We start from the raw sequence: 57,671 nt of genomic DNA, 5'->3' as shown, positions 1-57,671 counted from the left end.
GTTTTGGTATTCATGGCCACCAATAGCTTTGTCCAAGCCCAAGTGGTCCATATAGGATTTGAGGTCAGCCCCTTCTTGGACCAGTGTCTGGTAGAGATGCACGGTTGGGTTATTGAGGGACTGGGCTAGAGCTTGTCGGGCTGTGACAATCTGGTTGGAGATGGTCTGGCCATAGTTACTTGGTTCATAGTAAGTCCCGTCCTCTTCTTGGGTTCGGATATAGTTATCAGCAAGACGCGTTGCGGGACTAATCAATCCTTCTTGGAGGGCAGGCCCATAAGTAAGTAGAGGCTTGATGGTCGAACCTGGTGACCGGCGCGTGGAGAAAGCATGGTCCGTTTGCTGTTTGCTGTAGTCAACCCCTGCTGTAAAGGCTAAGATAGCCCCTGTATGATTATCAATGAGGACCGCTCCATTCTGGACGATATCACCTTGGCGGGGGCTTCCCAAACGGCTTGCATTTTGCTGGAGTTTAGCCTCCAAGGCCTGGTGAAGGTCCAATTGAACCGTACTTTGAATCTCAAGACCGCGATTTTTAAAAGCTTGCTCAGCTTCATCATAATAATTGGCCAAACGTTCAGGTTGTTCTTTGACGGCTTCCCAGTTTTCTCCTCGGGCTTCAGCTAGACTCTGAGTGAGGATGAGTAAGCTCTCGCGCTTAAGGGCTTGGAAGAGGAAGCTGTGGGGGTCCTGACTTTCAGGGGCTTTTTCTTCGCTTGGGATAAAGTCTTGGCGGATATCATAAGTTTTAGCGGCTTGGAATTCTTCTTCTGAAATGACTTCTTCAATCCGCATCCGCTCCAGGACTTCCGCCATCCGGTCAATTCCTAGTTTCATTTGCTCTTCTGGCTTAAATTTGCCATTTTGCTGGTAGGGGGTGTAGCTGTAGGGATTCTGTGCCAGCCCGACGAGAAAGGCAGCTTGGGGGATGTTCACGTCAGCTGCTTTTTTCCCAAAAAGTCCCTGGCTGCTTGCTTCAATACCTGCAACATTCTCTCCTCTGGCATTCCGACCGAAGGAAGAGAAGTTGAGATAGGCTTCAAGGATTTGTTCTTTAGTGAAAAACTTTTCCAAACGGATGGCGAGCAGTAGTTCCTTTGCCTTACGGGCCAAACTGACCTCATTAGTCAACAGCGTTTGCTTGATTAACTGCTGGCTGAGGGTTGATCCGCCTGAGGGATTGCCGATACCAAAAAGATAAGAAGCCGCCGCTCGGAAGATGGCGCTAGGTACGAAACCAGGGTGGTCGAAGAAATGTTCATCTTCGGTTGCCACTAGGCCATTAACAATGAGGGGGTTAACCTGGTTGAGGGGAATATTCTCGCGTCGAATATCTGGCTGGACTTGGAAAAGGATCTGACCGTCCTGGCTAAGTAATTGTGAGGGTTCTTCTGTATTCACCATGGCCTGGGCCATTTCTTGACGGCTTGGGATAGGGTCATCTTCCGTCAGACCAAGCAGGTAACCTAGTCCCAAGCCTAGGATAAGGACAGCGAGGGCGCAAAATAAGGCCAGGCAGGCTTTAAGAGCTTGACCAGCTAGAGCGAGTAGACGGCTCAGATGGCTAAGAAAAGAGAGATTTTTATTTTGAAAAGAATTTGGCATAAGTCACCTCCGTGGACTGGTTTTCTTTATTATAACAAAAGACGCCAAGTAAGGGGGCTTTAGCTAGGCTATAACTTAAGATTTCTAGTATAATAAGGCTAAAGGAGGACGGCCCATGGAAAACTGTTTACTCATTATTAATCCTGTCGCTGGTAACGGCTTGGGACGTGCAGTCGCTCCCGAATTAGACTGGACCTTGGCCAAAAGTTTTGCGCATACTCATTTAGTTTTTACCCGAGGAGTAGGTGATATAGCACGCATTATTGGCCATTACCACGACCAGGTGGACGCTGTTTTTGTGGCAGGGGGTGACGGCACCCTTAATGAGGCGGTCAATGCACTGGCCCCTTATCACTTTGATCGACCCTTGGGCTATATGCCTCTAGGAACGGTGAATGATATTGGTCGGGTTTTGAAAATTTCCCAACAACCCAAGGAGGCGCTCAGGCAGCTTTCCCGCCTACGAACTTGTTCTGTCGATCTGGGGCGGATTAATAACCAATACTTTATGAATGTTGTTGCTGTGGGACAGATTCCTGAAGCCGTTAAAGAAACAAAGGCAGAAGCTAAGAAGCGCCTAGGCAAGCTGGCCTATGTGGCAGACGGCGTTCAAGCCTTCTTCCAATCCAATGCCCAGACGTATGACATCATCGCGGATGGCGACCACCATATCGTTGAGACTGAACTCATCTTGATCTGCTTGACGAACTCAGTAGGGGGGATCGAACATATGGTTGAGCGCGCTCGGATTGATGATGGTTGGGCCCACCTACTCTTTCTCAAGAACCGTCATAGTCTTGAATTTGTCCCTGAACTCCTTCAGAGTGCTCTTCAAGGGGATATTTCCGCTTCTAAGTTTGTCCAGTACAGACGGGCTAAGGATATCCAATTAAAGGCCTTAGATCAGCCGATGACTTCCAATGTCGACGGCGATTCCGGGCCCAAGCTACCTGTTCATGTTGAAGTCCTAGCAGGCCAGCTTAAGCTGCTCGTGCCTGACTTAAGAACTTAAGTTGCGTAAAACCCTAAAATTTGCTATTATTGATACGTTAATTTGAAAATTATTTTAGGAAAGAAGGGGCTTTTGTGTCAGGACATAATAAATGGAGTAAAATTAAAAACACAAAGGGCGCGGAAGACGCCAAACGTGCCAAGGTTTTCCAAAAATTATCACGGGAAATCTATATGGCAGTTAAACAAGGTGGACCGGAGCCGAACTCCAACCCCGCCTTGCGGATGGTGATGGATAAAGCTAAGTCCGCCAACATGCCAAAATCTAATATTGAGCGTGCTATTGATAAAGGTAGTAATCAAAATAGTGGTGAAGATTACGATGAAGTAACTTATGAAGGCTATGGTCCTAATGGGATTGCCGTTTATGTCGAAACTTTAACAGACAATACTAACCGTACCCTGAGCAATGTGCGGACCATCTTTAACAAGAATGGGGGCAGTTTGGGAGAATCAGGCTCTGTTGCTTTCATGTTTGACCGTAAGGGTTATATTGCCATTGAACGCGAAGGCTTAGATGTTGATGAAGATACCATGCTGATGGAAGCCTTAGAAGCAGGCGCTGAGGACCTCCAAGTTTCGGACGAAGTTTTCGAAATTTATAGTCAAGCAGAAGACTTTGGTGATGTGCGTGATGCCTTGAAAGAAGACGGTTATGAACTTGCCAGTGCCGAATTAACCATGGTCCCTAAGACACTGATTGATTTACCAGCTGACAAGGCAGAAACTTTTGAAAATCTGATCGACAAGCTTGAAGATGATGATGACGTGCAAAACGTTTATTACACGACAGAATTACCTGAAGACTAAGTCAAAAATATGAGAAAAAAAGCTGGGCCTCGGTCCAGTTTTTTCTTTAGGACAAACTTGAGCAGGTCTTGTAAATTTGCTACTCTAGAACTAATCTTTAATGAATGAAGGGAGAGTCACCTGGCTATGCGTGTCATTGATGTGCTTAAAGAAAATAAGTGGCGGGCGCTGACGGGTTTTATTTTTAAGAGCCTTGAAGCCATCTTAGAATTATTGGTGCCGTTTTTAATGGCTCATATTATTAATTACGGGATTCATCCAGGAAATTTGGACTATATTAAGAGCCGGGGGATTTTCTTGTTTATTTTGCCTCTGTGTGGCTATCTCTTGGCCTTAGTCTGCCAATGGTTCGCTTCCTTAGTCTCCCAATCCACGGGAAGCAAGTTGCGGTCTCTTTTGTTTGACCAGCTTAACCGCTTGGACCTGCAGCAGAGTCAAAGTTTAGGGTCAAGTTCGATTGCCAATCGCATGATTAATGACACCCACAATATCCAGGTCTGTATTGCTATGGCCATCCGTCTGGCTTCGCGTTGTCCGGTCCTATTGGTCGGTGCCATGGTCATGTCTTTTATTGTTAGCCCCCAGCTTGCTCCTATCTTTATTCTGGGCGGTCTAGTTTTGGGAACAATTCTTTCTCTTATTACCTTGGCTTCTAACCGCATCTTAGCCGGTATCCAAAAAGCTTTAGACTATTTGGGTCAACTTTTTGCTGAAAATTTATCAGGGATGCGAGACATCCGGTCTTTCGCCAGTCAAAAGCGTGAAGTCCAGCGCTTCGAAGAGGCTAACCGAGACTGGAGGAAGCAGCAGGTTGCCTTGGCCCGGGTTCAATCGCTGGCCAATCCTGCTAGCCTCTTTGTGGTTAATTTATTGATCGCTCTTATTCTGTATTTTGGCGGGGGACTAGTGAACCGAGGGGCCTTCCAACAAGGCGAAGTGATTGCTCTTGTCAATTATATGAATACCATCCTTCTAGCCCTTAATGTCTTGGTCCAGGTGCTTGTAATGATTAGTCGGGGGGTAGCTGGAATCCAACGCGTGGATGAATTGCTAGCTCTTGAGCCAAGTATTGTAGATCCTGTGCCCAATCACCGCTGCCCCGTACACCTAGAAGAACCAGCACTTGCTGTTAAGATCGACCAGCTAAGCTTTGCTTACGGACAAAAAGCTGTACTTAAAAATATTAATCTAAACTTAGCGCCTGGTGGCTTCTATGCGATAGTAGGTCCTACGGCGGCAGGGAAAAGCACTTTGATTCATTTGCTTGAGCGTTTTTATAAGCCGTCAAGCGGTCAGATTTTTTTGAATGGACAGGATACCCAAGAGATGGCCCTTACTGAGCTTAGACAAATGATCAGCCTAGTCCCCCAGCATGCCAGCCTCTTGACCGGGACGATTCGTTCTAACTTGCTTTTGGGCAGGGCAGATGCGACAGATGAAGAGCTCTGGCGGGCCCTGGAAGACGCCCAGGCCGCTCACTTTGTCAGCCAGCTTGATGGGGGCTTGGATGCTCCGGTTAGCCAGGGCGGGAAAAATTTCTCAGGGGGCCAACGCCAGCGCTTGACAATCGCTCGCGCCCTGGTCAAGGAGGCCGGACTTCTTATCTTAGATGACGCACTGAGCGCTCTTGATTTTGCCACCGAGGCTCGGATTCGTTCGACCCTTGCCCAAAAATCAGCTAGTGTCTTATTGGTTTCCCAACGCTTAGCCTCAGTGCTTGAAGCTGACCAAATTATCGTCTTAAACTATGGCCAAGTCGAAGCGGTTGGAAAGCATGATGAGCTACTTGCTCAGAGTCCTAGCTATTATGCCATGGCCAAGTCACAAAAATTAGTAGAAGGAGGCGAGTCCCTTGCTTAGGTCTTTACGTGCACTTCTATCTTATTTAAGGCAGGAGAGCTTAAGCTTAGTCTTTATTCTTATTTTGGCTAGCCTATCCGTAGCCTGCCAAATTTTGATTCCGATTCAAATCGGTGAAGCGGTCAACCAGGTCCTCGGCAGGGGGCAAGTCTATTTTTCTGGCTTATACCAGCAGCTGGCTTATCTCTTGGTCAGTGCCGGTCTCGCCGCCCTCTTTATGTGGGGGCAAAACCGACTGATTAACCAGCTGAGCTACCGACTTATGGGCCGTTTGCGGATTGATCTTTTTAAAAAGCTGCAAAAATTGCCCTTGAATTTTATCGCCCAGCATGCCCATGGTGACCTAGTCAGCCGAGCGATTAATGACGTGGATTTGGTGGGAAATGGTTTGGTCCAAAGTTTTACCAATTTTTTCTCCGGTCTAGCAATGATTATAGGGGTACTAGTAATGATGCTGTCTATCCATGTTCGCACAGCTTTAATTGTCATTGTTCTGACACCTTTGTCGATTGCGGTGTCCAGTTTTATCGCCAACCGCACCTATCGCTTTTTTCAGACCCAGTTAGCTTTGCGCGGCCAGCTCCATGCCTATACAGAGGAGCTCGCAGCTAACCAGCTGCTCGTCAAGAGCTTTCAGTATGAAGGCCAGGCGGAGGAAAACTTTAGTCAGCTCAACCAAGAACTCCACGAATCCGGCATTTGGTCCCAGTTTTACGGTGCCCTAGTCAATCCTTCAGCCCGAGTGGTCAATAGCTTAGTTTATGGGGCAGTCGGGCTCTACGGTGCTTTTGCAGTTGTTTCCGGTCAACTATCGGTGGGGATCTTTTCCAGTTTCCTCGCCTATGCTAACCAATACAGTAAGCCTTTTAATGATATATCCGCGGTGGTGAATGAGATGCAGACAGCTCTCGCTGCTAATGAGCGAATTTTTGACTTGCTGGGAGAAGAAGAGGCCGGCAATTCTTACCAAGTTGCTCAGATCCCTACTTTTAAAGGGCAGCTTAGCTTTGACCAGGTCGCTTTTTCTTATCAGAAAGAGCATCCATTGATTGAAGACTTCTCCTTAGAAGTTCAAGCAGGGCAAACAGTTGCTATTGTCGGACCAACCGGAGCAGGCAAGTCAACCTTGATTAATCTCTTGATGCGCTTCTATGAGCTCGATAGTGGGCGTATCCTAATTGATGGGGTGGATAGCCGCCAGCTGGACAAGAACTATCTGAGACAGCTCTTCGGAATGGCCCTGCAAGATTCCTGGCTATTTGAAGGGACCATCTACGACAATATTGCTTACGGCAAGCCTGACGCGACTTATGAAGAAGTGATTGCAGCAAGTAAAAAAGCTCGCCTCCACCCCCTTGTCCAACAGATGGACCAGGGCTATGACAGTCCCGTCCAAGTCGCTGGAGCTAACCTATCTTCTGGCCAGCAGCAACTAATCTGTATTGCCCGCATCCTGCTGACGGACTTTAAGATGCTTATACTCGATGAAGCAACGAGTTCCATCGACAGCTTAACGGAAGCCTTGGTCCAAGAAGCTTTTGACCAGATGATGCAAGGGCGGACAAGTTTTGTTGTCGCCCACCGCCTATCCACCATTCAGAATGCCGACGTGATTCTCGTCCTTGACCAGGGGCAAATCGTTGAACAAGGTAAGCATGAGGATTTACTCGCCCGCCAAGGCTTCTATTATCAGCTCTATAATAGTCAGTTTAGCCATTTCAGTAAAGAATAGAACAGACAAAAAGCCAGGTCAATCAGCTTATAGGAAGTGATTGACCTGGCTTTTGTTATAGCTTCTAAAAGCTTACAGATTATTTCTCTAGGATAGTTTTGTTAACAACATTAAGGTCTTCATCTAAATCGTAAACGATAGGTTCACCAGTTGCAATTTCAACTGAAGGAATATCTTCGTCAGAGATGTTTTCTAGGTATTTCGTAATGGAACGGAGGCTATTGCCGTGTGCCACAACTAAAACATTTTTGCCTTGTTTTAATTCAGGAGCAATGTGGTCTTCCCAGTAAGGTAGGGTACGGGCTAGGGTATCTTTTAAGCATTCGCCAGCAAGCAGACGGTTTTGGTCTAAGTCAGCATAGCGTGGATCATCGATGCCTTCTTCAGCTAATGGTGGGCGAACATCGAAGGAACGACGCCAAATGTGGACTTGTTCATCCCCATATTTTTCAGCAGTTTCAGCTTTATTTAAGCCTTGTAAGCCTCCATAATGACGTTCGTTTAAGCGCCAGTTTTTGTTGACGGGTAAGTAGAGACGATCCATTTGGTCTAAGACATTATAAGTCGTTTGGATGGCACGTGATAACATGGAAGTATGAACCGTGTCGAATTCAATACCAGCTTCTTTAAGGTCTTGACCAGCCTTTTGAGCTTCTTTAACCCCTTTTTCTGAGAGGCGAGGGTCTAACCAACCTGTGAAAACATTGGCTAAGTTTAATTCACTTTCGCCGTGACGGATGAAAACTAATTTCATTATAAAATTCCTCCTAAAAATAATTAATGAACAAGCATTATTATTCACCAAAGCAAGTTTTGCTTTGCTATCCTATATTTTACGCTATTTGCCGATGAGGGGCAAATGCTTTTGCAAATATCCATTAATTAAAAGCGCTTCCATAAAATATTATTAAATTTTAATAAATTTCCACGTGAAAAGTGTAGCAATCTGTTTGGTAAGCTGTTATAATTAGAGACAGATCTGTTATATTGTGAAATAAATTACAAAAGGAGATGAATTTATAATGGATACGACTAAAGCATGGAAAGGCTTCACTGGTAAGAAATGGCAGGAAGAAGTTAATGTTCGCGATTTTATCCAAAATAACTATACAGAATATACGGGTGACTCTTCATTCCTAGAAGGGCCAACTGAAAATACTACTGAATTATGGGATCAAGTGATGGACTTAACCAAACAAGAACGAGAAAATGGTGGTGTTCTTGATATGGATACCAAGATTGTATCAACTATCACCTCTCATGATGCAGGGTATCTTGATAAAGATAAAGAAAAAATCGTTGGGGTTCAAACTGATGAACCGTTTAAACGTTCCTTACAGCCATTCGGTGGTATTCGGATGAGTGAACAAGCTGCTAAATCTTATGGCTATGAAGTTGACTCTGAAATTTCTCATATCTTCCGTGATTGGCGTAAGACCCACAACCAAGGGGTATTCGATGCTTACACACCTGAAATGCGTAAAGCTCGTCACAACAAGATCATCACTGGTTTGCCAGATGCTTATGGTCGTGGTCGGATCATCGGTGACTACCGTCGTGTTGCCCTATACGGTATTGACTTCTTAATGGATGAAAAATTACAAGAATTCAACGATGGTGATGGCATGGATATGTCACAAGATGTTATCCAACACCGTGAAGAGTTATCTGACCAATACCGTGCTTTAATTGAATTAAAAGAACTTGGTAAGACATATGGCTTTGACTTAAGCCGTCCTGCAGAAAATGCTCACGAAGCTATCCAATGGTTATACCTAGCTTACCTAGCTGCCGTTAAGCAACAAAATGGGGCTGCAATGTCATTCGGACGTACATCTACCTTCTTGGATATCTATATCCAACGTGACCTTGAAAACGGAACTTTAACTGAAGTTGAAGCGCAAGAACTCATCGACCACTTAATCATGAAATTGCGTATCGTTAAATTTGCACGTACCCCTGAATATAATGAACTCTTCTCTGGGGACCCAACTTGGGTAACTGAATCGATTGCAGGTATGGGCTTAGATGGACGCTCCTTAGTAACTAAGAACAGCTTCCGTTACCTACAAACCTTGAAGAACATGGGTACAGCTCCAGAACCAAACTTAACTGTTCTTTGGTCTAAAGACTTACCAGAAGGCTTCAAGGAATTCTGTGCGGAAATTTCAATTAAGACCAGCTCTATCCAATACGAAAACGACGAAGTTATGCGCCCACAATACGGTGATGACTATGGTATTGCCTGCTGCGTGTCTGCTATGGAAATCGGTAAACAAATGCAGTTCTTCGGTGCCCGTGCTAACTTAGCTAAGACTTTACTTTATGCTATTAACGGTGGGGTAGACGAAATTTCTAAAGTACAAGTTGGCCCTCGTTATCAACCAATTGATAGTGAATATCTCGATTACGATGAAGTTATTGACAAGTTCGATGATATGATGGACTGGATCTGTAAACTTTATGTGAATACTTTAAATGTTATCCACTACATGCATGACAAGTATTCTTATGAAAGTCTTGAAATGGCTCTCCATGATTCTCATGTTAAACGGACCATGGCAACTGGTATTGCTGGTTTCTCCGTAGCGGTTGACTCACTTTCAGCAATTAAATATGCAAAAGTTAAACCAATCCGTGATGAAAATGGGGTAGCTGTTGACTTCGAAATTGAAGGCGACTATCCAAAATATGGTAACAACGATGACCGTGTTGATGAAATTGCGGTTAAACTCTTGAAGAAATTCATGACTAAGATCCGTAAGACACCTACTTACCGTGGTTCTGTCCATACAACTTCTATCTTAACCATCACTTCTAACGTCGTTTATGGTAAGAATACAGGGTCAACTCCTGATGGTCGTGAAGCCGGTGTGGCCTTTGCACCAGGGGCTAACCCAATGCACGGACGTGACTCACACGGCGCCTTAGCAAGTCTTTCATCAGTAGCTAAATTACCATACACCTACTCAATGGACGGTATCTCTAACACCTTCTCAATCGTACCTAAGGCTTTAGGACGTGATGAAGAAACTAAGATTGATAACTTAGTGTCCATGTTAGACGGTTACTCTAAACAAGGTGGCCACCACTTAAACATTAACGTCTTCGACCGTGATACCTTGCTTGACGCGATGGATCACCCAGAAGAATACCCACAATTAACCATCCGTGTATCTGGTTATGCGGTGAACTTCGTTAAATTGACTCGCGAACAACAATTAGAAGTTATCAACCGGACCATGCACGAAGGGATGTAAGCTCGACGACTTAAGTAATGAAATGAGGAATCATGATGACAGAAACAATTGGCTATGTCCACTCTCTTGAAAGTTTTGGTTCTGTAGATGGTCCTGGGATTCGATTTGTTTCCTTCATGCAGGGCTGTCGCTTAAGATGTCAATTCTGTCATAACCCAGATACTTGGAAGATTAATGCGGGAACGCCTTATACGGCCGAAGAGCTCTTCCGAGAAGCTGTCAAATATCAGCCGTATTGGGGGAAAAAGGGTGGCGTAACCGTTTCTGGGGGAGAACCATTATTACAGATTGATTTCTTAATTGAATACTTCAAATTGTGCAAAAAACATGGTGTTCATACAACTCTGGATTCTTGCGGGGGCCCTTTCACCCGCGAGCCAGAGTGGTTGGCTAAGTTTGAGGAACTTTTGGAATATACAGACCTGATCTTGATGGACGTGAAGCAAATCAATCCTGAACGTCACCTCAAGCTAACGACAGCGCCTAATAAGAATATCTTAGACCTCTTCCGCTTCTTGCAGGAAAAAGGTCAGCCTATCTGGATTCGCCATGTCCTCGTACCAACTCGGACGGACTTTGACGAAGACCTGCAGGGGCTCTCTGATTTTATCCAGAGTCTAGGTGATATCGTTAAAAAGGTTGAAATCCTTCCTTACCACACTATGGGAGTTTATAAGTATCATGAACTCGGTATTCCATATAAACTTGAAGGTGTGGAGCCACCAACAGAAGACCGCGTAGCCAACGCTAAACGTATCCTGAAAGTCGATGACTACCAAGGCTACCGGTCCATGTAATAGCTTTGGCCAGCATCCTGGTCAAAGCATCTCAACACCCCCAAACAAGTCTCTCGAGGCTTGTTTGGGGGTGTTTTTATCTTTTGATATGCTCTTTTTTGCACACTTTTGCTTTAAAATGATAAGAATATTAGTTAAAATCAAAGATTTTCCTGAAAAAATCAAACAAATTGATAAATATCTGCTATAGTTAATAAGTAATGAATTTGAAATGGGAGGAATTTAATGGAAAAAGGTAAATTATTTTATGGTTGGTGGATTGTCCTCGGGGCCATCTTAATCCTAGCTTGTATGGGACCAGCCTCTGTCGCAGTGGCTAATCTTTTCCAACCACATGTGGTTGAGGAGTTTGCTATTGCTAATAGTGCTTTTGCAATTGTGAATTCAATTGTTTTAGGCATGGGGATCTTTGTATCACCCTTTGTCTCTCAAATGTTTGCTAAGCGTGGTAATTTTAAACGTTTTTATTTGATTGGTATTCTAGTTTATGCCATTGCTTATGGTTTGTATGGCTTTGCACCAAATATCTATGTTTTTTATTTCTTATCTATTTTTGTTGGTTTTGGGTACACAGCCACGACTATTATTCCAGTATCAATGCTGGTTAATAATTGGTTCGTCAAATCAAAAGGGACCGCCTTAAGTCTATCCTTCGCTGGCTTAGGTGTTGGTGGTATTATCTTTAGTCAATTACTCACTTTCTTGATCCAAGAAATGGGTTGGCGGATGTCCTACTTGACTTATGCCATTATTATGCTGGTTGTCTGCTTGCCTATTGTTCTCTTCCTCTTTGTTGAGAAACCAGAAGACAAGGGCCTCCATGCTTTAGGAGCTGGGCAAGTTGATCAAAGTTCTGAAGAAACGACCAGCCAAGCTGGGGTTAATTTACCGATGACAGAAGTTGTTAAGAAGCCATTCTTTATCATGCTTCTTATTGGGACAGCCTTCATTGGTATTTCGAATAACGGGGGCCTAGGACAATTCCCACCGGCCGTTCAAAGTTTACACGGTGCTGAAAAGATGGCCCTCATGGTTTCCATCTACTCTGGTGTTGGTATCCTAGGTAAATTGATCCTTGGTATAGTTAACGACAAATTTGGTGTACGGCTAGCGACGATTTATGCTTCTGCTCTTTGCACCTTGGCCTATCTCCTGATGATGTTAGGGGCTAATTACAGCTTTGTTCTCATCATGTCTGTACTATTCGGCTTAGGGAATGCGATCGGTACGGTCTTACCGCCACTGATGGCTTCAGCTATCTTTAGCTCTGAAGACTATCCTAAGGCTTATGGCTACATGCAGAGCGCCTTGATGCTCGGGATGACTTCAGGCTCACTCTTAGCAGCAACAATCGCTGATGTCAGCGGTTCTTACAACTATTCATGGCTTACTTTAGCTATCTTGTCGATCTTGATGGCTGTTCTTTGGGTAGGCGCTTATCAACGGTCACAAAAATTTATGACCAAATAAGTTACATACGAACGAAAAAAGCGTAACAGCTTTGTAGTGACCCTCAAAAGTTAGATTCTTAGTCCAACTTTTTGGGGTTAGCATACTTAGCTAGTTACGCTTTTTTTTGGCATTTTAGGCTGGGGTCAACGTTTAGGCCTTTTCTGCCTTATTGGCTAGGATCGCTTTGACCACTTTCAAGCGGGTAAATTCTTCCCTTTCTTTTTCTTCCAAAGCTGAGGAGATAGCTACTTGGGCATCTTCTAGCTGTGGAATGGTAATATTTTGCAGGGCATTGACCCGCTTTTGCGTTTTTTGAATGTTATTCGCTAAACGATAGGCTGAGTTTTCAATTTCAGCTAGTTTAACTTGGAGCTCTTTGACCTTTTCAAAGGCAATGCGGGCTTGGTCAACAGCAATGCTGGTATCAAAGAGTGAATAATTGGGTTCAAGTTTTTCTTTAGGCAGCCGCGTCTCAGGGATCTCTGTGCCCATAACGCTACGGATCTTGATGTCCAGGGCATCGGAAATAGGAACACCATAAGCGGCTTGTTCGACATTAACCATGCCAATCTCACCGGTAGCAATACTCAATTGTTTGTAGGCTTCGCCATAAGCGGCCTTTAATTTTTCTTGGATTTGACTGGCTTCTTTAGATAAGGTCATGATTTCGTTCATGAGAATCATTCGCTTGCGGTCCATCAGATTATAACCGTTGCGAGAGAGTTTGAGCGATTTTTCAACCTGCATCAAGTTACCCCGAGTAGGGGAAGCATTAATATCCATTAGGCCTCACCATTTTCTTCACTTTCTGGCTCATGATCGCTGGAGTCATAGTAGCGGTCTAGAATCTTGGTATCCATTCGGTTCAATTCTTCACGTGGGAAGGCCCGCAGGAGTTCCCAAGCTAGGTCTAAACTCTCTTGGATCGTCCGGGTCTCATCAGCAGCTTGACCGACAAATTCTTCTTCGAATTTTTCACCAAATTCCAGATATTTCTTGTCAATATCAGATAGTTCTTCTTCCCCAATAACGGAGGCTAGGCTCCTGGCTTCCGCGGCACCTGAATAAGCGGCGAAGAGTTGGTTGGCCACATCTTCATGGTCTTCTCGGGTATAGCCTTCACCAATTCCGTCTTTCATCAAACGCGATAGGGAGGGAAGTACACCGATTGGAGGGAAAATATTCTTACCGTAGAGGTCACGGTCCAAAACGATTTGTCCTTCCGTAATATAGCCGGTTAAGTCAGGGATAGGATGGGTGATATCGTCATTGGGCATAGTTAGAATAGGAATTTGGGTCACTGACCCCTTGCGACCTTGGACGATACCGGCCCGCTCATAAATGGTTGCAAGTTCAGAATAGAGATAGCCAGGATAGCCCTTACGTGATGGGATTTCTTGCTTGGCAGAAGAAACCTCACGTAAAGCCTCACAGAAGGAGGTCATGTCAGTTAGGATGACTAGGACTTGTTTGCCTAAGTCGTAAGCTAAGTATTCCGCTGTGGTTAGGGCAACCCGGGGTGTGATCAGACGTTCCATGGCCGGATCGTCTGCCGTATTGACAAACATGGTCACATGGTCAAGAGCGCCACTTTCTTCGAAGGATCTTTGGAAGAAATCGGCAATATCATGCTTAACGCCCATGGCTGCAAAGACAATAGCAAATTCTTCATCACTGTTATCCCCTAGTTTGGCTTGTTTTACAATTTGGGCAGCTAACTCATTGTGGGGCATCCCGTCGCCTGAAAAGATAGGTAACTTTTGTCCCCGAATGAGTGTCATCAGGGTATCAATTGCGGAAAAGCCCGTCTCAATATAGTTCCGAGGATAGATCCGTGAGACAGGATTTAAGGGCGCTCCATTGACTTCACGAGAGAGATTGGAGTGGATAGCTCCAAGGCCATCGATTGCTTCCCCAACCCCATTGAAGACCCGTCCTAGGATTTCTGGTGCAAGTTCAATCTCCATCCCATGTCCGCTAAAACTAGAGTGCGTATTATCTAAGGACATGGAGGTGGTGGCATCAAAAACTTGAACCATAGCGCGCTCGCCTTCAATAGCGATGACTTGACCTTTTTTTAATTCACTGCGGTTGACGCGAAAGTTCACAATGTCACCATAGGCGGCACCACGTACGCCATCGACGACAACAAGAGGACCGTCAATGGACGCTAAACCGAGATATTCTATTGGCATTTATATTCCCCCTTATCCGTTTTGTTCGATAGCTTGGTCATAGAATTGGTCGATGCTTTGATAGTAATGATCAAAGGCATCCAAGTTATCATTAGCTACATTAAATTTCATATTGATGACTTCATTAAAGATGGGTGACTGTTGGAGATAGGACATCGGCATCCCCCATTGGATCAGTTGTTTGGACCGGTGGTGGAGGTAGAGGATGACGTCCAGCATCTTAGCTTGTTTTTGAATAGGTACATCCCCATCAATCTCATGGAAGGAAGACTGTTGGAGAAAAGCTAAGCGAATAACCTTAGCAGTTTGTAGGACCAATTTTTGGTGGTCCGGTAAGATATCTGACCCAATTAACTTCACGATTTCGTTGAGTTGGTCTTCCTCGTGCAAGAGGGCCATCATTTCAGCCCGGTTTTTGATAAAGTCTTCACTGACATTTTTATTATACCAACCGGACAATTCATCCACATACTGACTGTAGGAATTCATCCAATTAATGGCGGGATAGTGGCGGGAGTGGGCGAGGTTAGAATCTAGCCCCCAGAAACAACGGACAAAGCGCTTGGTGTTCTGGGTCACAGGTTCGGAGAAGTCGCCCCCTTGAGGTGAAACAGCACCGATGATGGAGACGGAACCGTTTTGGTTGTTCAAGGTTTCCATATCGCCAGCTCTTTCATAGAAGGTGGCAATCCGACTGGCTAAATAAGCAGGGAAACCTTCTTCGGCTGGCATTTCTTCCAGACGACCTGAGAGTTCCCGCAAGGCTTCCGCCCAGCGTGAGGTGGAATCGGCCATAATCGCTACATCATAGCCCATATCCCGGTAGTATTCTGCAATGGTTAAGCCCGTGTAGATAGAGGCTTCCCGAGCCGCTACCGGCATGTTCGAGGTATTAGCAATCAGAACGGTTCTTTCCATCAAGGGTGCGTTAGTTCGTGGGTCAATCAACTTGCTGAAGTCTTCAAGTACTTCTGTCATTTCATTACCCCGTTCGCCGCAACCAATGTAGACAATCACATCGGCATCCGCAAATTTAGCGATCTGGTGCTGCATAGTGGTTTTACCTGTTCCGAAACCGCCTGGGATAGCAGCCGTCCCACCTTTAGCAATTGGGAAGACACTATCAATAATCCGCTGTCCAGTGAGGAGAGGTTTAGAACTTTTTAGCCGGTTGGCGACAGGCCGAGCTTGGCGGATGGGCCATTCTTGGAAGGCCTTAATTTCTTGGATAGAGCCATCGAAAGTCTGCAGCTTGACCAAGCTATCGCTAACTCGGTAGCTACCACTTGGGACGACTTCAGTTACTTCACCAATCATACCGGAGGGGACCATGACTTTGTGGACTAGTGACCGGCTTTCTGGAATTTCAGCAATGATATCTCCACCGCTAACTTGGTCACCCACTTTAACGAGGGGGTTGACCTCCCATTCTTTGCCTTGGTCTAAGGCATCGACTTGGACCCCGCGTTTAATGTAGAAACCTGTTTGCTTTTCAATTTCTTTAAGTGGACGTTGGATCCCATCATAAATGTTGCCGAGCATACCTGGGCCGAGGGACACTTTGATTGGCATGCCTGTTCCATGGATGACTTCACCTGGCTTCAATCCCTCGGTTTCTTCATAAACTTGGATAGTGGTGTAGGCTTGGTCGATTCGGATCACTTCACCAATTAAGCCTTGTTCACCGACATAAACCATTTCTTGCATGGAAAAATTGGTTTTTCCTTTGACCCGGACAATTGGACCATTGATTGCATAAATCACGCTAGCCATTAATTAATCACCTCTTTAATTGTAAAGTTCTCATCTTCTAAGTTAAGCAAAGTCGAGAAAGAGTAGTCGAGGAGAATATTCCGTTCCCGCATGACCCCTCGAATGCCCCCGGTGAAGTCCCGGTCTGATAGGGTAATGTCATGTTGGACTGCTTCTTTTAGCTCAGCTTGTAGGTTGGCGTCGGATTGGTCGAGATAGATATCGCATTTCTCGCCTTGGGCAAAGTCCAGGATATTCTTGACGACTTCTTTAAGCTGGTCCAGATAGGCTGGACTTTCCTTATAAGTTTGAATGGCTGCTTCAAATTCTTTAAAGAGGGCTTCTTTTACTTTGTTCTCGCTCAAATAGAGTTCTCTTTGTTGCTTGATTTGTAGTTCGGAAATTTCTTTATTATATTCTTTATGGACAGCTTGCTTATTGGCTTGCAATTGTTCATCAAAGTCTTGGTCAGTCTTTTGGATGAATTCATTGAAATCAGCCTCTAAGGTTTGGCGATATTGGTCGACTTGTTCATCCACATGCTCTTTGACCTGGAGCTTAACTTCTTGGTTGAAATAGTCAATTTTTTCATTTAATTCCAAAGGGGACACTCCTTACTAGATTGATATACCAATTGCTTGACGGATGGTCTTGGCAATTTGATTTTCAGCTGTTTGGAAATCTTTGGGACCTTGTAATTCGACAATCAAAGGCGTGGCTTGGTTAAAGCGAACCTCGTCAATGATTTCTTGATTGGCTTCTATTAAGGCAGGGGAAATCATTACAATGCCGTAGTCTTTATCCTTGATGACTGCGTCAAAGTTGGGACGAAAGTCTTTAGTTTCTTGAACAAGCACCCCATCAATTCCCGCCAAACGCATACCCGTTAAGCTATCGAGGTTATCACTAATGACGTACTGTTTCACAGGGTAGATCTCCCTCCTAGAGTTGACCTAAAATCATAAAGGAAATAATCAAACCGTAAAGAGCCACACCTTCGGCCAAGCCGACAAAGATTAGAGAACGACCAAAAATTGAATCGTCTTCACTAATAGCACCAAGGGCTGCACTGGCTGCACTCGCTACGGCAATACCGCCGCCGACGCATGACAATCCAGTTGATAGGGCAGCTGCTAAGTAGCCGAGGCCGGTTGCTAAACCATCGCTAGCTGCAGCTGTTTCTGCCGCTTGGACACTTTCGGGGTGGTAGGCTAAGATCAAAGCAATAGCAACACCAGAGACAAGGGTTAAAATATTGCCTGCCAGCGTCTTCTTGTAACGATTACGGGAGGCTTTACCAGAGAAATAGTAAGCGAAAGGAAGGACAAAAGCTAGTACAAAAGTAGCAGTGAGGGTTACTTTAATCATCATTTCAATCGTCATTTATAAAACTCCTTTTTTTATTCGATATTGTTCCAAATACTTTTAAATTCAATGCCGTTACCTTCATAGAAATGACTAAAGATTTCATAGAATTCTAGCCGGAGCACTTGGATGAAGACAACGAGCCCTTCAAAACCCACCACAAATAGGTTGCCGAGAATGAAGACGAGCCAGTTGACATGGTCTAAACCTGCTTCTGCATTTGCAAACATGAGGACAACTCCCATCATCGCACCGTGGCTTAGTGCAAAAGCACCGACCCGGACGAAGGAAATGGTATTTGAGAAGTAAGTTAAGAGGGTTTCGAAACTTTCAAAAAAGATTGAAAGTAGGCTAATGACTAGTCCATCTTGGCCTTGGTTTTTTTGCTTCAAGATAAAGTTTTTAATTTGTTCATTGAAGGCAATGGTGATAAAGCTTAGGGCTAAGATAAGTAAGAGCAGGCTTAGGGCTGGGATAGCATGACCGCTCATATACATCACAAGCATGAAAACCAGGATACCGTAGAAGATGAAACCGGCTATCCCATTGCGGTCGAGGATGGCTTTAAGCTTCTCGCCGTTCTTAAGGCGTTTTTGGATGTTTAAGAGCATGGTCATTAAAATCAGGAACATCCCGAAGGCCACTGATACGATGAAGACGGTATTCAATTGCCCAAAGAAAGGAACCTGGGTCATGGCTCCCATGGGACGCAGCCAGATAGCTTCTAAGACATCTTCAAAGCCGAAGATAGTCCCGTAAAGAAAACCGAAGATCATCGATGATAAGCCGATGGGGATAAACATCTTAGCCAAAGCAAGTTTGGGCTGTAAGAAACCGATGAAACCGAGCAACATTAGAAGAATGCCGTGTCCAACATCCCCAAACATTGCCCCAAATAGTAGCGAATAGGTAATTGCGACTAACCCCGTTGGATCCATCTCGTGATAGTTAGGGACACCGTACATGCGCGTGATCAATTCAAAGGGTCTTACGAAAAAATTGTTTTTCATTTTAGTTGGAGGGGTCATGCTGGAAGAGGAGTCTTTCTCGTCTTCAATGTACATGGTGACTTGGTCATCATGCGCTACAGCATCCTCCAAGCTCTTTGTTTGGTCGCTAGGCATCCAACCAATCAACAAGTAGCGGGTTTCTTTTTGGGCAAATTCTTCTCGCGTAATTGCGGCGTATTTTCTGACACCGTAAGCTTGGGAGAAGTCCCGTAACCGGTGTTTGGCTTTGATTAGGCCATTGATATAAGGCTTAGTGAGGTCATGGAGCCGGCGTTTGGATTGGTTAATTTTTTGTTCCAGGATACCGAGCTCTTGGCCAAGGTCATCCACAATCTCTTGGATGGTCCCGCTGCCTTCGGGTAGGCGGATTCGTTCCCAAGCTAGGGAATAGTAGAGGGCATCTACCCGCTGCCGGGCTTCTGTGGTCGTAAAGTATACGCCATAGACATAGTCCGCTAATTCTTTCGATTCAACGAAGATGGAGGGAACCATGGCATCAATATATTTTTTGAATTTGTAGAAATTTTCTTTGGTAAAACGACCAAAGCGGAATTTTAAATGGGTCATAGCCAGGATGTCTTCGAGTGGGTAGTCGATACCGGTAAAGGGTTTAAAGGCATCATAGTGGTCCTTTAATTCTTGGTAGGAAGCCTCATAGCTCGCAAGCTCTTGGCGTTCACCTGATAATTGTTCCTCGGTTTGCTCGATGAGGTCCTTGACGCCTTCGAAGGTCAGTTGGTCGTCGCGCATATCGCGGTAGGTTTCTTCTTTGTAGTTGGCATTGGCTAAAAGTTTATCCACCCGGTCTTCCCAAGGTTGGTAAGGATTAGGGGAAGTATAAGACTTTAGGGTTTTAATTTCGGATAATTCTTTTAAGGCATTCACTAAATGGACATCATAGTGACTGAGATACTGGTCAGCCATGCGGTCAATGTCATCGCGTGGGCCAGTGATGTTCACTAGATTCATCTGTGTGATCATCTATTCAGACTCCTTTCTTATGCAGTTAGATGAGCATAGCTGATTTTTTCAAGCTCTTGAATAAGTAGGCGAGCTTCTGTCTCCTTATCTTCTAAATATTCGAAGATAGTGAGCATGGAGTGGGGCAGGGCCCGGACATAACGCCGAAATAATTGGTCCACAAGTTTATGTTGGGCTAGCAGTGGGAAATATGCTTGCGTAAAGTCTAGAGTTTGACCGTAGCCTAAGTCATCAACGATGGCTTGGAAGCTTGATACATCATTAGTTAGAAGCAATTGGTCGAGAACCGGGTCTGTCAAGCGGTGGTAGGTCTTAAAAAGGGCTGGACGGATTTCTGTTTCATCATAGTGAAAAAGAAATTTTAAGCGGTAAACGATACAAATATTCATCAAATCGTAGCTCGTTCCATTCAGTTTTTTAAAGTAAGTTAATTCCTTTGCTTTTAACACCCGTCGTGCCTTACGGTCGACATATAAGGCGATATATTGGTCGAGGGCCGACTCTAATTCATAATGATTGTAGGAATCCACCTGGTTATTGAGCGCAAAATTTTCAAAAAATGGCGCATAGATAGTATCCCTAAAGCTATGGATGACATCATGGATAGAGTGGGCAACCAGCAATTCCGCCGTATGAAAGTGGCGGTTTTTATCCAGGTAGTCCGTAAAGGGATTAAGACTTAATTTTAGCTGGTGCAGGTTATCCATTTGGTGCATGACTTCTTTAATAAAGGCAACTTCATAGCGTACCCCAAAGAGTTGCAGGGCGTGTCTTTGCTTGATACTTGCGAAACGGTAAAGTTTGATGAAATCAAGCTGGACACCATGCATAATAACGGCTTCGAGCTCATCACGAGGGATTTGTCTTGGCAATTGTTCCGGCATCACTTGCCGGTAATTACTTTGGCTAGAAAGAAAGCGATAAAATTCATCAGTACTATTGGCTGTCAAGTCTTCCCGGATAAAGCCAGGACTCAAGAGTTTGGCACGCATGGCACGAATTTTGCTTTCAATAGCAGTGTAATCATTCATTACGGCTTCACCCCTAATTTTTTCACTTTTTCCATGAAATCATTAACATATGTCGATTGCTTTTGTTCAACCAAGTTCTTTATGGTATCGACTTGCTGATTGAAATGCTGGATCAGGTTGGCCTTTTCCTCATCCCGACGTTTTAAGAATTTTTGCCGGTAATGATCGAGTTCTGCCTGGTAAGCTTGGGCTTTTTCTTCCCGGTACTTGGCTTTGCGTTCATCATAAGATTGACGTAATTGGAATTTTTCTTCCTGTACCTTAGCTTCACTGTTCTCAGCCTTTTTTTCAATCGCGACAAGTCGTTCAATGACCTGATTCACTTGCTTTCGCCTCCCTTTCTATTTGAAATTAATATTCTTTTCAGAACATGAGTATATTATAGGTAATTCAAGATATGATAGCTGTGTAAAAAGGCCACAAAGATGCAAAAGGAATCAATAAATCTCCTAGGGTCTGGATTTTTGCACGAACTGATTGTCGGTATAAAAAAGAGGCCGGAACAAAAAAGCTCCAGCCTTTTCTTAATACCGAACGTTTTCAAGAATCCCTTGCAAAAGTCAGGCCCCATCGACTTTTGTCATATTTTCCATAACTTGGTTCACTAGAATCCTAAGGGCATGTTAGCTGTGATATAAAACGCAGTCAGTAGGTGAATTGATAGCTTTCACCATTGTTATCGAGAATGACTTGGCAATACCAGATGTCTTCCTCTAGCTTGAGTTTTACCTCACCTAAGTTAAACCGATAATATTTAGACGCTTTACTTTGCTCATTTAAGTGATTGAGCTCTTGTCTTTTGTCTGCCTTAGCTGACTGAGTTTCTTTTAGCTCCTTTTTGAGCTGATCAGCTTCTTTATGACCGACCAAGCGTTCCTGGTCCCACTGCTCTTTTAGAGCCTGGACTTCCATTTGCTCATGTTCAATTTGCTGGATTAAGTCTTCATAGTTGGCTAGCCAATCTGATGCTTCTGCATGGGCTAAAGGAGAAGAGCTGTCCTCCTCGTCAACTATGTCTCTATCATAGGCTATCACGTCGAAATTAGCAAATTTCATCTCCAATTCGTGCAATTCTTCGAGCAAGTCGTCGATAGTCGCTTCTTTTTCTCGCTTACTATTCTTAAACTTAGCCTCTTTTTCTTTCTGGTTTTTTTCCAGCTTTTTCAAGTTTTGACTTAATTCTTTTTCTTTGGAAAGCTCTTCTTCTAAACTTTTGCTAGCTGATTGACTTTGCTCACGTTGTTCAGCCTTAGTATCGTTCTCTAAAGCCAGGGCAAGTAGGGCTAGACTTTCAGCCTTTAAAGCTCCCTCCATGGTAATTACATTCTCTACTTGGGCTTGGTAAAGTTGAAGATTTAATTGGTAAAGCAAGAGGATGGTAAAAAAACAAGAGAGACTGGTCAAAAAGATCGAGGCTCGCTTAGGGGAGGTCTGTTTCATCGCGGTCACCTCCCTTAAAGAACAAGCGACTTTGGTAAGTTTTACCATTTTTAAAGCTCAGCTGAATGTGAATACTTTGAGGCCCAATCTGTTGGCAGCTAAAATCTTCGACCTCCATTAGCTGGGGCTGGTGGCCTTGGCGGTCGATCCGCAAGCGAATCATTTGGCTCTCTGCATTTTGGTAATACTCATAGCGGTAATCGCGCCCGTCTGGCAGGCGGAAGATAAAGGCTCGGGGATGACAGGATACGAGCTCTCCTCGATAGCTTTGCCGCTGTAATTTAATGAGGAAGAAAGCCCAGTCGTCTGCATAGCTTGCTTGAAGGGTTTTAAAATAGGTAAATTCATGATTTATAATAGTTGAAAAGCCATGGAGAAGGAGGGAAAAACAAAAGAGACTTAAGCATGCTTCCAAGAGGGTGAAGGCTTGGCGTGACCTAGAAAGTTTCTTCGGCCAATAGTTGGATATAGATGGTTTCTTCATCCCCAAACTCCTCTCCTAACTTGTAGCCCTCTGTTTTTAATTGCTTGAGCCAGTTTGGGTCTTGGCTCAAGCTTTGGAGGGACTGGAAATGCAGCTCTGCCCGGTCTAGCCTGGCTTGGGCATCGTTAAGCTGGTCGATTTGAAGCTGCGTAGCGGTGACTAAGTAATGGATCAAAAGACTGAGTAGGAAGAGAGAGGCCGCTGCTTCTACCAGCAAATAGCCGCGCTTCCTAGTCATATTCTCGAATAACATACTGACTACCTCCCATCTGAATTGTGACGCGGATATGTCCTTCAGGATGTTTGAAGTAGAGACTGCTTGGAGCAAGTTGTGTCTGGTAACCATCTAGGATGAGGTAGGCTGGCCGGTTTAACTTAAGTCCATTGTCCAGTTGAAAACTTTTAATCGGCTGACTTTGGGTCGAATCCTGATAGAAGTTAACCTGCTGGCTTATAGCAACCATAAAAAAGCGTTCGCCATTTAGATAGGCCCGCTTATAGCAGCGGTCGTAGTAAGCCATCACGCTTTGGATTTGATTTCTGGCATGGAATTCTAAACTAATCAACCTAAAGCCCTTCCAAGCAGCCAGGCTAATGGCGGCGACCACTAGCAGGGTCAGGGCCATTTCTAGTAGGGTAAAGCCTGGCCTAGCGCTGGATTTCATTGAGACGGTCAGCCTGGTCTTGGCTGAGGTAGCCAGTTTCTACTAGTTCTTGGATGCTATTAGCTTCTCGCCCTTCATTGGTAAGGAAGAGGGAGGCTTGGGTTTCATAGGTGGTCAGTAAGGCTTCATCTCCTTGCGATCGGATATTATCTCTTTGTTGGGCGATATTTGGGATAACCAGTAGTAAAAGAACAGCGATAACGAATAAAACAATGATCATTTCTAGAAGCGTAAAACCACGGCGATCACTACTTTTAAGTCGTTTTAGATACTTTTTAATGGTGTGTCTCATGCATTTAAACCTCCTAGTAAATTGAGCATGGGTAACATTAGACTGAGATAAACGAGCAGGATTAGGAGGGCGACGAAGATAAAGAGGACATTTTTAGCGACTTGGATGGCCTGCTGGCTTTTTGTAAAAAAATCTTTAAGGCAGCGCTGGCTATAGAGGCGCATTTTGACTGCTAATTGATTCAGGTACTCGCCTTGAAGGACGATGGCAGGGAATTCTTGGGTGAAGATGCCTGCTTGACTTAAAATATCATCGGTCGCCCGGCCTTGTTCTAAGCGCTTGGCCATAAAATAACCAAAACTTTTTAAGAAATTCGATTCATTCTGCTCTTGAAAACTCTGGATAATCTCCTGGATGGGAAAGCCCAGAGCAAATAGCTGGCTAAATTCATAAGCAAAGAAATAGGTGTAGTAGAGACGGAAGTAATGACCGATAAAGGGCAGAGCAACATAAATTTGGGCGCGTTTGAGCGCTGTTAATTTTTTTAAAAAATAATAAGTAACTAAGCCGACGAGGCCGGCGACAAGGCTGCTGTAGACCAGGATGAGAGGTAGGTTCTCTAGGAAATAGCGGAGAAAAATGACTAAGGAAGACTCTTCGCCTGAACCCGTCTCCTGGATCTGGGGGAGGAGAAAGGACCGCATGACAAAAAGCATACCCATGATGAGGAATACTAAGAAAAAAGGGTAGGTTAAGGTTTGACGGATTTGCTTGGTATTGGCTTCTCGTAATTTCAGATAGTTTGCGACTTCCATCAACTTATCAGCAAAGGCACCGTGGGCTTCTGCGATCTTAATTTGAAAGCGTTGGTTGCCTTGGAGCTTAAGGTGCTGGCAAGCTTCTGAGAAGCCCTTGCCCAAGAGAATATCATTTTCCATGGCTTGGAAAGTTGAGGCCTGCTTGGGGTAGACAATGCTCAGGAAGGGGAGGGTATCCTGTAAGGAGAAACCTTCCTTTAGCATCTCTGAAATGTAGCTGAGCACACTAGCTTGGAGCTGACTGGTCCAGTTGCTGGTAATTTCGTAATGGATAATTTTCTTCCAGGTAATATTCTTGGAAGGTTCTTTGACTGATGACATCTTGTTCACGGGCCTCCTTTAATTTTTGGTTCAGAGTGGTCATGCTTGGAGGGACTTGTCCGTGAACAACGACCGAAGCAATCGTTTGTCCAGCCATCCATTCGATTAAACAGATGCGGTCATGCTGACTAGGATGGGGATTCTGACAGGGCACCAAGCGCTGGGAAGAGATAATGAGCAGGGTTTGGATGAGTTGCTCATTCGTGATGCCGAGCTCCTTTAGCCGGCCAATAACGCCCACACAGTCCTTAGCATGGATCGTCGCCAGGACCAGGTGGCCAGTCAGAGCTGCGCGGATGGTCATGCGAGCCGTCTGGGCGTCACGAATCTCGCCAATGAGTAAGATATCGGGGTGGTGGCGTAGACTCGCTTTGATGAGCTGGTCATAGTCCACCCCAGCTGCTCGATTGATCTGTGTCTGGAGGAAACGGTCGTCCTTAATCTCAACAGGATCTTCCATAGTGATGACCGACCGCCGTTTCTTTTCATAGTTTTCCCTCAGTAATTCATACATGGTCGTCGTTTTTCCTGAACTGACTGGACCAGAGAAGATGATTAGGCCGCTTTGTTTTTGCATAGCCCTCGAGAGGGCGCGGTAGCTGGAGGGATCCAAGTCTTCGAGGAAGGGCTTGTGGTCTTTTTGGGAGTAGAGCAAGCGGATAACCAAGGACTCTTCCAGGCGGTAATTGGCAATACTAGAGAGCCTTAATTCGATCGGGACTTCACCCTCCTGGTAAACGAAGCTGCCGTCTTGGGGTATGCGACGCTCGCCGGTATCCATATTGCTGCGGTACTTTAAGAAACGGATGAGTCGGAGCCCTATTTCATCCGTTAAAGTCATAATTTCTTCAATGCCCGTAGCGGTTCGCAAGAGCACTTGATAGTGATCGCTCTGAGGGAAGATTTGAATATCTTCTGACTGAAGCTCTCGGGCGCGTGCAATCACCTCTCCAAATAAATTTTCCATAAGAAACTCCTTTCATTTTTATCGGTCATAGATATATAAACGTCTTAGGTCAAAAATTCACTAAGTCATATTAAAAAAGTAAAAGAACGATTCATTTTTTGAAGTGGATTTATCTATGTTATAATAAATTTATAGATGTTTTAGAAGAAGGTGTCTTAATGGAGAGACGGATAAAAAAATTACAGGACTTACTTAAAGAAGAAGGTATCAAGGCCTTCTATGTCAGCAATCCTTATAATATTCGCTATCTCAGTGGTTTCACGGGGACCTCAGCTAAAGTCCTTGTGACCCAGGAGAAAGCTTATCTTATTACTGATTTTCGCTACCGTGAGCAAGCGGAAAGCCAGTGCCCTGATCTTGAAGTCGTGATTGCTGGTGGTTCAGCGAGTCAGGATTCGCCCCTGGCCTTTATCAAACGCACGCTCAATGCTATTTCTTGTGACCACTTGGCCTTTGAAGATGAGGACGTTTCAGTTGCTAGCTATATGGCCCTCGATGAAGCTTTAGAAATTGACCTAGTGCCATTTTCAGGTGCGATTGAAGTGCTCAGACAATTCAAGGACGAAGAAGAAATCGCACTAACTGAAAAAGCTTGTGAGATTGCCGTTCAGACTTACGACTTTATGCTCAATGAAGTGAAGGTCGGGATGACAGAAATTGAACTTGCTAATGCCATCGACTTCCACATGCGAAGTTTAGGTGCTTCTGGCGTTTCCTTCGATACCATTGTGGCGTCAGGTTTACGGTCAGCTATGCCGCACGGTGTAGCGAGTCAGAAAAAAATCGAGCAAGGTGACCTGATTACAGTAGACTATGGCTGTTACTATCAAGGTTACTGTTCCGATATGACGCGGACCTTTGCTTTAGGGGATCCAGGCGCCAAATTAAAGGAAATCTATGCTATCGTCCAAGAAGCCAATCGTCGGGTCAGCCAAGCTGCCCGTCCAGGAATCAGCGGTCAAGCTTTGGATGCTGTCGCAAGGGACTATATCAGTCAAGCTGGCTACGGTGACGCTTTTGGCCATTCGCTAGGCCACAGCATCGGCTTAGAGATCCATGAAGCCCCCAATGCCAGCCCATCTTATGATGAGGCCTTTCAAGTCGGCCAATTGATTACCAATGAACCGGGGATTTACCTAGAGGGTATTGGTGGAGTCCGCATTGAAGATGACCTAGTCATTACAGAAGAAGGCAACCGCATCTTAACCCCAGCTAGCCGCGAATTAATTATTCTCTAATTAAAATAAAATAAGGATAATTGTTCGCTAGTTGGCTTTTATATGATAAGATTAATAATAAAGTATTTGAATTGGAGGACGAGTAATGATTACAACAAATGATTTCAAGAATGGCTTAACCATTAAAGATGGCGATACACTTTATCGTATCGTGGATTTCCAACACGTTAAACCGGGTAAGGGGAGCGCTTTCGTTCGCTCAAAATTAAAAAACCTTCGGACTGGAGCTCTTTTAGATAAGACCTGGCGTGCTGGAGAAAAAGTAGAGACCGCTCATATTGATAATGATGCCATGCAGTATCTTTATGCTTCTGGGGATATGCATGTTTTCATGGATAACCAAACATTTGAGCAAATTGAAATTCCAAGCGAACAGATTGAAGAAGAACTGAAGTACTTATTAGAAAATATGGAAGTTCAAGTGACCTCTTATGAAGGTGAAATCTTAGGGGTTAGCCTGCCAACAACTGTAGAATTAGAAGTTAAACAAACAGAACCCGGTATCAAGGGTGATACAGCCTCAGGTGGTAGCAAGCCAGCTACTATGGAAACAGGTTTGGTGGTTAATGTCCCATTCTTCGTTAACGAGGGAGACCATCTGATTATCAACACCAATGACGGAGAATATGTATCACGCGCTTAAGCTTGTAAAATAGAGAGTGGGGGAATGTGAACATGGCAGAACGAACGGGAATGCTAACTGCTGAAGACCAGGCTTGTCTCGGTTCTTTCAACATTGCACCAAAAGTTATCGAAGATATCGCAAGCCAGGCTTGTAGAGATTTTGAAGAAGTAAACTTGCTTTCTTCTTGGCGTGCCAATTTTAATGACTGGATGAACCGTGACCAAGCGGTAATCCTCTATCAGAATGAGGACCATGAGATCTTTTTGGAAATTGCACTTTCCTTAAAGTATGGTGTCAATGTGCCAGAAACCATGACCCGCTTGCAACAACACGTGTTCGAAGAAGTTTATTTTATGACAGATGTACAACTTGACGCTATCAATATTAAAGTGACTGAGCTTAATATTTAGGATAGGGTCGGAAGCTTAAAGGATGAATAAAGGAATGAAATTAGGCACTTCACAAATTAGAGAAATTGCTCTCCTAGTTCTCTACCAGCAAGCATTAAATCCGGATCTGGATCCAGAAGCATGTATGACTTATGTTCTAGAAAACTTAGACCAGTTGAAGCAGGTCGTTAACTATGAGGAAGTCGATGAAGAAGGATTAGAAGCGCTCAAAGATAAAGAACAATTTTTCGAAAAACAGCAACAAAGCCCTAGCAAAGGCAAAGATTTTACGTCAATTGATTTTGAAGAGGGGGATGAACTCCCTCCTTATCTCTTACAATTAGTTTCTGGTGTTTTGGCCAACCAAGAAGCCATTGATGCGAAGTTGGACCAGTCTATCTCAGGTAAATGGTCAGTTAAACGTCTGGAAAAGATTAATTTAGCTATTTTACGCCTAGCGCTCTATGAAATGTTCTATGTCGCAGAAGATCGAGTGCCTAAAGTGGTCGCGGTTAATGAAGCAATTGAACTCGCTAAACGCTATTCAGATGACCGGTCCCGGCGCTTTATTAATGGGGTTTTATCTAATACTATGGAAAAATAAAAATGACCTTGAGGATTAATTCAATCACTGGGAAGTCCCCCAGACTGCTTAAAATAAAAGAAATGAGGAACGGAAAATGATTGAAATTTATTCTAAAGATTATGTAAAAGAGCAAAAGGAAAAAATGGCTGAACGCGTTGAGGCTTTAAAAGCAAAAGGCATTCATCCGTCGATGACTACTTTCTTAGTTAAAGGGCGCAGCGCTAATGCCCAATACGCAAAGGTAAAAGGGCGTTTTGCTGAAACAATTGGTGTTGACTATCACTTAGTGGAATTGGATGCTGAAACGACAACTGATGATCTAGTCCAGGCTATTGAAGAGAAAAACCAGGATCCTAACACCCATGGCATCATGGTTGAGATGCCTCTACCTGAACATATCGATGAACGCCAAATCCGTATTGCTCTAGATCCTGATAAGGATGTGGATGCCCTCCATCCTATTCATTTAGGTAACTTACTCCACCAACGTCCTTCAACCATCCCGAATACGCCCTTGGCTGCGATGAAAATGCTAGAATTAGCAGATACCGAATTCAAGGGGAAAGATTGTGTTGTCATCGGGAATAGTACGGTTGTTGGTCGGCCATTAGCTGAGCTTTTAGAACAAAAAGAAGCTACAGTGACCCTCTGCCATATCTACACAAATGATACAGCCAAATTTACCCGTGAAGCAGATATTGTTTGCTCTGCAACTGGTGTTCCTCACCTGGTAACTGAAGATATGATCAAAGAGGGAGCTACTGTCGTTGACATTGGGACGACCTATACAGAAGAGGGCAAACTCTTAGGGGATGTGGATTATGAAAATGTTGCCCCTAAGACACGGGCGATAACTCCTGTTCCAGGTGGTGTAGGCCCTGTTACCCAAGTGATGCTTTTTGATCAAATGATCACGCGATTAGAAAAAGAGGCAAATTAATGACGCAAAGTAAATACTTGACAGTGAGCCAGCTCACCCAGTATATCAAAGCTAAATTTACCCGTGATCCTTATTTAGAAACTGTCTATCTCACGGGTGAAATTTCTGGTTACCGGTCGCGGGGCAAGGCAAACAATCAGTATTTCAGCATAAAAGATGATAATGCGCTGATCTCGGCTGTGATTTTTCGCGGCCGATTTCAGCGTATTCCTTTTGACCTTGAAGAAGGAATGAAGGTCTTAGTTAAAGGGCGGGTAGGGCTCTATGAGAAGCAGGGCTCCTACCAACTTTATGTTGAAGACATCCAGCCTGATGGGATTGGGTCTTTTTATATTGCCTACCAACAGCTGAAGGAAAAATTAAGTAAGGAAGGCCTTTTTAATTTTGAACGCAAGGCGCTTCCTCCTTATCCTAAAAAAATTGCTGTCGTAACTTCACCAACGGGATCTGTGGTTCGCGATATTATAACGACTGTCCGTCGACGCTATCCCATTGTTGAAATTGTGATCTATCCTACAGTGGTTCAAGGCGACCGAGCTAAGGACAGTATCGTTAGCAATCTCAAACGTGCGGACCAAACTGGTAGCTATGACGTGATTATTGTCGGACGGGGCGGCGGCTCGATTGAAGACTTGTGGTGTTTCAATGAAGAAGAAGTTGCACGGACGATTGCTGCCTGTCAGACCCCCGTTATCTCTTCGGTCGGCCACGAAACGGACTACAGTTTAGCTGATGAAGTGGCCGACCGAAGAGCACCGACACCGACGGCTGCTGCCGAACTAGCAACGCCGGTTCTCTTAGCAGATTTGGTCTTTCGGATTCAAGAACTTAGAAAACGTCTCTATACTGTCCAGGGCCAGCGTTTGAAGTATTACAGGCAGCGGCTAGCTAGTAGCCAGCAGTCCTATATTTTTACTCAGCCACAGAAACTTTACGATGGCTATCGGATGAAACTGATCGGCTTGGAAGGCGACTTGCAAGCTAACTTGCAGAAAAAATTAAAGAGCCAGCAGGACCAGGTGAGCCGGTTAAAAGACCTGTTAGCTAAGTATAACCCCCGCTATCAGCTCTTACAGTCCAAGCACCTCTATCAACAGATGAGCCAGAAGCTGGCCCAGTCCTTTGCTGACCAAGTGAAAAAAAAGGACCAAGATTTGCACCGACTTGTTACCCAATTGGACTTGTTGTCCCCTCTCAAACGTCTGTCAGGAGGCTATGCCTACCTGAGTAAGGATGGCCAGCATGTTAACAGCGTGCAGGACCTCCAAGCTGGCGATCATTTAGAAGTTCAACTACTCGATGGTCAGGTTTTCGCTCAGGTTGAGCGGATCGAAGAGGCGTCTTTATGGGATAAAGAAGATAAAAAGGAGAATTAGAATGGCAATTGACTTAGAGAATTTGACATTTGAACAAGCCATGGCAAAATTAGAAGAAATTGTTGCTAAATTACAGAACGGGGATATTCCCCTAGCTGACTCCATGACTTATTTCCAGGACGGAATGGCCCTAAGTAAGTACTGCAATGACAGCTTGCAAGAGGCTGAAGAGACCATGGTTAAATTGATGAACGAGAATGATGAACTCGAAGACTTTGATAAGCAAGGGTAGGGATAAGATGAATTTACAAGACTTTAGGCGGTCTTATGCAGCTGCCTTTGAAGAGGCCCTGCTGGAAGAATTTCCTGAACAAGACGCCACTAGCATCCACCCCAGTATCCGTTATAGTTTGACAAATGGCGGTAAGAGACTCCGCCCCTTCTTTATTTTAGCAATTGTCCAGGCTTTCGGTGGAGACCCTAAGTCAGCCTTTAGCCTGGCCAAGGCTATCGAATATATCCATTGCTATTCACTGATCCACGATGATTTACCCGCTATGGATGATGATGATTATCGCCGGGGAAAACCCAGTAACCACAAAGCTTTCGATGAAGCGACGGCTATTCTAGCTGGCGATGCCTTGCAGGCTAAGGCATTTGAAGTGATCAGTCAGGATAATAATCTAGCAGCTGAAGGTCGGGTCAGCTTACTCGCCCAATTAGCCCAAGCCGCTGGGGACCAGGGAATGGTGGCTGGCCAGATGAAGGATATCATTTATGAAGGACAAAAAGTTAGCTTGTCCCAATTGAAAGCCTTATACGACCAAAAAACCGGGGCCTTGATTCGTTTTAGTCTCCAAGCCCCCCTTGAACTGGTTCAAGTCAGCGACCAAACTAAATTTGAAATGGCGAGTTTTGCTCAAGCCTATGCCCTTGCCTTCCAGATCCAAAATGACCTCCAAGAAGTCTTGTGGACAGATGAAGAACGAGGAAAGCACGCCCATTCTGACCAGGAGCTGGCAAAGAACACCTATCCAGCACTCTTGGGTTTAGAAGCTGCCCAAGAGGCCTTGGCGGGTGAAATCAAAGGGTGTGAAGAAATACTAAGTCGCTTAGAAGAAGTCATGGATACTACTTTGATCCGCGATTTTCTAGATTATTTGAAAGTTTAAGCATGAGGAGATAGGAAAAAGATGGGCAAAGAACGCGTAGATGTCCTTGTCGTCCGCCAAGGCCTCGCCAATTCTAGAGAGAAGGCCAAGCGCTACATCATGGCAGGACAAATCTATAATGAAAAGCATGAGCGCCTGGATAAAGCCGGGGAGAAGATTCCAGATACTTCTATATTGGAATTAAAGGGGGAGGATATGCCCTATGTTTCCCGGGGCGGCTTGAAATTAGTCAAGGCTCGGGATAGTTTTGATATCGACTTTAAGGATTTGATCCTTTTAGATATTGGGTCATCGACCGGTGGTTTTACTGATGTTGCCTTGCAATCGGGAGCTAAGCAGTCTTATGCTCTAGATGTAGGCACTAATCAGTTAGATTGGAAGCTACGCTCGGACGACCGGGTAATTGTGATGGAGCAGACGAATTTTAGACATGCCAAAGTGGAGGATTTCAAAGCTGGCCAGCCAGATATAGCTAGCATTGATGTCTCCTTTATTTCCCTAAGCTTGATTTTACCTCCCCTTGTTTCGATTCTCAAAGCAGGAGGACAAGTTGTTGCCTTAATTAAGCCACAATTTGAAGCAGGACGTGACCAGGTGGGGAAGAAGGGGATTGTCAGAGATCCTAAAGTTCACTTGGAAGTTTTGAACCGGACCTTTGAGATGGCCCAGGTCCTGGGTTACGATATCCTCAACTTAACCTATTCCCCAATCACGGGCGGATCAGGTAATATTGAATTTTTGGCCTTATTGAAGAATCAGCGGCGTGACCAGGGGCAGAATTTACTGACTATTTCTCCAGAAGAAGTGGTTAAAGCCGCCCATGACCAATTTCATGCTTAGTGATGACTTGAAGAGAAGAAGGGATTGACACCATGTTACAGCATCTCACCATTCGTAACTTCGCTATTATTGAAGAACTAGAAATCGATTTTGAAGATGGGATGACCGTCCTAACGGGAGAGACCGGGGCCGGTAAGTCAATTATCATTGATGCGGTTGGGCTTTTGATTGGAGGTCGGGGGGCTTCTGATTTTATCCGTTACCATTGTGACTCTTTCTTCTTGTCGGGGATTTTCTTTATGCCAGAGCTCGCAGAGGATGGACATCGCTTGCTTGAAGACTTGAAGATTCCCTTTGAGGATTCTCAACTGTTGATCAGCCGAGAGATGCACCGGTCAGGGAAGAATGTGATTCGCGTCAATGGGGTGACCTTAACCGTAGCCTTGTTGAAGAAAATTGGCAGCTACTTGGTAGATATCCACGGCCAAAATGAACACCAAAGTTTAATGGATGCCAGTCGCCATATTGAATTTTTGGATCATTTTGCTGGTAAAAAAATCCAAGGTAATCTAGAAGACTTCCAGAAAGAATACGACCACTATCAAAGTTTAAAAGATGAACTGGATCAACTTTCCTTAAATGAACAGGAACTGGCCCAACGCCTGGATTTGCTCCGCTTTCAAATTTCGGAAATCGATGCCAGTCAATTGGAAGTTGATGAAGACCAAGTCCTTGAAGAAGAACGCGAAGAACTACAGAACTACCAAAAGATTGCGGAAGTCCTACAATTCGTTACAGCTGGTCTCTCCTATGAAGAAGTGAATGTCATCGACCGGTTGGGGCAAATGTCTGGTGAATTAGCCCGTTTGGCGGGAATGAACCAGCAATTTGACCAGTTTATTGAACAAATGGATGCAGCCTATTATGGCCTCCAAGCCCTATCTTCGGATATCCACCATTACATGGAGGACATGGTCTATGACCAGGATCGACTCAACCAGATTGAAGAGCGCCTTAATGCCATTCAAAAGTTAAAACGAAAGTACGGACAGACTATTGAAGAGATCTTAGCCTATGCTGACCAAGCACGGGAAGAATTGGAGCGGCTCGACCACCAAGAGAGCCACCAGGAAGATCTTGAAAGCAAGCTCCAAACGTCCAAAGATCGCCTGCTTGACTTGGGCCACCAGCTGCATGAAGATAGGAGCCAAGCGGCCAAAGATTTGGAACAAGTCATCATGGACCAGATGAAGGAGCTCTATATGGCCAAGGCTAAGTTCAAAGTGCAAATTGACCTATCTAACCGTTTCTACAAAAATGGGATGGACCGGGTGGAATTCTATATTGCCACTAACCCAGGTGAACCTTTTAAAGCTTTAACTAAGGTGGCTTCTGGTGGGGAACTTTCACGCTTGATGCTGGCGATGAAAGCTGTTTTCCAAGAGGCTAAAGGGGTGACTTCCATCGTCTTTGATGAGGTCGATACAGGTGTTAGCGGCCGTGTTGCCCAAGCTATAGCAGAGAAAATGTATCAAATTTCATTAGGTGCTCAAGTGCTTTGCATCAGTCATTTAGCCCAGGTTGCTGCTATGGCAGACCAACAGCTCTACATTCACAAGTCGGAAAAGGATGGGCGGACTATGACCCAAGTTAAAGACCTGAATCGAGAAGAGCGAGTCGAAGAATTAGCCCGTATTTTAGCCGGCGAACAGATTACAGAAAGTTCACGTCTAGCCGCAGAAGACCAGTTGGACCAAGCAGCTCAGGATCGCCAAGCCATGCACCAAGCCTATGAGGAGGTTCTATGACTAAAGAGAAACTTATTGTCATCTGTGGCCCCACTGGTGTCGGAAAAACCGCATTAAGTCTAGATCTTGCGCAAAAATTTTCCGGCGAGGTGGTTAACGGCGATTCCATGCAGGTTTATCGCCACCTAGATATCGGTACCGCTAAAATCAGTCCAGAAGAATGTGGGACTATTCCCCACCATCTCTTTGATTTACGGGAAGTTCACGAAAGCTATAGTGTGGCCGACTTTAAGCGGGATGCCACAGAAATCATCACGAATATCCATGAAAGGGGGCACTTGCCTCTCTTAGTGGGAGGAACGGGTCTCTACCTTGAGGCCTTGCTCTATGATTTTGACTTAGGGGCGGAAGTTGCTGAGCACCCGGCCTTTCGTGAGGCTATGGCGGACTATGCCGACCAGTATGGACCCTTAGCCCTCCACCAAAAATTGCAAGCCGTTGACCCCGAAGCAGCGGAAGCCATCCATCCCAATAACCAACGCCGGGTGATTCGAGCGCTTGAAGTGTGCCAGTTTTCGTCAGGTAAATTTTCTGACCAGAAGCAGTCCCGACACCAGGACAGTCCTTATGACTTATTAATTATTGCCTTGGTTCGGGACCGGCAGAAGCTCTACGCTCAGATCAACCAGCGAGTGCTTGAAATGGTGGACCAAGGTCTCCTTGAAGAGGCTAGGTGGCTTTACCAGCAAGACTTACCGTCTGATGCCCAGTCGATGAAGGCCATTGCCTACAAGGAACTCTTTCCCTACCTGAGCGGTCAAGAGAGACTCGAGGCAGGCATCCAGCGCCTGCAAAAAAATACCCGCCACTATGCCAAAAGACAATTAACTTGGATCCGCCACCGCTTGCCTGCTGCTCAGACCTATGACCTGGTGGATGATCCCCAAGCAACCGACTACCGGCGCCTAGTCGAAGAAGTTAAGCGCTTCCTTAAAACTTAGTCACTAGTTAAGAAAGGAGTCTCTATGCAAGAAGTTATTGCTGTATTATTAGAAGATAAGTCAGAAACTGACCAGGATTTCCAGATGCGTCTAGAAGAGTGCCAAGAATTAATTAAGACGGCTGGAGGTAAGCTCGTTTGGACTCTAACCCAGAGCCGGGAACATCCTGATCCCAGAACGTATATTGGCCAAGGAAAGTTAGCTGAATTAAAAACCTTAGCAGAAACCCTGTCTGCTGACCTGATTATTTTTTATGATGCATTGAGCCCTTCACAAGTTCGTAATATTGAGGCAGCCCTGGATTGGCCAGTGATTGACCGCGTCCAACTCATTTTAGATATCTTTACCTTGCGCGCCCATTCCAAGGAGGCTAAGCTCCAAGTCGCTCTTGTTCAGAATGAATACCTCCTTCCCCGACTAGCCGGACAGGGTCTGGCCCTTTCGCGTTTGGCCGGGGGTATCGGAACTAGGGGACCGGGGGAGAGCCAGTTAGAGCGTGATCGCCGAACCCTCCGCGATGCAATTAGTCGAATTAAGAAGCAGTTGAAGGAAGCGGAGAAGCACCGGGAAGTTAGCCGGGAGAGGCGAACGCGTAGCAGCCAATTTAAGATTGGTCTTGTTGGCTATACCAATGCTGGCAAGTCCACCATCTTGAATGGCTTGACTGAAGCTGAAACTTACGAAGAAGACCAACTTTTCGCTACCTTGAGTCCTCTGACTCGGAACTTTACTTTAGAAAATGGCTTTCAGATGACCATAACAGATACGGTGGGCTTTATTCAAGACTTGCCCCCTATGGTGATTGATGCCTTTCATTCGACTTTGGAAGAGAGTCGAGATGTTGACCTTCTATTGATTGTAATTGACGCGTCTTCACCTCATGCTCAAGCACAAGAGAAGACTGTTTACCAGCTTTTGGAGGACTTAGATATGCTCCAAATTCCGCATCTATTCGTTTATAATAAGATGGATCGGCTCGAAAGACCAGAGCTGCTTAATCCTTCTTCGCCTTATGTGGCGATATCTGCTCGGTCTTCCCAGGGCATGGTTAAGTTAGAAGAAGGCATAATCGACCGTCTGCACTCAATGTATGATTATTTTGAACTTAAGGTTTCTAGCCAGAATGCCTCTTACTATCTTGGACATGCCGATCGAATATATATTGAATCTTTTGAATTTGACGAACTGTCTAATGACTATATGATCAAGGGCTATAAGCGACCAGATACGCCTTTGAACGGCTAAGGATGAACTGGGCAAATATTTGTCTAGCTATGATAAACAACCAAGAAATGAGATTCAGGCCTATCATATTTGCGCTTTTTACTAGCTAATGCTATCCTGACTATAGTATAACGAATACTTTGAAAAGAGGAGTTATTAAGCATGAAAGGAAAATTTAAGCCTTTTTCCACTTCACTGATGGGCTCCTGGCCGCGTAGTGAAGAGTTGTTGGAGGCAAGCCAAACTTATCGTCAGAAAAATTTATCTGATGAAGATTATTCTGCTTTAGTCAACCAAGAAACAGAAAAGTTAGTTAGAGCCCAAGAGGCTGCTGGGATTGATGTGATTACTAATGGGGAATTAGCACGGGATAATTATATCTCTTTTGTCGCAGATAAGGTCCCTGGCATTGAGTTGATGTCTGTTGAGGAAGTTATGGCCTTAACGAATGAAGATGATAAGGACCAATTACAAAGCAGCTTAGAAGAAAGAGATGTTCATAATACAGGAATGAACAACCCAATCTGTACAGGCAAAATAGACACAGATGTTAAGTTAGATACGGATGAAATGCTAGCCTTAAGACAAATGACTAATCATCCCTTGAAAGCCACCCTACCTAGTCCCTATTTGTTAACTCGGTCATTGTGGTTAGAAGGGGTTTCAGACAAGGCTTATGCCAGTCGTGAAGACTTAGGTCAGGATGTTTTAACCCTTATTCTTAATGAGACCAAGCGTTTGCTTGCTATGGGTATTGAAGTTATTCAAATAGATGACCCGATTCTTGCAGAAGTTGTTTTGTCTGAGGACATGAAGCGGGGCTTTTACTGAGGGGTCTTGTCAGAGAAAGTCAAGTTTGACGAAGAATTAAAATTTGCCCAGTCCTTAATCAAACCTGTTTTAGACCTTATTCGACCTAGCCAAAGCTTAAGCATGTTGCATGTCTGCCGGGGGAATTATACACGCGATGAAGCGGGTTTATTAGAAGGCTCTTATGCTCCCTTATCTGACTTTTTTGAAGCAGTGGCTCCTGACATGTTGACTTTAGAATTTTCAACGCCAAGAGCTGGGGAATTAAAAGACCTTTTCCGGAACGAACACTTAGCTGACCATGTCATGTTAGGGCTTGGTGTGGTCAATCCAAGAACGGATGAGATTGAAAGTATCGATAGTATTGTGGCACGTGTTGAAGAAGCCTTAGCTTATTTACCTGTTGATCGTATTTGGCTAAACCCTGATTGTGGTTTTGCTACCTTCTCCAATCGCCCAATGAATCAGGACCGGGTGATCGCCAAGAAGATGCGAGCTCTTTCTCAAGCAAGTCAGCTATTAAGGGACAAATACGCTTAGTTAGAAGAAGTAAAGATAAAATTGAATCCAATGGCTAAAGGCTTTCTAATAGGAATTAGGGAAGGACTTTAGCCATTTTTTAGAAATGAGGGAAAGCTATGATTTATTTAGATAATGCGGCTACCAGTATCCAAAAACCTGTTTGTGTCATTGAAGCGGTAGTGGATGCCATGCATCACTTAGGAAATGCTGGTCGTGGAGCGAACGAAGAGTCGCTTCAAGGTTCACGTACTTTATTTAATTGTCGGAGTCAGTTAAACCAATTGATGCATGGGGAGTCGCCTCAGCAGATTGCTTTTGCTTTAAATTCAACTGAAGCATTGAATACGGCCATTCGCGGGCTTTTTCGGCCGGGTGACCATGTGATTAGTTCAGTGATGGAACACAATTCGGTGCTTCGTCCTCTCTATTCTTTAAAAGACCAGGGCTTGGAACTGAGCTTGCTACCGTGTGATGACAAAGGACGCCTGGTTATCGAGGACTTGCCCTCTTACATACGTTCGAATACCAAAGGCCTTGTTCTTACCCATGCCTCTAATCTCACTGGAAACTTGAATCCTATTGAGGATTTAGGGCAGATTGCTCATGAACATGGCTTGTATTTTGTCGTAGATGCTTCCCAAAGCCTGGGGGCCATCCCTATAGATGTCCAGGCAGCCCAAGTGGATGTGCTTTGTTTTACTGGGCACAAGAGTTTGCTTGGGCCCCAGGGAACAGGAGGTCTCTATGTGCGTCCAGGTCTCAATATTCGTCCACTCAAGGCAGGGGGAACAGGGATCGATACCTACAACCATTATCAACCTCAACGTATGCCTGAAGCCCTTGAAGCTGGGACGCAAAATGGTCACGGTCTAGCGGGTCTGAGTGCAGCAGTTGAGTATATTCTTGATCAAGGGGTAACAAATATTCATGAGAGAGAAGTATCTTTAATCCAGTATTTTTATCAAAATTTACAAGATATAGAAGGCCTCCATATTTACGGCGACTTTACAGCTGATCGGGCACCGGTTCTTGCGCTTAATGTCTGGGATATCGATTCTTCAGAAATTGCTGAAGACTTAGAAGAAGACTTTGATATTGCCGTACGTTCAGGAGGGCACTGTGCTCCGCTTATGCACCAAGCGTTGGGGACAGCTGACCAAGGGGCTGTGCGCTTTAGCTTTGGCTACTTTACAAGCAAAGAAGAAGTAGACCAAGCCATCACAGCACTTAAAATTTTAGTTGACCGTTATCGTCCTGAATAGGAGGTTTTCAACATGGAATATATCCGATTATATACCCGGCAACATGAAAATTCGCTCTATGAATTAGAGCGCACAGGATCTATTCGAAACAAAAGCATCTACGTTCGTTTGCACATGGGGCCAGATGCTGATTATTTTGCTGAAAGATATCGCAGCTTTGTTGCGATGGCAGAAGAGCGAATCCCTAGACCAGAAGGGGTGGAATACCCGATTTGGTGTGCTATAAGTAAGGATACCGCCCGGCTGCCGATTAAAGGGGAATTGCTCTATTGCCTAAGGGTGCCCAAGGATCAAGTTATTTTTTTTGATGGGCAAAAATGGGACTATGTTTTGAACTATTTGTATATTCCAAGTGATGAGCTAGATAAGTCTGCTTTTAAGCAAGAGCTACAAGCCCGAGGCCTGCCATCCGCCTATAATATTATAAAGGGTAAATATGCCGGCTTTTATCCTGATCTTGAAGAGAAAATTCGCGCCTCTTGGCCAAGAATATTTGACATTGAGGAGCCGTCTCGCTTTAGGGTCCAGGCTAATCTTTGGGAGATTCGACAAGAGTGGATTGAAGACATTATCTATCCAGGGGAAGACTTCGTTCAAAAGACCCAGGGTAAATTAGATGCTTTTGGACAGTGAGGTGCTTTATGCAAACAATTGCTCTTTATACCCGACAGAATGAAAAATCTTTGCAGGAACTAAAACGGACAGGGGCTGTGCGCAATAAAGAGATTTATGTCAGACTTCATATGGGTGTGGATGCCGATCATTTTTCTGAACGTTATCGCTGCTTTGTTGAGATGGCGGAAAAATTTGTATCCCGTCCTCAGGGTGTTGATTACCCAATCTGGTGTACAGCTAATAAGCATTATTGTAAGCGTCCTGTTCAGGGTGAACTTGTTTACTGCCTCCAAGTTCCCCGAGAAGAAATTATATTCTTTGATAGTCTAAAATGGGACTATGTTCTAAATTATCAGTATTGTCCTAAAAATGAAGCAGATGCCCGAACTTTCAACCAAAAATTAGAAGCTTTAGGCATCCAAAACATTGTCAACTTATTCCAGAGAAAATATGATGGCATGTATGAAGAGATCAAACATGAGATTAAGAACAGCTGGTCGAGAATATTTGATTTAGAAACGAAAGATCCAGCGATTATCGAAGGAAATATTTGGCAAATTAAAGAGGAGTGGATTCAGCATATTGTGTATCCAGGAGACTCATTTTTTGAAATCGTTAAGGATATAGAAGATAGCTATTAAATGAGTAAATATTTAAAATAAAACAGTAAAATGTTAGACTACTAACATTTTATTAAGCAAAGGTATGGTTAAATATAAGTGTAGAGGAAAACATTAGGAAAAATGTAAGCGCTATATTTGATTTTAGCCTTGCCCAAGTGTTTACTTCTCGGAGGCGCTTTCGTAATGCTGTGATATCAGCTTTTGATTTTATTAGGAGGAAAACTAATGACTGAGAAACAAAATCCAGATTACAAATATGTTGATGAGTATGGCTTCGATGAAGCAGGTTTAAAAGAAGCCTTTGAAGAAGCACGTAAGATTTATAAAGAACGTGGTTTCATGCGTGAAATGGGTGTCGGTAAGGCACCAGCCATCACAACAGTTGACATGGCTAGAGCTTGGATGACAGAAGGCCACCCCTTCACTTGTGATCACTCTGAAGAAGTCTGTGCTGAAGCACTAAAAGTATTAAATGCTGGGCGTAAAGCAGGCATTCCAATCTTTCATACAACGACTGGCTATTGGGGTGAACAGCAATGGGACCTACCACGTTGGGATGAAAAGATTCCTATGCACACCTTAGATATTCATGATGATTACTGGATGGCTATTGATCCTAAATTAGATCCTCAGCCAGAAGAACCAGTTATTCATAAGAAATATGCTTCTAATTTCTTCGGCACCCATTTAAATCAAACCTTGAATTTCTTAGGAGTAGACACTTTGATCGTAATGGGAGCAACAGCATGTGCCTGTGTACGCCACACCGTAATGGATTCAACAGGTTATGGCTATAAAACATTAATTCCTCGTGGCACAGTTGGCGACCGTGTACCTGGAGTTATTGAATGGAACCTCTTTGACATGGAGGCTAAATTTGCTGATGTTTGGGAAGTTGATGAAGTCGTTAAATATTTAGAAGGCATTGATCCTAGCGTTTATACTAAGCATGAACGTGCTAATGATTAAATTAAGACAAATTGCATAGCACTAGGGGCTGTGCCTTAACATATTAACCCGTAAGGCCCTGAAGGCAAACTTGCGGGTTTTGTTTATCTATAATTTCAAAGAAAGAGAGGCAGAACATGGCTTTACTAATCAAAAATGGAACGATTGTTTCCTCGGTAGCTGAATACCAAGCAGACATTCTCATTGAAGATGAAAAAATTAAAATGATTGCTAATAATATAGATGAAGCAGACCATGAGTTGGTTGATGCGACGGGCAAATATATTTTCCCTGGTGGAGTTGATGAGCATGTCCATATGGGGCCTTTTGATACTTATGGTTTTGAAACTTCTCATGCGGCCTTAGTGGGAGGCACGACAACAATCGTTGATTTTGCCCCCCAAGATAAAGGAGAGACAGTGATTAACTCTTTCCACCGTCATAAAGATGAAAAAGCTCAGGGTATAGCTTCTCCCGATTTCTCATTCCATGGGATGGTGATGGATACTAGCGAGGCGCTATTAGACGAAATTCCTAAGATGGTTGAGAATGGTATCGTTAACCTTAAATTCTTTATGGCTTATAATGGGACGCCTTTCCATGTAGAAGATGATTTGATCTTTAAAGCCATGCAAATTTGTAAGGATTATGGGATTACACCTTGGGTCCACTGTGAAAACGGGGATATGATTGAGGTCTTGAAAGAGGAATTAGTTGAAGAAGGCGTAACTAAACCGATTGGACATTATCTCTCTTCACCACCAACTGTTGAAGATGAAGCCGTTCAGCGCTTAATTTATCTCGCTAAGTTGGCTGATTGTCCAGTCTTTATCGTTCATAATACAACAGCAGGTGCTTGTGCCAATATCAAACGAGCTCAAGATGAAGGGCAAGCAGTTTATGGCGAAACTTGCACCCATTACCTAGCTATTGATACGTCTTACCTTGAAAAAGAAAATTTTGAAGGGGCTAAGTGGGTATGCGGCCCTGCAATTCGGCCAAAAGAGCATATTGAGGCTGTTTGGAGAGCTTTAGAAGAAGACACCCTAATGAGTATTGGTTCTGACCATGCTGCCGTTGTTGGGGGCTTTGAGCAAGCTAAAAAACGTGGAATCGATGATTTTACAAAGATTCCCAATGGCGTTCCTGGTATGCAAGACCGTCTTCACATGGTATGGACACAAGGCGTCGAAAAAGGACGAATTTCAAAACAAGATTTTGTACGTCTTTGTATGGAAAATCCGGCCAAACTATGTGGAATATACCCTCAGAAGGGGGCTTTACTTCCTGGCTCTGATGCTGATATTCTCATTTGGGACCCAAGCTATAAAGGTAAAATTTCAGTAGAAAATAGCTACGAAGGTACTGACTATAACACCTTTGAAGGTTTTGAACAAAAAGGAATTGCCGACAAAGTTTATCTTAGAGGTCAATTAATGGCTGAAAGAGGGGAGCTAGTTGGTGAGAAAGGGCAAGGTAGGTATATCCGCCCTAAAGCTTATACTGTCTGCTATGATAAATACCATAAAGGAGAATAGCAAGTTAGGAGTTGCAATCCGTGAAATATATCATTGTATCCAATAATGAAAGCTTATTAAAGCGTGTTGATTATTTGCATTTTGTAGAAGGTGGCTTTTGGGATGTATTAATTGAAGTACGCAATCTGATTCATATTGGTTGGCGTCCTCTGACACATCCCTTGCCGGCTTCTCTACGGATGATGCTATCTCCTGTACGATCCGTTATCTTAGCTGATGTGAGTCACGATAAGAGCTATGAGATCATTGAACAATCAATGGATCTTTATCAAAGGACTCTGGGAGAAAGACAAGCTGACTTTAAAAATTTAACCGACTACCAGCGACTTGACCAGGAACTTTTGATGGCAGCCTTAGCTGACCTTTAGGCCGGACATTCTATAAAGAGGTGTGAAGATGAAACTTGAATTACAAAATGTTGTTATTAAAAAAATTGATTTTGGCAAAAAAACAGAGATCAAAGACGACCAGCTCTATATTAATCGAGATGAAATGATAGCTGAATTAATGGCGATTGACCAGGTCAAAGCGATTCAAATTGTCTTGGCTCGGCCCGGTGAAAAGAAGCGTTTAATTCCTGTCAAGGATGTGATTGAACCTCGTTTGAGAATTGGACGGGGGAATCAATTTCCTGGGGTAACTGGAGAAATTGAACAATTAGGTCAGGGAAGCACCAAAAAAATGCAGAATGTAGCAGTCGTTACTGTGGGGGATATTGTTGGCTTCCAAGAGGGAATTATTGATATGTGGGGCGAGGGAGCTAAGTGGACACCATTCTCACAAACATTGAATGTCGTTGTTAACATTGAGCCGGAAGAAGGCCTTGAACCACACGAACATGAAAAAGCTTGCCGGTTAGTTGGGCTTAAGGCGAGTGAATATTTGGGAGCTGCTTTAGAAGGCATTAGTCCAAACTCAAGTGAGTCTTTTGAGATTGAAGATGTGAAAACTAGTTTGGAAAAATATCCTAATTTACCACGGGTTGCCTATGTGGAGATGTTAATTGCTCAGGGACTCCTTCATGATGGTTATATTTATGGAGTGGATGCTAAGCAAATTCTACCCACTCTGCTGAACCCATTGGAAGAGTTGGATGGAGCGGTTATATCGGGGAACTGTGTGGCAGCTTGCGATAAGATAACGACCTACCAACACCAAAATAATTCCGTTATCTTAGAATTACTTAAACGCCATGGCAAAGATTTAGTTTTTGTTAGTTCAATTCTTGTGCCAGAATTAACCATTCTGGACGGCAAGTTTAGAACAGCTGACTATACCGTGAAGTTATGCCAGTTGCTTGGTCTGGATGGCGTCATTGTCTCTGAGGAAGGCTATGGAAATCCTGATTCGGATTTAGTAATGATTGCCGAAGGATTAGAGAATTCAGGAATTAAAACAGTTTTGATTACGGATGAGTGCTCAGGTTGGGATGGTGATTCTCAGCCTCTAGCAGATGCTAAAGAAGAAGCTAAGGCAGTGATTTCAACTGGAAACGTTTCTCACCTTATCCATTTGGAAGCTGCTGAAGAGGTTTTAGGAGATGCTAAAGCAATTGCCAATCTCTCAGGAGGTTGGGAAGGTAGCTTAGATGAGGCAGGAAATATTAGTTGTGAGCTAAATGCGGTAATTGGAGCTACATCTGAAATCGGTTACCATAATCTTACTGTCGAATTACACTAGGGAGGAGGCTAATAATGAAAAAAGTACTCTATTATTTAAACCAGTTCTTTGGTCAAATTGGGGGCGAAGATCAAGCTGATATAGAACCGCGTTTAGTTGAAGGTGCCATTGGACCAGCTATGGCTTTTTCCCAGCAATTAGAAGAAGGAGAAGTGACCCATACTATTATTTGTGGGGATAATTACTTCAATGAAAATTTAGAACTTGCCCAACAATTTATTATGGAGAGCTATAATGAGCTCCAGCCAGATTTAGTGGTCGCTGGTCCTGCTTTTAATGCAGGGCGTTATGGGATGGCTTGTGCAGGTGTTGCGAATACCCTAAAAGATAAAACGACGGTTCTTACTGGGATGTACCATGAAAATCCAGCCGTAGCACAATGCCGTAGCCATGCCTATATCGTTCCCACTGGTGATTCAGCGGCATCGATGCGTAAGGCTTTACCTGCTATGGTTGAGCTAGCAACTAAAATCTTGGCTGGTAAAGAAATTTTAGCAGAAGAAGATGGCTTTATGATGCAGGGGCGTCGTTTGACGGTCTTTTCTAATCAAACAGGAGCTGAGCGAGCTAGCGAAATGCTCTTAAAACGTCTGCATAACGAAAGCTATGAAACTGAGCTTCCCATGCCAGAATTCGATTATGTCCAAGCAGCAAGTCCAATTACAGATATGCCGCATGCGACAATTGCTCTGGTCACAACAGGGGGAATTGTTCCTGAGGGTAACCCTGACCACTTGCAATCCGCTTCTGCTCAGAAATGGGTAAAATATGATGTCTCAAATTTAACTCAGCTTGCAGGTAAATTTATTACTGTTCATGGGGGCTTTGACCCAGTTTATGCGAATGATAAGGCCGACCGTATTGCACCTTTAGATGAACTGTATCGCCTAAAAGAGAAGGGGACTATCGGAGATATCTACAAGTATTTTTACTCAACAACAGGGACAGGGACTTCTGTCGGAAATTCTGAGAAATTTGGTCGAGAGATCGGTCAAGAACTTTCAGATGCAAAAGTAGACGGCGTCATCCTAACTTCTACCTGAGGGACCTGTACGCGTTGCGGTGCAACGATTGTTAAAGAAATTGAACGTTTTGGAATTCCTATAGTGCATATGGCAACGATTACTACTATTTCGGAGTCTGTTGGTGCTAATAGAATTGTACCAACTATAGCCATTCCTTATCCTGTGGGCAATCCTGAATTAGATGACAGAGAAGCGAGCCTTAGAGATGAATTAGTAGATCGGGCGATTCGTGCGCTATCAACTGATGTCGCCTCACCGACTGTTTTTAAGAAAGAATAACTTAGAGGGGGAGAGTCTGACTCTTCCCTTATTTAAATTTATTTTTAAAAAATCTATTTATAATAATAATTCAGCTTTTAAATGATAAAATAAACTTATCATTTATAAAACATTACTTTTAAAATGGGTTTAGAGGTGTGAGGATGTACTATAAGGAATTAGCAAATTTTTCACTATTTCAAAATGTTAGTAAGGAAAGTGTTGACCTAATTAATGCAATGAATATCAGAGTAAAAAATTTTAAAGTAGGTGAGCGAGTTAATTTTTTGGGTGATCCGATTCAATATATCTATGTCATTGCATCGGGATGTCTTAAAACAAATGAATATTTAATGAATGGTAAGGAAATTGTATCGTCATATTACTTCGGCTATGACGCTTTTCCCTTATATTTGATCTATGGGGGAGCAACAACTTACCCTTATAATATTTATTGCCATAAACAGGCTCAAGTATATTGTTTACCTGTTGAGGAGCTAAAGGCCTGTATTGATGCTGATCCAAAACTTATGTCAAATGTATTGGTATTTGTTTCTAAATATTGTTTAAAAAACAAGAAAGTCATTCAAACAGCTAGCTATCCTAAAGTATCCCAACGTTTGGCTTTCTGGCTCCTAACTTCGAGTGACCAGAGAGATAATTTTAGGATACCAGGAACTCAGGAACTCTTTTCAGATATACTTTTGGTGAATCGGTCTTCTTTAAATCAAGAGTTAAAACGTTTGACCAATAATGGAATAATTTCAATCTATGGTCGTCGTATTCACATAAATGACCGGTCGGCTTTAAATAGGATTTTAGAAAACGCTTAAAAATAGGCCATTAAAAAACGACTCGAAACCGAGTCGTTTTTGTGCGTATGATCAGGCTTGATTTAAGCTAGTCTTATTAAGAACATTTATTCAAAAATTGTTTGTTCGCTGATGTCAGTTTGTAGAGCATCTAGAGCTTTGTTAACTAAGTTTAAGCGAAGTTTATGTTCGTCTTCTGGACTTAATTCTGGGTTACCGAGTGGGTGAGGAATAGCGATTGTAGGTACAATCCGGTTCGCCCCAACGGTTTGAGAAATAGGTGTAACAGTACACATATGAACGATTGGAATACCAGCGCGTTCAATTTCTTTATACATCGTTGCTCCGCAACGCGTGCAGGTACCTCAGGTGGAGGTGAGGATAACGGCATCAACGCCATCCTCTTTCAATTGGTTAGCGATTTCTTCACCGTATTGGCGAGCGCTAGCTACTGCAGTACCGTTCCCAACTGTCGTGAAGAAGGTATTGTAGACTTTACCAATTTCGCCCGCTTCTTCTTTTTCACGCAAGATATCGAGCGGTAACACACGGTCAGCGTCTTCATCTGCGTAAGTTGTATCATAACCACCGTGGGCAGATTCGTAACCGTCTTTAAAGTTTTTAACGCCTTCGATATTGTAAGCGCCAAATTTAGATGCGGAAGATGATTCGATGTGGTCAGGGTTGCCTTCTGGTACAACACCACCGGATGTTACGAGGGCGATGGTTGCATTCTTAAGGTCCTTGAGGGCAGGAGCTGGATCCACATTATCAAATTCTGGCATTGGATATTCGGTAGTAAATTCTTCGCCATTTAATTTCTTAATCAGCATATTGACAGCACGTAAAGAGCCGCGTTCTTCTGCTTGATAGTTTTGACGGTGGCGAGGGAAGTAACCGTCTTTATCTGGTGTCACATCTTCCCCAGCTAATATTTTATTAACCAGTCCAGAAATGGCAGGAATTGCTTTACGCATTGAGGCAGCTGAATTACCTGTTGGCACAATATAAGCTGTCTTGCTGTACATTTCTTTCCCTGGGTTTTCTTCGTACATACCAGTTACTGCAGGAATGCCTAGCTCAGTAATGACTTCACTAGCGACTGCACCAGCGGCCATCCCATAACGTCCAGCATTGAAGGCAGGACCTGCAATCACGAGATCTGGTTCATAAGATTTAATCATCTCTAGAACTTCTGGTAAAGCGGTATCGATATTTTCATTAAAGTAAGAGTCACCACAGACAACAGTGCCGACGATTTCGGCATCTTCTAAAGGACCATTTAGACCAAGACCGGGACCTTTAGGACCATCTTCTTTAAAGGGTTTAGTGTCTGCTTTCTCTTCACCACCAATCCCAGCATAGAACTGGTTGATGTAGTGAACAACACGTTTAGTCATTTATAAACCTCCTTTGATTCCTTATTAAATTATACAAAACGAGCAGATTGTTTATTAAAGCCTAACTCATTGGTTGCCCCAGTGATCGCTTGAATTTCAACAGTGATTTCACCGTTTTCTTTCAAGCTACCTTCTGCACCACCAGCGATAATGTCAACATATTCTGTCGTTCCAATGATGCGATCCATTGCAGGTAGGGTAATGACTTCGTTGGCATTCCCACCTGTAACAGCAGCGTTTGCTAGTGGATCCGCATCTGCTAAGGATTGAGAAGATCCATCGCGTCCGGCATACTCATCGGTTACGATAACAGTCTTAACACCAGCTTTTTCAAGCTTCGTACAGTTCATAATCAAGTCTGTATCAGGGTTCCCGAAACCTTCTTGAGATACGATAGCGCCATCTAAGCCCAAGAACTTCGCTAATTTAGCTGTGAAATCGCTAGAACGTTGCTTGTCAGCAAGGTAAACCGCTTCGTTGGTGATGATAACACCCATGAAGTTGATATCTTTACCGTGGCGAGCATACAAGTCTTTAATAATTGGATTATTTAAGTGGTGGTAAGTTGTATTCTTGTCACATGCAGATACACAGTTACCTGAAATAATCGCGCCGTCCATGATTTCAGTAGGGTAGAGAATGGTAGGGACAATATGCTTAGCGTCGGTACCATAAACGTAGGTATCATGGAGTAAACCTTGAGTTTGTAGCATATAAACGTAGCCAACTTTTGGTAGGTCAGGATATTCATTGGCCTGTTCAAAGATTGGTTTTGTTTCATAGACTTCAACATTATCAGCTTCAAGTTCCGTCCCTAATTGGCCTAAATAGTTCGCTACTTTTAAGCCAGCTAAACGCAGGGCTTCTTCATGGGCATGGGTTTCAATGCCTTCAACAGGTTGAGCCACTAAAACAATATTAATATTTTTAGAGAATGGTGTTAATTCTGCGCCAGGACCACTCATATCAACGATACCTTCTTGGAAACGAACCAGTTTCCCGGCTGTCATAACTTCACAGCCTTTAAGGGCAACTGTTTTACCTTCCCCTACAGTATCAACTCGGTTAATAACACCTGGGAAAACGCCAGCTTTAGAATCAACCTTAGCACGGGGTTCGATAACGTCCTTAACAGGAGTAATACGAACAGATTCACCTGGTTTGGCGATTTCAATTTCAACCGATTCGAAGCGGTCGTCTTCAAGCACTAAGTCTTTGACTTCTTGCTCATTAATAGATAGAACAGAATCTTCAATTTTGGATTCGTTAGTTAATACGACATCCTTAATTTGAATTTCTCCAAATTCTAATTTCATAAACTCACCTCTCAATTATGTTAAAAGTTACATAAAATGTGGCGGAATTTGCATCCGCTCAAGTGCATGTTGAATCAGATCAAAGTCAATTAAGCTAAAGTCTCTGAGTGTTGCTTCATTCCAGGCAGGTCTGTTTTCTTGTGCAGAAAATTTATCATATACTGAAATAGCATTTTCCATCATTTCAAGACTTTCTAGATCGATAGCTGCTTTCGCTTTATCAGTTAGGGCGATTGACTTATAAAAGGTTTCATTGGGTTTCAAACTGCTGCTTAGGGGATGAGTTAGTAAGGAAACCTTCTCGTCAACGACTACCTCCCTAGCTTTCTCCAAAACATCACGATATTCGCCATCGACAAAACGTAACCTTAATGAAGGAGCAGAGATCTTTTCTTTGACTTGTGGATTGTTTGTAATAATTTGCATATATACCTCTCAAAATTTAAATTTAGCCCTTCAAGAATTGAAAGGTAGAAAAAACGCTAACAAACTTGTTCACAAATCTGGTCAACGTGCACGACGCTTTAGATAACTATTTTCGTTCATGATTAAACCTCCATGAAAATTTTATAGGTGAGTTATAAAATTTCTTTAATAAATCGCGATTATGCGCAAACATAATCATTCACATAGTTATTGTAACACGAAATAAATATTATTCAATCGCTTTATCATATAAAAGCATTTAAATTGAAGATGAGATAATAAAGAAACCCCTTACTAAAAAAGGTTTTTGCCAGTTAAAAAAGTATCGAAAATTTATTAAAAGAATCACAAAAAGCAAAGTGATTCGTTTGAGTCTAAGGCAAAAAAGTGGTAAATTATACATGAGACAGGCTATTCACTCATAAATAGACTGTTAGCCTTAAGAAAAATTAATCAAGGAGTTGATGCAATGGTCGATCAAAAGAAATACGAAGAAGATAAATTAGAAACTTGTGGGGGCTGAGGCGCTAAGATAGGTGCGGGACACCTTTCAGAGATGCTAAGCCAGCTACCTAAAAACCATGATGACCAGCTTTTGGTAGGCTACGATTCTGCGGATGATGCAGCAGTTTATCGGATTAGCGATGATGTCGCTGCTATTCAGACCTTGGACTTCTTCCCACCTGTTGTTGATGACCCTTATTTATTCGGTCAAATTGCAGCTACAAATGCCTTGAGTGACGTTTATGCGATGGGTGGTCGCGTTGCCACAGCAATGAATATTGTCGGTTATCCACGCAACAAATCCTTCGCTGATTTAGAAAAGATTATGCAAGGTGGCGCTGAAAAAGTTCAAGAAGCTGGCGGGGTTCTCGCTGGGGGCCATTCGATCCATAATGATTCTGTTTTATATGGTTTATCCGTAATGGGTTTGGTTAGTCCTGAACGCATTTTACAAAATAACCAACCACAGGCGGGGGATGTTCTCTTCCTCACTAAAAAATTAGGGGTCGGTATTATTACCTCAGCCCACAATAAAGGGGAGTGTAGCCAAACTGCCTTTGATGAGGCAGTGGAATCTATGCGCACTCTAAATAGATACGCAGCAGAAGTGATGGAGGATTTCCCAATCTCGTCTTGTACCGATGTGACGGGCTTTGGTTTCCTAGGCCACCTTATGGAAATGGTGGAGGCTAACCTGACAGCCAAAATCGATGCTTCAGCCGTCCCTTATATTGAAGAAGCCCTTGAATGTGCTAAAAAAGGCATCCGGACGGGTGGTGCTGGACGCAATTTAAACCACTTCGGTAAGGATATTTTGATTAAAGCAGAGGATGCTTTATTGGCAGATATCTTGTATGATCCACAAACATCGGGCGGCCTATTAATTAGTTTGTCTCAGAATAAGGCTAAGGAATTTATGGCTAGCCTAGAAGCTGCTGGTGTTTCTGCTTGGCAAGTGGGGCATTTTGTGGAAAGAGATAGTCATGCCATCATTGTTGAGTAAGTACTTTATGAATAGGAAAGGAAGACTGTAAATGAGTGAAAAGTATATTGTCGTTGTATCAAGTAATGAAATGGGCCACGGCGATCCAGAACTGGGCAAAACTTTAATGAAAGCTTTTATCCATAACTTAACGGAACAAGAAAGCTTACCCGAAAAGATTTTATTCTATAACACTGGGGCTTTACTGGTTGAAAAAGGCGCTGATACGGTAGAAGATTTAGAACTTTTAGCTGACAAAGGCGTTTGGATTGGTACTTGTGGGACTTGTGTCAACTATTTTGAACTAGAAGACAAGGTAGCAATTGGTGAAATTTCCAATATGACCGAAATAGTTAAAAATATGTACTCTTATGACCGTCTCGTTCAACCTTAAGTCAGCTTATGACGATTTTTTTACTAACTTTTAAGGGCGCTCAAGCTGCTATGCAAGGTGAAAAGGAATTTAAAGAAGCGGGCTTTTCGGCCCGCTTAGTTCCTACTCCTGAATCGATTTCTGCAGCTTGTGGCTTAGCCCTACGCATTAAAAATACAAATTTCGAAGACATAAACCAGTTTTTCTCCCAGGAAAGAAGGAAAGGAACTGGTTTATATCTTATTGAAGGTGAAGGACGGTCCAAACAATACACAGCGCTAGATTGGAATTAGGGGGGGACGCTTTGGAAAAATATGTCATGGGAACTGCTGGTCATATTGACCACGGGAAGACGACTTTAATTAAAGCCTTAACTGGTATCGAAACCGACACAACAGATGAAGAGAAAAAAAGGGGCCTATCGATTAACTTGGGCTTTGCCTATATGGACTTAGCCAATGGAGAACGTCTAGGGATTGTCGATGTACCCGGCCATGAACGCTTTATTAAGAACATGGTAGCTGGAGTATCTGGGATTGACTTTGCTCTCTTGGTCATTGATGTTAACGAAGGGATTATGCAACAGACCCGAGAACACATTGATATATTAACTTTGCTCGGTTTAGAAGATTTTATTATTGCCTTATCGAAGGTGGATGGTGTTGATCCCGACTTGCTTGAAATCGTTAAAGAAGATATCCATGAACAGTTTAAGGGCACGGTACTTGAAGATGCACCAATTGTTGAAACAGATGCGGTGACAGGTTATGGGGTTGAGGAATTGCGTACGCTGATTACTGAGAAGTGTGAACATCTGGAAAGCAACAACCTTGACCTGCCTGCCCGGATGAATGTGGACCGGGCCTTCTCTGTTAAAGGTTTTGGGACAGTGGTCACGGGGACTTTGATTGAGGGAAAAATCCATGTTGGGGACGAGCTGACGGTTTATCCTGGTGGACAAAAAACTAAGGTTCGTACTATTCAAATCCATGAAGAAGACCAAGAGGTGGCTCACGCGGGCAATCGGACGGCTTTAAATCTAACTAAATTAAGTTTAGACGAGATTTCAAGAGGCGATGTGCTTTCAGCTGGGCCACTGGAACTGTCATGGATGCTCGATGTGAAATTGAAGTGCTTAGAAGATTCGGACCAAATGATTGAACTCTGGGACCGTGTCCATTTGAATATCGGAACTCGAGAAGTGCTGGCGCGTATTGTGCCCCTAGGTGTGGGCGCTATCATGCCTGGTGAAGAAGCCTTTGTCCAATTGCGCTTAGAAGAGCAATTGGCCGTTAAAAAAGATGATCGCTTTATTATTCGTTCCTATTCACCCGTTTATACCATAGGGGGTGGCTTTGTCTTAGATCCAAGTCCTAAGAAGCACAAACGCTTTAACGATGAAGTCATTGAAAGCCTTAAGATTAAAGAAGAGGGCGATACAGCAGATATTCTAATGGATTTCATGAAACACCGAGCTCATGGCTTAAGCAGTGTTAAGGAAATGAGTGACTATCTCAATCTACCGATGACTTCCTGCCAAGAAATTGTCGATGACTTGTTAGAAGAGGGACAACTGCTAGGTTTTGGTCATTTCTATATGGCTGTTGATCGTTACCAGGACTTGGCTGATGAGATGTGTGAAAAATTGGCTCACTACCACGATAAAGAAAGTTTACGTCGAGGGATGCCGATTGAAGAATTTCGTTCGCAGTTTAAAAAGTTGCCGGCTAAAGAATTGGATACCATTACTAAGCAATTAGAATCTGATGGGAAGATTAAGCTCGAAGATGATATTATCCGCTTAGCTGATTTTGAAATTAAATTAACGGGTGAAGAAGAGAAGATCAAAGAAGAAATTCTTAAGGTGCTCAAGGAAAGCGCAATGGCGCCACCAGAAGTAGAAGAATTGACCCATGAAGATCCAGCTTATTATGATCTTTTAAATATGCTAGTCGGTGACCAGGTTTTCCAATTAGACCGCTATACTTACCTAGATATGGAGATCTACCAGCAAGCCGTCCAAAAAATCAAAGATCATATTAGCGCTAATGGAAGTATTTCCTTAGCAGAATGCCGGGACTTATTCCAAACCAGCCGGAAATATGCGTTAAAACTTCTAGAACATTTAGATAAAGAAGGTATTACCAAACGTCAAGGCGATGTCCGTATCTTGAAATAAAAAGGAGGCTATATGAAATCTAAATTATCCGATCTACCTGCAATGAATCACTTGCTCAGTCTCGATCAAGTTGATGACTGGCAAGAAAGCTATCCCCACTATCTGATAAAGAGATGTTTGGAAGAAAGTTTGGATGACATTCGCACAAAAATCCTAGCCGGAGAAGATTTAGTCATTAGTGAAGCTGATATCCTCAAGCGCGGGGAAAAACGTTTAGAAGCTATTTATGAATCTAGCTTGAAGCGTACGGTTAATGCAACTGGTACCGTAATCCATACTAATCTCGGACGCTCTCTCTTGGCTGATGAAGCAGTGGATGAAGTGGTTAAGGCAGCACAAAGCTATAGCAACCTTGAATATGATCTAGAAGAGGGCCACCGAGGCAGCCGTTACCAACATATCCGTCAAATTATTGTCGAATTGACAGGGGCAGAAGATGCCCTTTTAGTCAACAATAACGCAGCAGCCGTCCTATTAATGCTAACCGCTTTAACGCAAGGCAAAGAAGTCCTGATTTCACGGGGCGAGCTCGTAGAGATTGGAGGTGCCTTCCGTATCCCGGATGTCATCCGCAGCTGTGGGGCCTACTTAGCTGAAGTTGGTGCGACCAATAAGACCCACATTGCAGACTATGCGGAGGGAATTACAGAGGATACGGGGGCTATTTTGAGAGTCCATACCTCTAATTATCGTTTGATCGGTTTCACGGAAGCCGTCTCAGATGAGGACCTAGTTGCTTTAGCCAAGAAAAATGACCTGCCTATCTTTAATGATTTAGGGAGTGGTTTATTAGTCGATATGCAAGAATTTGGCTTACCCTATGAACCTACTGTTTCGGAGATGATTGAAGCGGGCTATGACTTGGTGAGCTTTAGCGGGGACAAATTATTGGGCGGAGCCCAGGCAGGGATTATTGCCGGCAAAAAGACTTATATTGATCGATTAAAGAAACATCCCCTCTTGAGAGCCTTACGAACAGACAAAATGTCTATTGCTGCGCTTGAAGCAAGTTTGCGCCTTTATTTAGACAAAGATCGCGCCTTAACGGAAATTCCAACCCTAGCTATGATTAGAGCTTCACAAGAAGAGCTGTGGTCCAAGGCAGAGCAGTTAAAGAATGAGATTGATCAGTTGGAAGTCGGCTTTGATGTCAAAGTGATTGCTGGAAAATCCCAGGTTGGGGGTGGGGCCTTCCCTGGTGTCTATCTTGACACAGCTTTGGTTAGTCTCCAACATGCTGATTATTCCGGTACGGAACTTGAAAGACAACTGCGGCTCAGCCCTGACCATATTATTGCGCGTTTGAATGATGGCTTGCTTTCTTTTGATGTCAGAACTCTTCAAGAAGGAGAAAACGCTTTGATTACAGCTTGTTTAAAAGATCTCTTTTCTAAAAGTTAAGCCCTTTCTTTAAGGTCAATAAAACAATTTACCCAAGTTTTATGGATGAAAAAGTTGACATTTTCAAATAGGACGTTATAATAAGATTGTAAGATAATTTAATGGTTCACATAGTTAATGACTATTTGGAGTGATTAATTATTGGAACCAAGTTTTAAAGGAGGAATTGATATGGCTATTGATTGGAACGGCAAAAAAGTTCTTATCATTGGTGACCGTGACGGTATTCCTGGCGAAGCTATGGAAGAATGTTTAGCGGATACACCAGCAGAAGTTATTTTTTCATCTACGGAGTGCTTTGTCTGAACGGCTGCGGGAGCAATGGATTTGGAAAATCAACGCAGAGTTAAAGAAGCAGCTGAAAAACATGGCCCTGAAAACCTTATCGTGTTAATTGGTGGTGCGGAAGCAGAATCTGCTGGTCTAGCAGCTGAAACCGTAACCAACGGTGACCCGACTTATGCAGGCCCATTGACAGGAGTACAATTAGGTCTGGCATTCTGCCATGCAGTAGAACCAGAGTTCAAAGAATCCGTAAATGAAGATGTTTACGATGATCAAATCGGAATGATGGAAATGGTATTGGATGTCGACGCTATTTGTGAAGAGATGACATCAATTCGCGATCAGTTCTCTAAATACTAAGATTATCACTACAATTTTAAAGTATTTTTTTAAAATGGGTGACCGGCGTGAATCTGTCACACCGGTGCCCATTTTTTATTTCTTAGCTTATCCAGTAAGAGAGCATATCATTTCTTTAATTGTGAAAAACGTAACATAAGGCGTAAGGAAAAAATTTTTGGCGCATTTTGAATGCGCTTACTAGAAATCGACTTAAAAGATAGGAGAATGACAATGAATTATGCAAGTTTAAAAGCAGCGGGTTATGTGTTAGTACATACTCCTGATATGATTATGGCAAATGGTTCCACCCAAACAACCGAACGTTTGGTTAATCCTGATAGCGAATATTTGAAGAAAGCTCCAGAACATATCCGCTCCTATGAAGAAGTGGTTAACTATGCGCCCAACCAAGTTTATATCGGGAACATGACTCCAGATGAGTTATCTGAACTTGAATTTCCTTGGTATGACAAGCCCGTAGAAGGTAAGCGCCACGGCCGCTTTGGGGAAATTTTACCTGAAAAGGAATTCTACGGCTTATTAGAAATTGCCGATGTTTTTGAATTAGTCTTCTTAGAAGAATCTTTTGCTGAAGAAGTAAAAGCAGCGCTTAAGGACAATGAATTGTTCAAAGAAGATGCTGACAGCATTAAACAAGTAGATACAATTGAGAATATTGAAAAACATATTGACGAATTTGAAGCTGAGCCTCTTTACTATGAAGATAAACTAGTTGGCTGTGTTCACCGAGCACATGAATACGATGTGAACTTAAATGCTCATACCATGCTTGAAAACCTAGTCGTTAAGGCGTCAGGTATCTTATCATTGCGCCACTTACTTGCTGATTCAGATATTAATCCAGAAGATGTTGACTATGTTATTGAGTGCTCTGAAGAAGCCTGCGGTGATATTAACCAACGCGGTGGGGGGAACTTTGCCAAGTCAATCGCTGAAAAATGTGGCTGTGCTAATGCTTCTGGTTCAGACGTCCGCGGCTTCTGTGCAGCGCCAACCCACGCCTTAGTTTCAGCGGCATCAATGGTAGCAGCAGGTACCCATAAAAACGTGGTTGTTGTGGCTGGGGGATCTACTGCGAAATTAGGGATGAATGGTAAGTCTCACGTCGAAAAAGACATGCCGATCCTAGAAGATGTAGTTGGTGGATTCGCAGTTCTTGTAGGGGAAAATGATGGCAAGTCACCAATTCTACATACTGACTTAATCGGTAAACACACGGTTTCAAGCGGTTCGAGTCCTCAAAAAGTAATGACAGCTTTAGTAGGGGATGCCTTAGACCATGCAGGCCTTTCTGTTAATGATATCGATGTTTATTCTTCTGAAATGCAAAATCCTGATATCACTGTTCCAGCAGGGGCAGGTAATGTGCCAGAAGCTAACGTGAAAATGATCGGTGCTTTAGGGGTTATGCGTAAAGAACTCGAACGCTCTGAACTTCCAAACTTCTTAAAAGAAAAAGGAATTCCGGGTTGGGCACCAACTCAGGGTCACATTCCTTCAGGTGTGCCATACTTAGGCTTTGCTATTGAAGATTTAACTAGC

The 57,671-nt window shown here is 43.5% G+C and carries 58 protein-coding genes (2 of these 58 cut by a window edge); 37 read left to right on the top strand and 21 right to left on the bottom strand.

Annotated elements, in window-relative coordinates:
* Positions 1–1,605, bottom strand: partial view of a transglycosylase domain-containing protein gene (locus QP860_RS01980; protein WP_070616955.1) — the 5' portion only. The gene continues 891 nt to the left of window position 1, outside the view; only the first 1,605 of its 2,496 coding nucleotides appear in the window; the start codon lies at positions 1,603–1,605; the stop codon falls past the left edge of the window.
* 115 nt (positions 1,606–1,720) lie between these two features.
* Between QP860_RS01980 and QP860_RS01975 the strand changes: the two genes are divergently transcribed.
* The 4 genes from QP860_RS01975 to QP860_RS01960 all read left to right on the top strand — a co-directional run bounded on the left by QP860_RS01975 (position 1,721) and on the right by QP860_RS01960 (position 7,018).
* Positions 1,721–2,617, top strand: coding sequence for a diacylglycerol/lipid kinase family protein (locus QP860_RS01975; RefSeq protein ID WP_070616956.1), 897 nt, complete (start codon positions 1,721–1,723; stop codon positions 2,615–2,617).
* Between the two features lie 74 nt (positions 2,618–2,691).
* Entirely contained in the window at positions 2,692–3,426 is a 735-nt protein-coding gene (locus QP860_RS01970) for a YebC/PmpR family DNA-binding transcriptional regulator (protein ID WP_067975883.1), read from the top strand.
* Positions 3,427–3,552: 126 nt separating this feature from the next.
* Complete coding sequence (locus tag QP860_RS01965; RefSeq protein ID WP_070616957.1) at positions 3,553–5,286, top strand: ABC transporter ATP-binding protein; 1,734 nt, start codon at positions 3,553–3,555, stop codon at positions 5,284–5,286.
* Positions 5,279–7,018: an ABC transporter ATP-binding protein gene (locus tag QP860_RS01960; protein WP_284912078.1), complete on the top strand. Its 1,740-nt coding sequence runs from the start codon at positions 5,279–5,281 to the stop codon at positions 7,016–7,018. The genes QP860_RS01965 and QP860_RS01960 overlap by 8 nt, the downstream gene beginning before the upstream one ends.
* A gap of 79 nt (positions 7,019–7,097) precedes the next feature.
* On the opposite strand, the gene gpmA is transcribed toward QP860_RS01960, so the two are convergent.
* Complete coding sequence (gene gpmA / locus QP860_RS01955) at positions 7,098–7,775, bottom strand: 2,3-diphosphoglycerate-dependent phosphoglycerate mutase (protein WP_067976620.1); 678 nt, start codon at positions 7,773–7,775, stop codon at positions 7,098–7,100.
* A gap of 265 nt (positions 7,776–8,040) precedes the next feature.
* Here gpmA and pflB point away from each other — a divergent pair, with 265 nt between their 5' ends.
* From pflB to QP860_RS01940, 3 genes are all read left to right on the top strand, one after another.
* Entirely contained in the window at positions 8,041–10,278 is a 2,238-nt protein-coding gene (gene pflB, locus QP860_RS01950) for a formate C-acetyltransferase (RefSeq protein ID WP_284878559.1), read from the top strand.
* Positions 10,279–10,310: 32 nt separating this feature from the next.
* Positions 10,311–11,075: a pyruvate formate-lyase-activating protein gene (gene pflA / locus QP860_RS01945; RefSeq protein ID WP_141744561.1), complete on the top strand. Its 765-nt coding sequence runs from the start codon at positions 10,311–10,313 to the stop codon at positions 11,073–11,075.
* 225 nt (positions 11,076–11,300) lie between these two features.
* Complete coding sequence (locus tag QP860_RS01940) at positions 11,301–12,545, top strand: MFS transporter (RefSeq protein WP_070616961.1); 1,245 nt, start codon at positions 11,301–11,303, stop codon at positions 12,543–12,545.
* A 132-nt stretch (positions 12,546–12,677) separates the two neighbouring features.
* On the opposite strand, the gene QP860_RS01935 is transcribed toward QP860_RS01940, so the two are convergent.
* The 16 genes from QP860_RS01935 to comGA form a co-directional block, all read right to left on the bottom strand.
* Entirely contained in the window at positions 12,678–13,310 is a 633-nt protein-coding gene (locus QP860_RS01935) for a V-type ATP synthase subunit D (protein WP_070616962.1), read from the bottom strand.
* Positions 13,310–14,722, bottom strand: coding sequence for a V-type ATP synthase subunit B (locus QP860_RS01930; RefSeq protein ID WP_070616963.1), 1,413 nt, complete (start codon positions 14,720–14,722; stop codon positions 13,310–13,312). Before QP860_RS01930 ends, QP860_RS01935 begins: the two co-directional genes overlap by 1 nt.
* Before the next feature lie 12 nt (positions 14,723–14,734).
* Positions 14,735–16,495: a V-type ATP synthase subunit A gene (locus QP860_RS01925; protein WP_284912077.1), complete on the bottom strand. Its 1,761-nt coding sequence runs from the start codon at positions 16,493–16,495 to the stop codon at positions 14,735–14,737.
* Entirely contained in the window at positions 16,495–17,076 is a 582-nt protein-coding gene (locus QP860_RS01920) for a hypothetical protein (RefSeq protein ID WP_070616965.1), read from the bottom strand. The genes QP860_RS01925 and QP860_RS01920 overlap by 1 nt, the downstream gene beginning before the upstream one ends.
* Positions 17,077–17,091: 15 nt before the next feature.
* Complete coding sequence (locus QP860_RS01915; protein WP_070616966.1) at positions 17,092–17,400, bottom strand: V-type ATP synthase subunit F; 309 nt, start codon at positions 17,398–17,400, stop codon at positions 17,092–17,094.
* A gap of 16 nt (positions 17,401–17,416) precedes the next feature.
* Positions 17,417–17,857, bottom strand: coding sequence for an ATP synthase subunit C (locus QP860_RS01910; protein WP_083272349.1), 441 nt, complete (start codon positions 17,855–17,857; stop codon positions 17,417–17,419).
* Positions 17,858–17,874: 17 nt separating this feature from the next.
* Positions 17,875–19,830 carry a V-type ATP synthase subunit I gene (locus tag QP860_RS01905; protein ID WP_284912076.1) on the bottom strand — a complete coding sequence of 652 codons (1,956 nt, stop codon included), beginning with the start codon at positions 19,828–19,830 and terminating at the stop codon, positions 17,875–17,877.
* 17 nt (positions 19,831–19,847) lie between these two features.
* Complete coding sequence (locus tag QP860_RS01900) at positions 19,848–20,861, bottom strand: V-type ATPase subunit (RefSeq protein WP_070616968.1); 1,014 nt, start codon at positions 20,859–20,861, stop codon at positions 19,848–19,850.
* Positions 20,861–21,184 (bottom strand): hypothetical protein, encoded by a 324-nt coding sequence (locus tag QP860_RS01895; RefSeq protein WP_070616969.1) that lies wholly within the window; start codon positions 21,182–21,184, stop codon positions 20,861–20,863. The genes QP860_RS01900 and QP860_RS01895 overlap by 1 nt, the downstream gene beginning before the upstream one ends.
* Before the next feature lie 322 nt (positions 21,185–21,506).
* Positions 21,507–22,301 carry a hypothetical protein gene (locus QP860_RS01890; RefSeq protein ID WP_070616971.1) on the bottom strand — a complete coding sequence of 265 codons (795 nt, stop codon included), beginning with the start codon at positions 22,299–22,301 and terminating at the stop codon, positions 21,507–21,509.
* Positions 22,282–22,785, bottom strand: coding sequence for a ComGF family competence protein (locus tag QP860_RS01885; RefSeq protein WP_070616972.1), 504 nt, complete (start codon positions 22,783–22,785; stop codon positions 22,282–22,284). Before QP860_RS01885 ends, QP860_RS01890 begins: the two co-directional genes overlap by 20 nt.
* Positions 22,739–23,038, bottom strand: coding sequence for a hypothetical protein (locus QP860_RS01880; protein WP_070616973.1), 300 nt, complete (start codon positions 23,036–23,038; stop codon positions 22,739–22,741). Before QP860_RS01880 ends, QP860_RS01885 begins: the two co-directional genes overlap by 47 nt.
* Positions 23,016–23,450 (bottom strand): PulJ/GspJ family protein, encoded by a 435-nt coding sequence (locus QP860_RS01875; RefSeq protein ID WP_070616974.1) that lies wholly within the window; start codon positions 23,448–23,450, stop codon positions 23,016–23,018. Before QP860_RS01875 ends, QP860_RS01880 begins: the two co-directional genes overlap by 23 nt.
* On the bottom strand, positions 23,434–23,742 hold the full coding sequence (comGC, locus tag QP860_RS01870; RefSeq protein ID WP_070616975.1) for a competence type IV pilus major pilin ComGC: 309 nt from the start codon (positions 23,740–23,742) through the stop codon (positions 23,434–23,436). The genes QP860_RS01875 and comGC overlap by 17 nt, the downstream gene beginning before the upstream one ends.
* Entirely contained in the window at positions 23,739–24,821 is a 1,083-nt protein-coding gene (gene comGB, locus QP860_RS01865; RefSeq protein WP_284912075.1) for a competence type IV pilus assembly protein ComGB, read from the bottom strand. The genes comGC and comGB overlap by 4 nt, the downstream gene beginning before the upstream one ends.
* Positions 24,727–25,788 (bottom strand): competence type IV pilus ATPase ComGA, encoded by a 1,062-nt coding sequence (gene comGA / locus QP860_RS01860; RefSeq protein ID WP_070616977.1) that lies wholly within the window; start codon positions 25,786–25,788, stop codon positions 24,727–24,729. The genes comGB and comGA overlap by 95 nt, the downstream gene beginning before the upstream one ends.
* Before the next feature lie 158 nt (positions 25,789–25,946).
* On the opposite strand from comGA, the gene QP860_RS01855 reads away from it, so the two are divergent.
* The 23 genes from QP860_RS01855 to QP860_RS01750 all read left to right on the top strand — a co-directional run bounded on the left by QP860_RS01855 (position 25,947) and on the right by QP860_RS01750 (position 46,921).
* The gene (locus tag QP860_RS01855) at positions 25,947–27,026 is read left to right on the top strand and encodes a M24 family metallopeptidase (RefSeq protein WP_070616978.1); all 1,080 of its coding nucleotides are present in this window, start codon (positions 25,947–25,949) and stop codon (positions 27,024–27,026) included.
* Between the two features lie 85 nt (positions 27,027–27,111).
* Entirely contained in the window at positions 27,112–27,669 is a 558-nt protein-coding gene (gene efp / locus QP860_RS01850; protein ID WP_067975967.1) for an elongation factor P, read from the top strand.
* Positions 27,670–27,701: 32 nt separating this feature from the next.
* On the top strand, positions 27,702–28,061 hold the full coding sequence (locus QP860_RS01845; RefSeq protein ID WP_067975972.1) for an Asp23/Gls24 family envelope stress response protein: 360 nt from the start codon (positions 27,702–27,704) through the stop codon (positions 28,059–28,061).
* 34 nt (positions 28,062–28,095) lie between these two features.
* Positions 28,096–28,644 (top strand): transcription antitermination factor NusB, encoded by a 549-nt coding sequence (gene nusB, locus QP860_RS01840; protein WP_070616979.1) that lies wholly within the window; start codon positions 28,096–28,098, stop codon positions 28,642–28,644.
* A 76-nt stretch (positions 28,645–28,720) separates the two neighbouring features.
* Positions 28,721–29,566: a bifunctional 5,10-methylenetetrahydrofolate dehydrogenase/5,10-methenyltetrahydrofolate cyclohydrolase gene (locus tag QP860_RS01835; RefSeq protein ID WP_070616980.1), complete on the top strand. Its 846-nt coding sequence runs from the start codon at positions 28,721–28,723 to the stop codon at positions 29,564–29,566.
* Positions 29,566–30,942, top strand: a complete 1,377-nt coding sequence (xseA, locus tag QP860_RS01830; protein ID WP_070616981.1) for an exodeoxyribonuclease VII large subunit — start codon at positions 29,566–29,568, stop codon at positions 30,940–30,942. The genes QP860_RS01835 and xseA overlap by 1 nt, the downstream gene beginning before the upstream one ends.
* A 1-nt stretch (position 30,943) precedes the next feature.
* Positions 30,944–31,174, top strand: coding sequence for an exodeoxyribonuclease VII small subunit (locus QP860_RS01825; RefSeq protein ID WP_067975983.1), 231 nt, complete (start codon positions 30,944–30,946; stop codon positions 31,172–31,174).
* A 7-nt stretch (positions 31,175–31,181) separates the two neighbouring features.
* Complete coding sequence (locus QP860_RS01820) at positions 31,182–32,054, top strand: polyprenyl synthetase family protein (RefSeq protein ID WP_070616982.1); 873 nt, start codon at positions 31,182–31,184, stop codon at positions 32,052–32,054.
* Positions 32,055–32,075: 21 nt separating this feature from the next.
* The gene (locus tag QP860_RS01815) at positions 32,076–32,894 is read left to right on the top strand and encodes a TlyA family RNA methyltransferase (RefSeq protein WP_070616983.1); all 819 of its coding nucleotides are present in this window, start codon (positions 32,076–32,078) and stop codon (positions 32,892–32,894) included.
* Positions 32,895–32,926: 32 nt separating this feature from the next.
* Positions 32,927–34,642 carry a DNA repair protein RecN gene (recN, locus tag QP860_RS01810; RefSeq protein ID WP_284912074.1) on the top strand — a complete coding sequence of 572 codons (1,716 nt, stop codon included), beginning with the start codon at positions 32,927–32,929 and terminating at the stop codon, positions 34,640–34,642.
* The gene (miaA, locus tag QP860_RS01805) at positions 34,639–35,583 is read left to right on the top strand and encodes a tRNA (adenosine(37)-N6)-dimethylallyltransferase MiaA (RefSeq protein ID WP_070616985.1); all 945 of its coding nucleotides are present in this window, start codon (positions 34,639–34,641) and stop codon (positions 35,581–35,583) included. Before recN ends, miaA begins: the two co-directional genes overlap by 4 nt.
* Before the next feature lie 24 nt (positions 35,584–35,607).
* Positions 35,608–36,828 carry a GTPase HflX gene (gene hflX / locus QP860_RS01800; RefSeq protein WP_284878555.1) on the top strand — a complete coding sequence of 407 codons (1,221 nt, stop codon included), beginning with the start codon at positions 35,608–35,610 and terminating at the stop codon, positions 36,826–36,828.
* Between the two features lie 141 nt (positions 36,829–36,969).
* Entirely contained in the window at positions 36,970–37,638 is a 669-nt protein-coding gene (locus tag QP860_RS10605; RefSeq protein ID WP_070616986.1) for a uroporphyrinogen decarboxylase/cobalamine-independent methonine synthase family protein, read from the top strand.
* Positions 37,639–37,644: 6 nt separating this feature from the next.
* Positions 37,645–38,157, top strand: a complete 513-nt coding sequence (locus QP860_RS10600; RefSeq protein ID WP_070616987.1) for a uroporphyrinogen decarboxylase/cobalamine-independent methonine synthase family protein — start codon at positions 37,645–37,647, stop codon at positions 38,155–38,157.
* A 98-nt stretch (positions 38,158–38,255) separates the two neighbouring features.
* On the top strand, positions 38,256–39,401 hold the full coding sequence (locus QP860_RS01790) for an aminotransferase class V-fold PLP-dependent enzyme (protein ID WP_070616988.1): 1,146 nt from the start codon (positions 38,256–38,258) through the stop codon (positions 39,399–39,401).
* Positions 39,402–39,413: 12 nt separating this feature from the next.
* Entirely contained in the window at positions 39,414–40,034 is a 621-nt protein-coding gene (locus QP860_RS01785; RefSeq protein WP_070616989.1) for a DUF3841 domain-containing protein, read from the top strand.
* An 8-nt stretch (positions 40,035–40,042) separates the two neighbouring features.
* The gene (locus QP860_RS01780; protein ID WP_070616990.1) at positions 40,043–40,657 is read left to right on the top strand and encodes a DUF3841 domain-containing protein; all 615 of its coding nucleotides are present in this window, start codon (positions 40,043–40,045) and stop codon (positions 40,655–40,657) included.
* Positions 40,658–40,864: 207 nt separating this feature from the next.
* Positions 40,865–41,608, top strand: a complete 744-nt coding sequence (locus tag QP860_RS01775) for an isochorismatase family protein (protein ID WP_070431744.1) — start codon at positions 40,865–40,867, stop codon at positions 41,606–41,608.
* Positions 41,609–41,724: 116 nt separating this feature from the next.
* Positions 41,725–43,125, top strand: a complete 1,401-nt coding sequence (gene hydA, locus QP860_RS01770; RefSeq protein ID WP_070616991.1) for a dihydropyrimidinase — start codon at positions 41,725–41,727, stop codon at positions 43,123–43,125.
* A gap of 20 nt (positions 43,126–43,145) precedes the next feature.
* Positions 43,146–43,493, top strand: a complete 348-nt coding sequence (locus QP860_RS01765) for a GrdX family protein (protein ID WP_070616992.1) — start codon at positions 43,146–43,148, stop codon at positions 43,491–43,493.
* A 28-nt stretch (positions 43,494–43,521) separates the two neighbouring features.
* Positions 43,522–44,805: a glycine/sarcosine/betaine reductase component B subunit gene (locus tag QP860_RS01760; RefSeq protein ID WP_070616993.1), complete on the top strand. Its 1,284-nt coding sequence runs from the start codon at positions 43,522–43,524 to the stop codon at positions 44,803–44,805.
* A gap of 14 nt (positions 44,806–44,819) precedes the next feature.
* Positions 44,820–46,109 (top strand): glycine/betaine/sarcosine/D-proline family reductase selenoprotein B, encoded by a 1,290-nt coding sequence (locus QP860_RS01755; RefSeq protein ID WP_083294291.1) that lies wholly within the window; start codon positions 44,820–44,822, stop codon positions 46,107–46,109.
* A gap of 143 nt (positions 46,110–46,252) precedes the next feature.
* Positions 46,253–46,921, top strand: coding sequence for a Crp/Fnr family transcriptional regulator (locus QP860_RS01750; RefSeq protein ID WP_070616995.1), 669 nt, complete (start codon positions 46,253–46,255; stop codon positions 46,919–46,921).
* An 86-nt stretch (positions 46,922–47,007) separates the two neighbouring features.
* Here QP860_RS01750 and grdB read toward each other — a convergent pair whose 3' ends face one another.
* From grdB to QP860_RS01735, 3 genes are read right to left on the bottom strand one after another with little or no spacing between them, the layout of a single operon-like run.
* Positions 47,008–48,300 carry a glycine reductase complex selenoprotein B gene (gene grdB / locus QP860_RS01745; protein ID WP_083294292.1) on the bottom strand — a complete coding sequence of 431 codons (1,293 nt, stop codon included), beginning with the start codon at positions 48,298–48,300 and terminating at the stop codon, positions 47,008–47,010.
* 29 nt (positions 48,301–48,329) lie between these two features.
* Positions 48,330–49,616: a glycine/sarcosine/betaine reductase component B subunit gene (locus QP860_RS01740; RefSeq protein ID WP_070616997.1), complete on the bottom strand. Its 1,287-nt coding sequence runs from the start codon at positions 49,614–49,616 to the stop codon at positions 48,330–48,332.
* Between the two features lie 27 nt (positions 49,617–49,643).
* Positions 49,644–50,042, bottom strand: coding sequence for a GrdX family protein (locus QP860_RS01735; protein WP_070616998.1), 399 nt, complete (start codon positions 50,040–50,042; stop codon positions 49,644–49,646).
* Positions 50,043–50,574: 532 nt separating this feature from the next.
* On the opposite strand from QP860_RS01735, the gene selD reads away from it, so the two are divergent.
* The 7 genes from selD to grdC form a co-directional block, all read left to right on the top strand.
* Positions 50,575–51,549: a selenide, water dikinase SelD gene (gene selD / locus QP860_RS01730; RefSeq protein ID WP_256374731.1), complete on the top strand. Its 975-nt coding sequence runs from the start codon at positions 50,575–50,577 to the stop codon at positions 51,547–51,549.
* A gap of 31 nt (positions 51,550–51,580) precedes the next feature.
* Positions 51,581–51,922, top strand: a complete 342-nt coding sequence (gene yedF, locus QP860_RS01725; protein ID WP_070617000.1) for a sulfurtransferase-like selenium metabolism protein YedF — start codon at positions 51,581–51,583, stop codon at positions 51,920–51,922.
* A gap of 8 nt (positions 51,923–51,930) precedes the next feature.
* Complete coding sequence (locus QP860_RS01720; RefSeq protein ID WP_070617001.1) at positions 51,931–52,194, top strand: putative Se/S carrier protein; 264 nt, start codon at positions 51,931–51,933, stop codon at positions 52,192–52,194.
* A gap of 11 nt (positions 52,195–52,205) precedes the next feature.
* Positions 52,206–54,080: a selenocysteine-specific translation elongation factor gene (gene selB / locus QP860_RS01715; RefSeq protein ID WP_284912073.1), complete on the top strand. Its 1,875-nt coding sequence runs from the start codon at positions 52,206–52,208 to the stop codon at positions 54,078–54,080.
* 12 nt (positions 54,081–54,092) lie between these two features.
* The gene (gene selA / locus QP860_RS01710; RefSeq protein ID WP_070617003.1) at positions 54,093–55,481 is read left to right on the top strand and encodes an L-seryl-tRNA(Sec) selenium transferase; all 1,389 of its coding nucleotides are present in this window, start codon (positions 54,093–54,095) and stop codon (positions 55,479–55,481) included.
* Positions 55,482–55,652: 171 nt separating this feature from the next.
* Positions 55,653–56,126 carry a glycine/sarcosine/betaine reductase complex selenoprotein A gene (grdA, locus tag QP860_RS01705; RefSeq protein ID WP_083294294.1) on the top strand — a complete coding sequence of 158 codons (474 nt, stop codon included), beginning with the start codon at positions 55,653–55,655 and terminating at the stop codon, positions 56,124–56,126.
* A gap of 213 nt (positions 56,127–56,339) precedes the next feature.
* A protein-coding gene (gene grdC, locus QP860_RS01700; protein WP_284910836.1) for a glycine/sarcosine/betaine reductase complex component C subunit beta crosses the window boundary here: on the top strand, positions 56,340–57,671 show its 5' portion. It continues 204 nt past the right edge of the window; 1,332 of the gene's 1,536 nt are visible here — the first part of the coding sequence; the start codon lies at positions 56,340–56,342; the stop codon falls past the right edge of the window.

The organism is Aerococcus sp. UMB1112A, assembly GCF_030230715.1.
Classification (GTDB): Bacteria; Bacillota; Bacilli; order Lactobacillales; family Aerococcaceae; genus Aerococcus.
The sequence above is the reverse complement of the archived record's forward strand: the minus strand, read 5'-3'. Positions and strand labels throughout refer to the sequence as shown.

Bases quoted from the DNA above. Each gene is read 5' to 3' on its own strand.
- QP860_RS01775 (WP_070431744.1), top strand. From the start codon at position 40,865: ATGACTGAGAAACAAAATCCAGATTACAAATATGTTGATGAGTATGGC.
- QP860_RS01910 (WP_083272349.1), bottom strand. From the start codon at position 17,857: ATGACGATTGAAATGATGATTAAAGTAACCCTCACTGCTACTTTTGTA.
- QP860_RS01820 (WP_070616982.1), top strand. From the start codon at position 31,182: ATGAATTTACAAGACTTTAGGCGGTCTTATGCAGCTGCCTTTGAAGAG.
- selA (WP_070617003.1), top strand. From the start codon at position 54,093: ATGAAATCTAAATTATCCGATCTACCTGCAATGAATCACTTGCTCAGT.
- QP860_RS01935 (WP_070616962.1), bottom strand. From the start codon at position 13,310: ATGGATATTAATGCTTCCCCTACTCGGGGTAACTTGATGCAGGTTGAA.
- QP860_RS01925 (WP_284912077.1), bottom strand. From the start codon at position 16,495: ATGGCTAGCGTGATTTATGCAATCAATGGTCCAATTGTCCGGGTCAAA.
- QP860_RS01890 (WP_070616971.1), bottom strand. From the start codon at position 22,301: ATGAAACAGACCTCCCCTAAGCGAGCCTCGATCTTTTTGACCAGTCTC.
- QP860_RS01900 (WP_070616968.1), bottom strand. From the start codon at position 20,861: ATGAATGATTACACTGCTATTGAAAGCAAAATTCGTGCCATGCGTGCC.
- QP860_RS01940 (WP_070616961.1), top strand. From the start codon at position 11,301: ATGGAAAAAGGTAAATTATTTTATGGTTGGTGGATTGTCCTCGGGGCC.
- QP860_RS01905 (WP_284912076.1), bottom strand. From the start codon at position 19,830: ATGATCACACAGATGAATCTAGTGAACATCACTGGCCCACGCGATGAC.
- QP860_RS01835 (WP_070616980.1), top strand. From the start codon at position 28,721: ATGATTGAAATTTATTCTAAAGATTATGTAAAAGAGCAAAAGGAAAAA.
- comGA (WP_070616977.1), bottom strand. From the start codon at position 25,788: ATGGAAAATTTATTTGGAGAGGTGATTGCACGCGCCCGAGAGCTTCAG.
- QP860_RS01880 (WP_070616973.1), bottom strand. From the start codon at position 23,038: ATGTTATTCGAGAATATGACTAGGAAGCGCGGCTATTTGCTGGTAGAA.
- QP860_RS01780 (WP_070616990.1), top strand. From the start codon at position 40,043: ATGCAAACAATTGCTCTTTATACCCGACAGAATGAAAAATCTTTGCAG.
- QP860_RS01735 (WP_070616998.1), bottom strand. From the start codon at position 50,042: ATGCAAATTATTACAAACAATCCACAAGTCAAAGAAAAGATCTCTGCT.
- comGC (WP_070616975.1), bottom strand. From the start codon at position 23,742: ATGAGACACACCATTAAAAAGTATCTAAAACGACTTAAAAGTAGTGAT.
- xseA (WP_070616981.1), top strand. From the start codon at position 29,566: ATGACGCAAAGTAAATACTTGACAGTGAGCCAGCTCACCCAGTATATC.
- hflX (WP_284878555.1), top strand. From the start codon at position 35,608: ATGCAAGAAGTTATTGCTGTATTATTAGAAGATAAGTCAGAAACTGAC.
- QP860_RS01720 (WP_070617001.1), top strand. From the start codon at position 51,931: ATGACGATTTTTTTACTAACTTTTAAGGGCGCTCAAGCTGCTATGCAA.
- QP860_RS01815 (WP_070616983.1), top strand. From the start codon at position 32,076: ATGGGCAAAGAACGCGTAGATGTCCTTGTCGTCCGCCAAGGCCTCGCC.
- QP860_RS01975 (WP_070616956.1), top strand. From the start codon at position 1,721: ATGGAAAACTGTTTACTCATTATTAATCCTGTCGCTGGTAACGGCTTG.
- QP860_RS01740 (WP_070616997.1), bottom strand. From the start codon at position 49,616: ATGAAATTAGAATTTGGAGAAATTCAAATTAAGGATGTCGTATTAACT.
- QP860_RS01875 (WP_070616974.1), bottom strand. From the start codon at position 23,450: ATGAAATCCAGCGCTAGGCCAGGCTTTACCCTACTAGAAATGGCCCTG.
- QP860_RS01785 (WP_070616989.1), top strand. From the start codon at position 39,414: ATGGAATATATCCGATTATATACCCGGCAACATGAAAATTCGCTCTAT.
- QP860_RS01750 (WP_070616995.1), top strand. From the start codon at position 46,253: ATGTACTATAAGGAATTAGCAAATTTTTCACTATTTCAAAATGTTAGT.
- recN (WP_284912074.1), top strand. From the start codon at position 32,927: ATGTTACAGCATCTCACCATTCGTAACTTCGCTATTATTGAAGAACTA.
- pflA (WP_141744561.1), top strand. From the start codon at position 10,311: ATGATGACAGAAACAATTGGCTATGTCCACTCTCTTGAAAGTTTTGGT.
- QP860_RS01885 (WP_070616972.1), bottom strand. From the start codon at position 22,785: ATGAAGAAACCATCTATATCCAACTATTGGCCGAAGAAACTTTCTAGG.
- efp (WP_067975967.1), top strand. From the start codon at position 27,112: ATGATTACAACAAATGATTTCAAGAATGGCTTAACCATTAAAGATGGC.
- pflB (WP_284878559.1), top strand. From the start codon at position 8,041: ATGGATACGACTAAAGCATGGAAAGGCTTCACTGGTAAGAAATGGCAG.
- QP860_RS01845 (WP_067975972.1), top strand. From the start codon at position 27,702: ATGGCAGAACGAACGGGAATGCTAACTGCTGAAGACCAGGCTTGTCTC.
- yedF (WP_070617000.1), top strand. From the start codon at position 51,581: ATGAGTGAAAAGTATATTGTCGTTGTATCAAGTAATGAAATGGGCCAC.
- QP860_RS01790 (WP_070616988.1), top strand. From the start codon at position 38,256: ATGATTTATTTAGATAATGCGGCTACCAGTATCCAAAAACCTGTTTGT.
- nusB (WP_070616979.1), top strand. From the start codon at position 28,096: ATGAAATTAGGCACTTCACAAATTAGAGAAATTGCTCTCCTAGTTCTC.
- QP860_RS10605 (WP_070616986.1), top strand. From the start codon at position 36,970: ATGAAAGGAAAATTTAAGCCTTTTTCCACTTCACTGATGGGCTCCTGG.
- QP860_RS01965 (WP_070616957.1), top strand. From the start codon at position 3,553: ATGCGTGTCATTGATGTGCTTAAAGAAAATAAGTGGCGGGCGCTGACG.
- miaA (WP_070616985.1), top strand. From the start codon at position 34,639: ATGACTAAAGAGAAACTTATTGTCATCTGTGGCCCCACTGGTGTCGGA.
- QP860_RS01760 (WP_070616993.1), top strand. From the start codon at position 43,522: ATGAAACTTGAATTACAAAATGTTGTTATTAAAAAAATTGATTTTGGC.
- comGB (WP_284912075.1), bottom strand. From the start codon at position 24,821: ATGTCATCAGTCAAAGAACCTTCCAAGAATATTACCTGGAAGAAAATT.
- QP860_RS01855 (WP_070616978.1), top strand. From the start codon at position 25,947: ATGGAGAGACGGATAAAAAAATTACAGGACTTACTTAAAGAAGAAGGT.
- QP860_RS01930 (WP_070616963.1), bottom strand. From the start codon at position 14,722: ATGCCAATAGAATATCTCGGTTTAGCGTCCATTGACGGTCCTCTTGTT.
- hydA (WP_070616991.1), top strand. From the start codon at position 41,725: ATGGCTTTACTAATCAAAAATGGAACGATTGTTTCCTCGGTAGCTGAA.
- QP860_RS01825 (WP_067975983.1), top strand. From the start codon at position 30,944: ATGGCAATTGACTTAGAGAATTTGACATTTGAACAAGCCATGGCAAAA.